A 57,671-nucleotide genomic window follows, 5' to 3' on the forward strand; every position below is an offset into this window, starting at 1 on the left:
ATTCGGAGACATTCACTAATACATGTGGCAAATCATAATCATCATCAGCTAGTCTTTCAAACGCATAACAGTATTTACCCGTCAAAGAAACCATGACATCGAAGCGATCCATCATGATCCTACTCGTAGTAGCATCCACCAAAAGATTGATTTTACCCAAAGAGTCTATCCCAATGGCAGCGTTTTGAATCACTTCTCCGTTACCTAAAAAAACTTTAGGATTCATCAGGATATATGTAGTCGAATCTTTCAGTAAAACCTCTTTAGACGCGGCTTTATCTTGTCCTGCGCATGAAAAGGACACTAAGATAAAAAGACACCAAATACTCAGTAAATACCTCATCATAAATTCTTTAGGTCTGGAATTTACGAAATTTTTTCTACAACTAAATTATGGTTGGTATAAATACAAATATCCGCAGCTATGCTCAAGCTTTCTCTGACCATCTCTTCTGCACTCAGCTCAGCCGCATGTTTTTTCAAAGCTCTTGCAGCTGCCTGCGCATACATACTTCCTGATCCGATGGTAGCGATTTGCTGATCTGGCTCTATCACATCACCTGTACCAGAGATGATCAAGATGTCTTCTTGATCCGCTACGATCATCATGGCTTCGAGCTTTGACAGCATCCTATCCATGCGCCACTCTTTCGCTAGCTCCACAGCTGCACGTTTCATATTATTACCATGAGCACCTAGTTTAGCTTCAAAGCGCTCTAAAAGTGTAAAAGCATCAGCAGTACTGCCCGCAAAGCCTGCAAGTATTTTTCCTCCTTGAAGCTTACGCACTTTGTTGACATTGCTTTTTGCAACAGTATTTCCCAATGTAGCTTGGCCATCAGCACCAAGTACTACTTGACCATTATGTTTGATAGCCACTACCGTAGTCGATCTCATTTTTTCCATGTTGTGATATATTTTAAGAACAAAAAAGTCCCGATGAATCAACGGGACTTTTGAGATATGGTTTAAAGATTATTAAATCAAAATTCTAACAGGATCTTCTAGAAGACCTTTAAGTGTCTGTAAGAAAGCAGATCCTACTGCGCCATCTACTACTCGATGATCACAAGATAGCGTCACTTTCATGATATTGCCGATTTGCATCTGACCATCTTTGACGATCACCGTCTCCTTGATACCACCTACCGCTAGGATACATGCATCTGGTGGATTGACGATGGCTGTAAACTCCTCTATACCAAACATACCTAGGTTAGAAATGGTAAAGGTATTTCCTTCCCAGTCTTTAGGCTGTAACTGTTTGTTCTTAGCTTTAGCGCCAAGTTCTTTCACCTCATTAGAGATTTGAGAAAGCGACTTACCGTCAGCAAATCTCACTACAGGCACGAGAAGTCCTTCCTCAACTGCTACTGCCACTCCGATATGGATATGGTGATTATACCTGATCTTATCTCCTAGCCAAGAAGAGTTCACCTTTGGATGCTGTCTAAGCGATGCTGCCACAGCTTTGATCACCATGTCATTGAAAGATATCTTCACTGGAGAGACTTCATTCATGCTCTTTCTAGCTTCCATCGCCTTGTCCATGTTGATTTCCATGGTCAAGTAGAAGTGTGGAGCAGTAAACTTGCTTTCTGCCAAACGCTTAGCGATAGTTTTTCTCATTTGAGAAACTGCTACCTCTTCGTAGCTTTCTTGTCCTACTGCTGCTGGGCTAGCTACACTAGAACTTGCACTTGAAGCTTGGCTGCTAGCTTTGCTTGGAGTGAAATTCTCTATGTCTTTTTTGACGATACGACCATTTTCACCTGAGCCTTTTACCTCAGCGATGTTGATTCCTTTCTCTTCTGCGAGTTTCTTTGCTAGTGGAGAGGCTTTCACACGCTCGCCATCAGTACTAGAACTTTCTTGAGAAGCTTTAGGGGTAGATGAAGCTGAAGAGCTTGATTTCTCTTCTGATTTAGGCGTTTCTTCTTTGCTCGTCTCTTCAGACTCATCAGAAGACCCTGACTCATGCGCTTCTATGAGTGCCTTGTAGTCAGCACCTTCTTGACCGATCACCGCGATGACACCGTCAATGGCTACAGACTCACCAGCTTCAGCACCTATATACAGAAGTGTACCATCTTCATAAGATTCTAGCTCCATAGTAGCCTTATCAGTCTCTACCTCAGCGAGGATATCTCCTGACTTTACTTTATCGCCTACCTTTTTGAGCCAAGAGGCGATCGTACCTTCTTGCATAGTATCGCTCATCTTAGGCATCGTGATCAAAGTAGCCTTGATGTTAGAAGTATCTTTCTTTTCAGCCTTTGGAGCTTCTTTCTTTTCTTCTTTATCTTCTTTCTTAGATGCAGAGGACTCTTTGCTGTCTTCCTTTTTGGATTCCTTAGCACCCCCACCTTTGATTTCCGCTAATATATCGTCTATGTTTTCACCCTTTTTACCGATGATCGCGATGACGTCATTGATAGGAACTGACTCCTTTTCTTTGACTCCGATATAAAGAAGGGTGCCATCCTCATAAGACTCCAATTCCATAGTAGCCTTATCCGTCTCCACCTCAGCCAAGATATCTCCCGACTTGACTTCATCACCTTCTTTTTTCAGCCATGCTGCGATTACCCCTTCTTCCATGGTATCGCTCATCTTGGGCATACGTATTACTTCCGCCATATATTTTCAATTATCGTTTTCGTGTCCAAAAATAGTTTTAATTGTAAGTTTATTCAAATAATTAATCGGTAATTTGACACTCCATTCATCAATAAAAATTAAATCAAAGCCTCATTTTGTTATGCCTTTGATCAAATCCAGTGCTTACCGACCTCCCTTCTATCTTTTTGAGGGACATAGTCAAACCATCGTCCCTGGCTTATTTAGAAATGCGCATCTGCTTGCTTTTCAGCGAGAAAGGATCAGCACACCAGATGATGATTTCCTAGACCTTGATTGGTTAACGCAAAAAAGCAAACAATTGATCATTATCTCACATGGATTAGAAGGAAATAGTCAAAGACCCTACATGACGGGCATGGCCAAAGCCTTTTATGAGCAAGGATGGGATGCGCTTTGTTGGAACTTCAGAGGTTGTAGTGGAGAGATGAACAGACAACTCCGATTTTATCATAGTGGTGCTACAGATGATTTGGATACGGTCATCAGACATGCACTGTGCAAAGGTTATGAAACTGTAGCGCTTTGCGGATTTAGTCTGGGAGGAAATCTCACCCTGAAGTATCTGGGAGAGCAAAAAGAAAATATCCCCTCACAAATCAAAGGGGCAGTAGCAATATCTGTTCCGGTACATTTGAGCAGCTCTGGCAAAAAACTTTCACAAAGAGAAAACATCGTCTATGCCAAACGCTTTCTGAAAACACTCAAAGAAAAAGTGCGCAATAAGGCCGCCATTTATCCAAAAGACTTGCCACTAGACCAACTTGATCGGATCAAGACTTTGAAGGATTTTGATGATGTCTACACTGGGCCTTTGCATGGATTTAGAGATGCCGAAGACTATTACCAGCAGTGCAGCGCTTTATATTTCTTAGAGCACATCAAAGTCAAAACGCTCTTGCTCAACGCCCTCAATGATCCATTTCTCTCTACTGCTTGCTACCCTACAGCTATCGCCCAAGATCTGAGTAACCTATACCTAGAATATCCCAAACATGGTGGACACGTAGGTTTTACGCCAGCCAGTAAAGCAAGTTTGTATTACTCTGAAAAAAGAGCAGTTGAATTTCTAACAATCCCGTCTTAACTTGAGCCATAATCCAAAATCACATGTGTGAAAGATATTCGATAACCCTATCCCAACAAGACCTAGAAGCCAGATTTCAAGCAGAAGTCTCACCCGCCTACAAGCCTAGATACAATGCGGCACCTACTCAACTGCTGCCTGTCATCACTGCCGGATCCAAAGGCTTTTCTTTTTTCTACTGGGGACTCCCTCCTATTTTTACCAAGAATAAAAACATCTCTCAAAAACTGATCAATACCAAAGCGGAAACAATTGCATTAAAAGCTTCTACCAAAAATCTAATCACACAAAAGCGCTGCATCATCCCAGCTGATGGCTATTTTCTTTGGAAAGCATTGGGTAAAAAAACTAGAGTTCCTTATCGATTTGTGGTAGAAAATGAACAGACCTTTGCCATGGCTGGGATATGGGATGAATATGAAACGATGGATGGTGAGCAGACTTACACCTTCATGCTGCTGACCGTACCAGCCAATGACCAAGTAGCAGAGTTTTCTGATCGCATGCCAGCTATCCTGAGCAAGGATGCAGAGAAAATATGGCTAGATCCTACCGCCTCTTTGGAGCAATTGGTAGCAGTGCTGAAGCCCTACCCAACACATCAAATGAGTGCCTATCCAGTATCGCCTAAGATCAATGAGCTTGAAAACGATAGTGCAAGCCTGTTGAGAAAAACACCTCCTGCTGATCAATTTGGAAACTATACACTCTTTGGCTGATGGCTAAAATCCACGTCCTTGATTTACAATTTTTAGGAGAAGAGCAAACGATCGCTGCCTTCCTCATAGAAACCAGTGCAGGACCTCTCCTCATAGAAACAGGCCCTCATAGCACCTTCGCACAACTACAAAGGCAACTGTCAATCCATGACTATCAAGTAGCAGACATCAAGCACGTACTCTTGACGCACATCCACTTAGATCATGCAGGGGCTGCTTGGGCATTTGCCAAGCAAGGTGCTCAAGTGTATGTACATCCTACAGGCTATGCACACTTAGCAGATCCTAGCAAACTCATTGATTCTGCCAGACGCATCTACCAAGACCAGATGGATACACTCTGGGGTGACATGCAAGCAATCCCAGCAGATCAATTGCGCACGGTGGAAAATGGAGAAATACTACAAATTGGAGACACTAAAATCATCGCTCATCACACTCCTGGGCATGCCATCCATCACATCGCTTGGCAGATAGAAGATACGCTCTTTACAGGAGATGTCGCAGGCGTCTGTATCGTGGGAGACGTGGTAGTACCTCCCTGTCCTCCTCCAGATATCCACATAGAGGACTGGCTTCAATCCATAGCACTGATGCGAACTATGGCACCAAAGCGACTCCTACTGACGCATTATGGCCAAGTCACGCAAGTTTCTCATCACCTCGATCAACTCACAGAGATACTGTTAGCTTGGAGAGACTGGATCAAGCCTTACTATGACGCAGCTACTCCTGCAGAAGAGATCGTACCTGCATTTCAAGACTATGTAGCCAACCACCTCATCAGCAAGGGGATTGACAAAAAAGGCCTCGTCCAATACGAGTATGCCAATCCAATCTGGATGTCCGTAGCAGGACTTTTGAGGTATTGGAAAAAACATAATCCATCCGCCTAGTTTCCAAAAATCAAGGTATTTGCTTTTCAAACTTAGCTTTTGAGCCAAGAACTTTTTCTTGGTTTCCCTGTTTTGACTATCTTGCAAGTCTCGGAAAATAAGACCCCATGAAGCAAAGTAAAATAATAGGATTGGGACACTATGTCCCTCAAAATGTAGTCACTAATGACGACCTATCTAAAATCATAGACACCAATAATGAGTGGATCGTAGAGCGTACAGGTATCCACGAACGCAGATGGTTTGAGCCAGGAGTAGATACCAATGCCAATATGGGTACCAAAGCTGCTCAAATGGCGATCGAAAGAGCGGGTATCGATGTCAAAGAAATTGATTTCATCGTATTTGCGACCATCACACCTGACTACTTCTTCCCAGGATCTGGCGTACTCATGCAGCGCGAGCTTGGTCTTCAAGGCATCGGTGCCTTAGATATCCGCAATGCTTGTAGTGGATTCATCTATGCGCTGTCTATAGCCGATCAGTTTATCAAAACAAGCATGTACAAGACCATTTTGGTCGTTGGGGCGGAGATCCAATCTTCTGCTTTGGACAAGTCAGATGCAGGCCGCTCTAGTTCAGTGATCTTTGCAGATGGCGCAGGTGCAGCCGTCCTACAAGCTACGGATGCGCAGTCTGGCATCCTATCTACTCACCTACATGCAGATGGAGATTTTGCAGAGGAGCTTTATGTCAAAGACCCTGGCAGCAGCCGTACGGTGAGACTTTCTCCTGAACTGATCGAAAGCGGCTCTTTCAACTTGCACATGAATGGCAATGCCGTATTCAAACATGCCGTAGTCCGATTCCAAGAAGTCATCATGGAAGCTTTGGCACACAACAAACTGGACAAATCAGACATTGATTTGCTCATACCACACCAAGCTAACTTGAGAATCAGCAGTTTCATCCAGCAGCAGCTAACCTTGCCTGATGAAAAGGTATTCAATAATATCATGCACTATGGCAATACCACTGCCGCCTCCATCCCTATCGCGATGAGTGAAGCTTGGGGCAAAGGCCTGATCAAAGAGGGCGACCTCATTTGTCTCGCTGCCTTCGGAAGTGGATTTACTTGGGCATCCGCACTAATCCGATGGTAATCATTCGCAAAAGAGACTGAGAGGTCTCTTTTCTTTTTAAATCCTAGCCTATGTTTGACCCTGCCTCCCTAGCCATCCTCAGCGATCGAGAAACCCTGCTCAAGCAGTCTGCCCTGAAGCAAACGCTCATTCATGCACTGCATCAGCTGGCAGACAGCTACGAAGCACGCTGGAAATCGCTGCATCTACCCTCCAAACACCGCAAAGTAACGCATGGGGAAAACCTACAGGGTCTCCCTTGGCACTTGTTAGACTTTCCAGCACAAATTTCTAAAGAAAGCATCCTGACCATGCGCACATTAATCTGGTGGGGAAAATCAGTCAACAGCTATTTTCTGCTGAGTGGAAAAGCACTAGCAACTCATCAACAGCTTTATGAAAGATTAGACCCTTTATGCGATCGAGACTATGCACTATTCTTGCAAAAAGACCCCTGGACACATGACTTTGACCATCCAGAAACGAAAGTTCTGTTATCGGATAACAGCGTGAATCCACACCCATTTTTTAAAATAGGCAAAAGCATACCTTTTGACACCAAGAAAGACATTCAAAATCAATTACTTGAACATTTTGAAGACTACATCTCTTTATTAACTAAATAGCCATTTATTTGAATAATTTAGAGATCGATTCAACAAAGGTGTTATTTTTACGTAATAAGGGAAGATGTAGCGGGTAATTCCTGTTGCAGTTCAACCTATTAAAAACAAGCGCTTCTACAGACAGCTATGAAATATATTTTTGGATTAATCTGCCTTTTTTTCGTGTCTACCGGCTATGGTCAAGGCAATGATCTCGTGACACTCTACAATGCAGACAGCACGATCATCACCACAGGAGTAGTAGATCAGAATAAGCTCCGCCAGGGACTTTGGAGATTTTATAATAATAACAACCAAATCATCCAAGAAGGCTACTACAAAGACAGCAAAAAAGTCGGCAACTGGGTATCTTACAATCCACGCACAGGCCTCAAAACCTACGAGCTACAGTACGTCAATGACAAACCCAATGGACTTTATCAGCAATATGACGAAATGGGTAACTTGTCCATCAAAGTCGTCATGAAAGACAGCAGTTTGGTGGGTAAGTATGAAGAGTTTCATCCCAATAAAAAGCCAAAAGTAACGGGTCAGTATGAAAATGGGAAGAAAACGGGTGAATGGCGTTCCTACTATCCTACAGGCAACTTAATGCTACAGCTCGAGTTCAAAGAAGATAAACTCAACGGTAAATACCGTGAATTTGATCCCTATGGCACACTACTCACCAGTGCCACTTATGTAGATGACAAGCTGGATGGGCCTTGGAAGCAGTATTTTGACTTTGGCTCGATCAAAGAAGAAGGAACCTACAAAAACGGGGATAAAGTAGGTGAATGGACCGAGTACTTTGAGTCAGGAAAGAAATTTTCTACCAAAACCTACAAAGAAGGTAAGCCTGATGGCAACTGGATCTACTACTATGAAATCAACGGCCGTACAGCTCGCACAGAGCAGTATGATAGTGGGACGCCTATAGGAGTCTGGGAAGAATTTCACAGCAATAGAAGGCTCTCTAAACGCATGATCTTCAAACTAGGTCTTCCAGACAGTACCTATGTAGAATACTACGCCAATGGCAATCTATCAGTAGAAGGCCAGTACAGTAATGGCATGAAAACAGGCACTTGGAAGAGCTTTTTCCAAGAAGGCACCCTCTACTCTATTGGTGAGTATGTGCTCGACCAAAAGACTGGCCTATGGAAATACTTCAATCCTAGAGCTGTACTAATCGCTGAGGGTAACTATAAACTCGATGAGGAAAGCGGACAGTGGTTCAACTACTATGACGAAGGTCAACTCAAATCTGTAGGAAGCTTCATCATGGGCAAAGAAGATGGTCTATGGGGACTTTTTCATAACAATGGTAACCTGATGCAAGAAGAAACTTGGAGAGATGGTAAACTCTGGAATGTCTCTAAGTTTTATAGCTTCAATGGCAAAGACTCCCTCAATGCCGGCACTCTCAGAAATGGCAATGGCGTGCGCATCACCTATTTCCCAAACAATGAGAAAGAATCTGAAGGCACCTACCAAGATGGAGAAGCCACTGGCGTCTGGAAATACTACCATGACAATGGCAACATGGCCTCAGAAGGTCGCCTAGTCAATGGCCTCAAAGTCGGTCAATGGAAGTTTTACAACAGAAGCGGCAGACTCATGGAAGTGATCGAGTATGAAAATGGCGAAGTCAAAAATCCGCCTATTCAGCAGCAACAGCAAATGATGAGACCTGATCCATACGATGATTTCTTTTTTTAAGAAACCCTAACAATATCAGCTCCAAGTGGTTATTAAGAAAAGAGAAGATTATGTTTGGACTATTTAAGAAGAAAAGTAAAAAGGATAAACTGCAAGAGCAATACGCTAAGCTAATGGAAGAAGCTCATAAGCTCTCCCACAGCGACCGCAAGGCAGCCGACCACAAAATGGCAGATGCAGAAGCCATCGCCAAGGAAATAGAAGCCCTGAAAGACTAATCTTTCAGGGTTTTCCTTTTTTATTCCTTTCCTCCTTTTAATTCCCTATTTTCAATGTCTAAACCATAGCAACATGAAAAAAGTAACTGGAATAGGAGGCGTATTTTTCAAATGTGAAGACCGCGAAAAGATGCGCGCTTGGTATGCAGAGCACCTAGGCATCCACTCTGAAGAATGGGGTGGCGTATTTGAGTGGCGCGACAAGACCAATCCCGACATAGAAGGCTACACCGCATGGAGTCCTTTCAAGCAAGAGACACGCTACTTTGACCCTAGCAAACAAGACTTCATGATCAACTACCGTGTGGATGACCTAGAAGCACTCGCAGCTGAGCTCAAAAAGGCTGGCATCGAGGAAGTAGGCGAAAGAGAATACAGCGACTTTGGCAAGTTCACTTGGATCATGGATCCAGAAGGCCGCAAGATCGAACTCTGGGAACCACCCAAAGGCCCCAATAAAATCTAAATCCGCACAACAGCCGCTCCCCGTAAATCGTATAGGAGGTATAACCCAAATCAAAACAAGAAGATCATCATGGACTTAAACATCACACTCAAACTAGACGAAGACCTCATCGAAAAACTCAAAGCCTACGCCCAAGAGAAAAACATGAGCATCTCCCTCCTGCTAGAGTCTTATGCCAAACAAATAGCCGAGTGGCCAGACTACATGCGCTACCTCTCCTCTAAGATGGAGCTCCCACTCGACTTTGACGCCAGAGAAGTCTACCGCTACCTACTCAATAAGCAGTACACAGCAAGTGATGACTAAAGCATCCTACAGCACATAATATCATCTTCAAACAAATTATACCATAGGCTCCCTCCGAGCCTACTTTTTTGCCTTCAGCCATAGCAAGTAGCAAATAACCTTCCGCACAAAATTTCATGCTTACACTAAAAAATAGCAGATACATTTGATCGAGTATAAAAAAACAGTAGTTTTAATAAGCCTGATAGAAAAGATGAAAAAATAAGGCTTAGCCATCCTACATTAGATGGCTAAGCCTTATGATTATCAGGGTTATATGGAAGTTACCACCAATGCTAAAATGACAGACGACATAGTAAGACAATGACTAAAAATGGACTTGACATACAGACCATATCGACCAAGCGGAAAGACTTTCAAGCTGACCGCGTTTTGCTATTGGAACAGGTGACAGAAAAGAAAGAGAAAGCCAACCCTTCGCATTTTTTAAAATTTCTTTTGGCCAGCCGCACATTGGCACATTTGGTTTTGCCCCAACGCACAATTCCGACCCTTCTGCAAAACCAAAAGAGCCAATTTTCTGCCCACCCCCAAAAAGCAGTTGTAGTATGAATCAAAAGGACGTTTGGAAGAAGTATATCACTGCACAATCCAAAATCTTAGAACATAAATCTAGACCGATTGGAATTGACACGACAAAATCCGTTCAACTTAACGGTTTGAAACTACATTTGTCAATAGACCAAGAAATCTTCAAACAAGTATTCAAGAAAGAAGTAGAGCAGATTTTCAATATTCAAAATTTTGATTTTGAAAACGGGTATATTCAGACAAGCGTTGCAAACACAACAAACATAACATCTGAACGACTTAGCAAGCTGAAAGAACTTGCTGAAATCTGTTACATTGACTTTAATGAAAATCCCGTAATTGAAGGAACAATTACAGGACAAGAAAACAGCAGCAAAGAAGAACTAAAAAATATAATTGGAGAACTTCCAACTAGCTACCATTTTAAAAATTCGGGATTGATATTTTTAACTTTAGACGAATGGAATCGGTCTAGTCAAATTCAGGGTCTAAAATTTAATAAAAAAGTAGGAGCAGTTTTTTCAATAAAACCTTCGCTTTCATTTCTTATTTCAACGTTTTACAGAAACATTGAAATCGCTCAACAAGGAAACAGAATAATTGTTGAAGGAGAATTGCACCAAAATGTTTATGAGGTTTTTGAGAAACATTTCGGGTTAGCCAAACGTGGAAACGAGCTGATTTTTACCTTCGAAAACAAAGATATTTTAAAAAGGAAAATTGATGAATTAGAAATCAAGGGAATTACACTTCCGCAACCAAAGGAGAATTGCCTACACTTTAACTATGACGGCAAGTTTTATGAACAACACGAATCTGATTTGAATTTTGAGACTTTTCGACTAAAGAGGGTGCTCAAAAAATATTTTCCTGACAATCCATTTGATATTAACTACAAAACTGAATATTCCTTTGATTTTAGAAAACTTGATAAAGGAATTGATGAGCTTGAAAGAAACGAAGATGTATTTTGGAATAGATTATTTTCTGAAATACACGGAGACGAATTTCAAGTAAGCCAAATACACAGAACAATTTCATTTGACTTTGAAACTGAATCAGAATTAATTGATAAACTTAATCATATTAAATCATTCTCATTCTTTGAAATATACGACAGAGGTGACACTCATAAATACAAATTCAACATCAAGTTTGAAACAGGATTGCACGAATTACAGAGTAATTTGAAAAAAGAACTTCCTAATCTGAATACAAAACTTATTGCAAATGGAGAGAAACTCATATTCCGTCAATTCTACCAAACAGAAAATAAAACGGAAATTCTTGCAAGATTGAACAACCAATTAAATGACTTTGTTGATTCCGAAAGTTTCGATTGCACAATAAACGACACGTTTCAAGAGAAATATCTTTGTGAGGAAAACTTTGAATTGAAAGTTGAGCAAGAAGAAGAAAAACTTTCAAAACTCTTACGAGAAGAATTTTATTTCGGAAATCCTCAAAAGGAAAAATTCTATTTAGGTAAATTACAAAAAGTTGATTATCCTGATTTGTATTTTGTAGTTGATGAAGAAAGGATTGAAGAAGTAAAAGAGAACATTTCGGAAGAAACTGTAAAAGCCATTTTCCCAGATTTAAAAGGTGAAAAGGACAAAATAAAACGTTTAGAAGATACTGTTCTTAAACTTGATGATGAAAAAACGAAGTTGCCAAATGACAACGCAAAAGTTTTTTTATACGATTCTTCAAAAGCCAAAGTCATTGAAAATATCGACTATTTGCTAAGTAAAACGAGTAATGAATGGCAAGACTTTGAAAACAATCTTTTTTCTCAATCATTAAATGAATCGCAACGGCAAGCCATTTACAAATCGCTTTACGCAGATGAATTAGCTCTAATTCAAGGACCACCAGGAACAGGCAAATCAACTGCAATCGCTGAAATAATTTGGCAACACATCAGAAAAGAGCCAAAACAAAAAATTCTTCTGACTTCTGAAACCAATCTTGCTGTTGATAATGCCATTGACCGATTGAAGAATGGACAAAACAATGTTGTAAAGCCAATTCGGTTTGGCAATACTGATAACTTAGAATCGGAAGGATATTTTTATTCGCTTGAAGCAATTGAAAATTGGCAAAAGAGCAATTCCAATGAAAACAACACCGTTTCGCAATGGGTAAACAACATTGCAGACCGAGTTAAATTCCAAAATGATGAACTAATTGATTCTGCATTAGATAAATGGAAAAATCATTTGCAAAAGCCTAACACTCAAACCAAAAAACTTTTTGCAGAGAAATACTTGGAGTATGTGAATTTGATTGGTGCAACAGGAAGTTCAATAGGAAAACTGAATTCTGAAAATAAATGGACTTCGTTTTTCCGTTCATACTTGAATGTTTTCAACCGGAAAAGCTATCAGGAAAACGATTATAAAAGTTGTAACCGAACAAACATAAATTTTGACACCGTAATTATGGATGAAGCAAGTAAAGCGACACCACCCGAACTTGCTTTGCCTGTTTTGTTTGGAAAAAAGTCAATTATCGTAGGCGACCACAGACAATTACCGCCAATGATTGACGGAGAAGAAATCAAAGATTTACTTGTTTCCATTGGCGAAAAAGCATTGGCCAAAACACTATCACATAAAGAATTTGAAATTTCGCAGTTTGAAAGGTTATTTAAAGATATTGATGATAGCATAAAAGGAACTTTTGACACACAATACCGAATGCACCCAGCAATCAACGAAGCTATCTCACAATTTTACAAAGATGACGGTGGTTTGAAGTGCGGTTTGCCATTAGAAGAAACTTATCACAATTCATTTGACAAATGGGATTCAAGGTATCACGGCTTACAATACAAAAATATCTTGACACCCGAAACACATACCATTTGGGTAAATGTAACTACACCCGAAATTCAAGAAGGAACATCAAGAGTTAATTTCGGAGAAATTGAAGCGATTGACAACATTTTGAATGTTCTCAAAAACAGCAGTGGGAAAAATGAATTTGACCAATGGCTTTCCAACAAAAGTTTGGAAGAGAAACAAATCGGATTGATTAGTTTTTACGGAAAGCAAATTCACTACATCAATAAAATGCTCAAAGAAAAACATAGTGAAGTTCCAATTCGCTTAAGCACGGTTGATAGATTTCAAGGAATGGAAAGGAACATCATCATTGTTTCAATGGTGCGTAGCAACAAATTGGCATCTTTTCAAGGTCAACAACCAGATGAAATTTATGGCGAATTAGGCTATCCATTGCAAGAAAGCTTAGGTTTTGCGGAATCGCCTAACCGTTTGAATGTTGCTTTATCAAGAGCAAGACGATTACTTATTGTTGTTGGGAATAGTGAACATTTTTGCAGAAAAGATATATACAAAAACGTTTTTGAAACCATACAACAGAACGGAAAAATAATTAGTGCAGAAGAATTACAAAACGCAGTTGAACAAAATGGATAGCACTAAAGAAACATACGCAACATTTTCGTTTGAGTGGACTATAAAATCCACTTCTTGCCAAATTCAATATAGAAAAGCATTTAATATCAATGAAATTGATGAAATCATCTGTTCAATCATCAATGCAAAAGGAAATGAAATAAAATTTCCAGAATTAGGAATTTTGTTAGGTTTCAACTTACAAGATTTGGCTGAAATAGATATTTTTAAAATCTATCTGAAAGGACTAACCGAATACAATCTTATTGCAGTAAGTGAAAAGGAACAGAAAATTCAATTAACAAAGTTTGGTCAAGAAGCTATACATAGTAAACTCAAATACAAATACTACTTTGCCACAACTGAATTATTTCTAAATCAAACCGCCACAGGCGAATATTTTGATTTTTCTTTCAAAAATGTTTTTGACATAGAAAATCATTTAACTCACGGAAGAGAGTATAAAGAACAGACACTTGAAAATCCTGAATTAAAGCAAAAACTTCAATTCCAACTTTTCGGGAACGATATTTACAAAGGCGAGATAGTTGAACTTTACGAAAGCCAATCAAGAATAAGTTACAAAACCATTTCCCTACAATGCGAAATTACTGGATTTTATAATTCGTTAGAACTTTCAATTTTTAAATCAGGTTCAAACAAACCCGAAATTCAATTTTTAATTGGACTACCCGAAAATGCAGAATTTAAAAGCAAGTTGCTACGACAAGGAATGTATCATCACATTCTTTCAGCGAAAGCTTTAATTACCAAACAAGACATTGAAACATATATTGACTTATGGAATTGGAAAGAACTTGCAGGTAATCAAAAACTTGATTGGAATGACAACACTATTTTTGAATTGTTTCGTGAAAATGGAGACGGTGGAATTTGGAGCATTATTTCTGAAAAAGCACCAATTGAAAGTATTAAATCCGTAATTGAGAAATACGATGATTATTGGAATTGGACAACGCTTACAGAAAGATTTGATGATGAATTTATAAAAAAACAAATTGAAACCTTTGATTGGGATTTTGAAGAACTTTCATATAAAGAAATCGAACTTGTAACGTCCTTACTTTCAGATTTAAACCTAAAAGAAAAAGGTTGGGATTGGAACTATTTGTCAAAAAATCTTCCTGACAAATTTATTGAAGACCATATTGAAGATTTTCCTTGGGATTTTTATGTTATTACGGAAAGTAAAAATGAGGTTTTCAAAAATACCTTTATCAAATACCGGAACAAACTTGAAACGCTAATTTCAAAAAATTGGAATTGGAAATTAATTTCAGAAGAAATCAATCTCAATTTTCTACATAAAAACATTTCGGGACTTACGAGTAAATTGAATTGGCACACGGTTTTAAATCGTTTTTTCATCAATGAAGAATTAACAGCAAAATGTTTGAATGATGAGTCATTTAAAACACTTTTAAAGTTGCATTTGCCCGAAAATTTTGTTGTTGCTCATCAAAAGTATCTTTGGACACCAGACCTTATAGATTTTTTTGAAAATCAAAATTTGATTCAATGGGAAACTCAAAAATACATTAACGGATTTGACACAAATGAAAACGTTGAATGGAGCAAACCTATTTTTCAGAAGTATCACAATCGTATCACTACAGAAAATGGTTTTTTGAATGTAAGCCAACAAATTTCTGATTACAGTTTGATTGGCGCCTTTCCGGACTTCGCTTGGAATTGGGAAGGAATTTCACAAAATAAGAAACTGATTAGCAACGCTACATTTATTGAAAAAGCTTTTCTTGGAGAATTTTCATATTCAAACAATTTGCTTTGGAATGAAATTCTATCGCAATCATCTTTTAATGTTTCGTTTTGGAATAAAAACTTAGATGCTTTTTACAAGGCAACAGAAAGCGAAAAACAAAATCAATTTTGGAGTTTGTTAACCAAAAAACAAAATGCTGATTTTGAATTCATTTTTGAAAACAAGGAGTTTCCTTGGGATTGGAGTTTCATTACAGAAAACAGTTCGATAGAAACAATTCTTGATAGTTTTGAAGATGATGAACTATTTGATAAATGGGATTGGGAAATAGCAACCCGAAAAATTAACAAGGACACTATTCTCGAACTATTAGAAGATATTGCACAATACGTTGATTGGAAGTATCTGATAAACGATGTTTTTACAATAGAGAACGAGCTTGCAATAGATAAACAACTTCCAAAAATTGCAGCTTGCTTGACTGTTGTAGAATCGGAGAAACGTAAAGAGTATTGGAAAGACATAACTTGCAAAATTCCCTTTGAAACCTTATTCCCTATTGTTCAGGCAACAATTCAGTTAGATGTTTTTGAATGGGATTGGGATTTTATTTCCAATCATAAACTTTTTCCAACCGACATTAGAACACTTAATCAATTCAGAGAAAAAATAAATTGGAAGATTTTTACTGAAAGCTATGCCATTAAACAAAAATTTAGCCCTGATAGTTGGGATAGTGGCAAACAATGGTTCAGTAATATAGACCGCTATTTACAACAATTTGAAGATTATTGGAATTGGCAGGTTTTATCTAAAAACGGAAGTATTAATTACAACAGGCTTTTATTACAGAAATACAAAACTGAAAATTGGGATTGGGATTACTTAACCGAATTTGGAGGTTTTCTAACTAAACAGAAAAGAGATAAAGAGAACGAAAATTATTTAGAACAACTTGTCAAGCAATTTCCAGAAATCAAATTTGATATTCTTTCCAAACGGAAGGACATAAAAATTGATAGCAGTTTAATTCTTTCAAACAAAGACAAAAATTGGGATTGGCAAGTTTTATCAGAAAATGAAAAAGCAGAAATCTCTAACGAACTTATTCTTGAATTAAAAGACAAGAATTGGGATTGGCAAGCGCTTTCAAAACGTAGAAATATTGAGTTCAGCAATGAAACGCTTTTACAACTTTTAGACAAAGATTGGGATTGGAATTACTTATCCGAAAACACAAATCTTGTATTTACTGGTGAATTCATTGAGAAAACAAAAGCAAAATCTTGGAACTGGAAATTAGTCTCAAGACATAAGTCATTTTCACCGTCAGTCGAAATTCTAACGCTAACCAAAGATTATGATTTAGATTGGGAATACATATCTAAACATCCTAATCTAAATCCGACTAAAGAAATAATTGCCAAATTTGAAAACAAATGGCATTGGGAAAGTATTACAGAAAATCCGCAAATCAATTTTGACGATGTTGATTTTCTTGAACGATTTGCCGACAAATGGAATTGGCGTTTTATATGTGAATCGGGAAAACTTGCATTGAATAACCAGATTCTAAACAAGTTCAAAGCACATTTAGAATGGAATTTGATTTCATCAAACACAAATTTGCAATTCACAAAAGAAATAATTCAAGAGTTCAAACAGTTTTGGAATTGGTCAAATCTAAAAGCAAACAAAAGAGTTGAAGAGCTTTTAGGTAGCTATGTTACAGAAGAAATTAACAAAAATGCAACTTTAAATTTCATTGATAAAATTGAACAACAATGGTCTGAATGGAAAGGAAGTATTTATCACTTTTCACATATTGACAATGCTGTTGAAATAATTAAAAACAGAAAAATACAAAGCAGAAATAAGGCGAACATAAAAGGTGATGCCGCAGGAAATGTTGTTCATCGTAGAGGCGATGCTCATAATTATGCACGCTTTTATTTTAGACCACAAACACCAACACAGTTTTACAATGAGTTTTTAGGCAAAAACACAACAGATGGATATGAAACTCACGGTAATTGGGTTTCCTGGTATGACAAAGCTAGAGGTCTAGGATTTCCAAAATGTCCAATTCCAATATTTTTTAGGTTTTCAATCAAGGAGGTTTTATTTATATACGATAAGAAATGTTGTGTAAGCAATGGAAATATGCAAGCGGATTCTACTCAATTCAATTCCATTGAAAAAATGATAGATAAATTCAATTTTGATTTTTTGTATTCAAATATGAGTTACGACAAAGAGCACAATAGAAAGTATATGAATTACTCACAACAGGAATTTTTGGTTCAAGATGAACTTTCATTTAATGATTTATTCGACTTTGAAATTGTTTGTCCTTCGCAAGCAGACAGAACACTACTCATAAATTTGTTAGGAAATGAGCATAAAGACATTTTTTCAAAAATCGTTGTAGATAGAAGTTATTACAACAATGAAAATCCAAGAGTAAGAATTGAAGAAGAAGATTCTGAATTGCACATTTCTACTAATTTTAACGGAGAAGGTTATTTTGTTCTGAACGGAGCGTCCGATATAAAAGAAATGGAGATTCTTGTTGGTGATGTTACCAAAACAAGCAAAGACAAAATCATCTTTAAGTCAAACATTTCTCTTGGTAACGTAAAACAAAACATACAATTGAATTTTATAGATGAATCAAACAGAAGTTGGTTCGTATATGCGAAATGATAAGTTTTATCTTTGTGAATTATACAGTATAACAAATGGCAATAAAACATATAAAAGGAAATATTTTTAATTCAAAGTGTCAAACCATTGTTAACACAGTAAATTGTGTTGGCGTAATGGGAAAAGGAATTGCTTTTGTGCATAGACTTCGATATCCTAAAATGTATGAGGAATACAAAGAGCATTGTAAAAATAAACTCATTAAAACAGGCTCTTTGTGGCTTTATACAAAACAGGAAAATGCACCGTGGATTTTAAGTTTCCCGACAAAATTTCATTGGAAATATCCAAGCAAAATAGAATGGATTGAACAAGGTTTGCAAAAGTTTGTGGAAACCTACGACAAGAAAGGTATTACTTCAATAGCATTTCCTTTACTTGGAACGCATAACGGTGGATTGGATAGAAACCAAGTAAAACGTCTTATGGACGAGTATTTAGGCAAATGTTCCATAGACATTGAAATTTACGACTATGACCCAAATGCAAATGACGACTTGTTTTCTTCTTTCAAAGCAAAATGGTTGTCGTTAGACGAAAAGACAATAAAAGCAGAGACAGGTATTCAACCACAATATGCACGAAAAATATCAGAGATAATTCAAAACGGAGAAGCAAATTCAATGATTTCATTAGCCAATTATGACGGAATTGGCGAAAAGACATTAGAAAAAGCGTTTAACTATGTATTGAACAGACCAAAATGAAAAGCCAACGCATAAAGCAAGCACATTTGCAAACCACACAAGCCGACACGCAGCCCAAAGTTTGCAAAAGAGCTTGCTTTTCACCAACCCAAGAGAAAAAGAAATTTTAAAAAATGCCCCACCACACGACAAAAGACAATGAAAAACGTAGCATCAAATAGACCGAAAAACTACGGAAGACAAGTAAGCACTGGTGGTAATCGAGTAGACTGCCCCGCCAGTAGATACTGACGGGGAGAGCCTCTCACACCACTGTACGTACGGGTCTCGTATACAGCGGTTCATTGAATTGTAGGTTGCGTTTTAAGGTAATAGGAAAGCATAGATTCATAACCTTTTCTTCTTAGGCGTGATAAAGTGATAGTAGTCGTTAGAATTGGACTCTGAGCCACTGCCCATCCCCCTTTTCGAGTTCTACTCCATGCATAGGCATGGTCTCGATCTACTCCCAGTCTAATCAGGTTTTTACGTTTCCGCTCTGGCTTCTTCCAGTCGTGCCAGATACAGTAGCGAAGTCGGTTTCGTAACCACTCATCGAGTGATTTAAGCTTTGCTTGGATACTGGCAAGGCGGTAATTATTTACCCACCCTCTCCATACCTCTTCCAACTTCCTCAGCCGTTCTTCAAAACTATAAGGTTTGGTTTTCTTGGTGATATGCTTGAGCTTGCGTTTGAGGGAATCCCAGCTATTCTTTTTCACTACCAATTGGTATTTTCCTTTGACATCTTTTTCGTATGTGGGTACAAATGTATGTCCCAGCAACTCAAAACAAGACGATCATCATGGACTTAAACATCACACTCAAACTAGACGAAGACCTCATCGAAAAACTCAAAGCCTACGCCCAAGAGAAAAACATGAGCATCTCCCTCCTGCTAGAGTCATATGCAAACAAATAGCCGAGTGGCCAGACTACATGCGCTACCTCTCCTCTAAGATGGAGCTCCCACTTGACTTTGACGCCAGAGAAGTCTACCGCTACCTACTCAATAAGCAGTACACGGCAAGTGATGACTAAAACATCCTACAGCACATAATATCATCTTCAAAAAAATTATACTATAGGCTCTCTCCGAGCCTATTTTTTATATATAAACAAATTTTTATAAGATATCATTTGGAAATATACTCATATTTCATAATTTTATTTCAAATTATTTAATCCTTATCTATAAAAATTAACAATGAATGGTAATGAATATTATTGGTTTAAGCTAATCAATTACTGGGTAAATGTTCGATATAAGAATGGTCTAAGCATACCTTTTATTCTTGGTGCTAGAACATTAATAGATAATAAATATAAAATAAATGAAAAAAGTGTGTCTGAATTACTTTATGATATAAAAAACTCTGAGGCTGAAGATATAATAACAATTCAACACTGTGCAGATATCGGTGAATATGTATTAGGAATTAATGATAGAAAAAATCCAAAAATTGGAGATTATATTAAAAATGAAAAAACTGGAGAAACAAGAATAATAAGGGCAATAAATACGAACGTACTAGGTAAATCATTTGATGATCTTATAGAATCATTAACAAGACGGTATACAAATTCACTTTCATATAATTTGATCTCAAGAAATGATTTTAATTGGACTACTTTTACAGATTATGACTTGGAAATAATTAATAATGTATTCAATAGATAATTCTCATATAATTTAAAAAATAAAAATGAATAATTTTTGGAACTCAAATATAGGAAAAACGATAAGATGGGTATTTTTCCTACCAACTGCTATAATTACTGGTTTATTAGTTGCAGTTATTACTCTATTTATTAATCAACTAAGATCTGATACACAAGGAGATTTGGCATATATGGCAGCAGCCATTTTCGGCCAAGTTGCTTTACTATTTACAGCATACCATATAGTTCCAAAATTCAAACAACCAGTTATTATTATTCTAGTAATAATCCGAACATTATTTTCATTAACTTGGTTTTTTGATCCAAATTCATCATTATTATCAAGTGTTAACTATTTAATTTTACAAGAAATATCTGTTTTAGGAATAGGAATATACTATTCTATTTATTCAAAAAAGAATGATCTAAATTATTAGTGTATCTTCTAAAAATATAAATAATCACCGTGTATTAGCAAGTAGCTGATCTAGAAAATAAGCCTATAGTTCGACTTTAAGAGTTCTATGTATTTAGTTCAAATATTCTATATTTTTTTAGAGTAGTAGATTCCAATCCATAAGCCCATGATGCAACTTACCTAACATACCATGATCAAGCGATTTTTTCTACTCATTACTTCCCTAAGTGTAGCGACCCTAGCACTTTTATATATTTCAGCTGTAGGATCAAAACCGTCAGGGGACAATTTTAGAGAGCATATCTCTTTTGAGAAAGACCTCACTTTTGACACTGAAGGTTTATTGGATCAAGATGCCAAAAGCGTTTCTGCAAAGCTATTTGATGGGAAACTTACACTTATCCAGTTCAACTTTAAGGGGTGTGCGATATGCGAGTCTGAGAAAAAGTATATCAGCAATATCATCAAGGACACTCCAGAAGATTTTCAGGTCATCTTTATCTCTATAGACCAATATGCGCTATGGAAGAGCCTCAACTTCATCGATGACGATAAGTACAAATATTTGAATATCGGGCAATCAAATTTGATCGATTCACTCAAGATAGGTGCCTATCCCACCTATTTTGTAGTGGATGAAAATGCCAAAATCATCTCAAGACCATTTCCAGGATCCGTTTTCGTCAGAAATCACTTCAACATCAAAAGTGGGAGATTCAGTGATTACATTACTGAACTGCTGACAAGCAATCGCTTTTGGAAAATAGTCTTGCCTATCATTGGCGGTTTCTTCGTACTCATAGGATTTATCTCCCTACTCATCACTTTATTCCAGATCACCATTCTCAAGAAACCTTACTTCAAAAAGACCGAAACAATCATCCTGAGCATTATACTACTCTGCTCACTATTGATCATATCCTTCTTAAATCAAGAAGCATCTACAGTATTCTTGAGTACCACATCACTACTCATTTCGATTTTCACAACACTTGCCTTAAAAGGACTACTAAATGCCACACAATACGTCATCAAAGGCAAAAACTACTGGAATTAGTGCTTAGAGCTAAGACAGCCAGAGAACAGATAAATGGAATAAAGATATAATATGCGATCCCTTCAGGATCGTATGGAAACACTCAATCTGCTGCTATAAATATGAGACCCATTCTGGGTCAAGCGTCTCAGAAAGCATCAGATCAAAAAATATAACTCCTAGATTCAATCTTCCCTAATCAATACCTCTTCTACTGATCAATCCCGAAAGAATTGCTTCCAATAACAAAGGCTTTTTGGATCAAAATGCTAAGAGCACTTCTGCAAATCTTTTTCATGAAAATCCCGAAGGGATGACATTATTATAGCAATATTCACCACACCCACACCCAATCCCGAAGGGATGACATATTTATAGCCAGATCGATAACATACCTCACCCCGAAGAGATCATATATTTGTAGCCAAATCTAGCACGCCAACATCCCGACCCTAAAGGGATCGAACAATATTTACGAATGACAAAAATTTAACCCCAATACCAAGCACTAACCAGCTCATATTCATTCGGAACGAATTTTGACATTTCAACAAAATGTATTTACTTTGTAATAACATTTAATAATCATGGAAGCATCAATCATCAAAATCGGAAATTCAAAAGGACTTCGTTTAAGCAAGACCATTTTGGATAAATACAACATCCAAGACAAAGTCGAAATTATCTTGGAAAAAGGACAGATCATACTTAGACCAATCGATTCCCCTAGAAAAAATTGGGAAAACGAATTTAAGAAAATGAATGAAAACGGTGACGACAAGTTACTGATGACCGATGTATTTGACGATGAAAACCTCGAGGAATGGACTTAAAACAATATGCAATCGTTCTGGTAAACCTTGATCCAACAATAGGGAGTGAAATAAAAAAAACGAGACCTTGTGTTATCATTTCACCAAATGAGATGAATAAATACTTGAACACTATCGTACTCGCGCCCATGACAACAAGCCTTAAAAAATACCCTACCAGAGTTCCTGTAAAGCATAATGATAAAAAGGGAATGATTGCCATTGACCAAATTCGAACGGTAGATAAGACCAGAATCATTCGGGTTTTTGAAAGCTTGACAAAATCAGAAATCGAAAAATGCAAAGACGTAATAAAGGAGACTTTTGTAGATTAAAAGAGCATAATCCCTAGATTACATCTTCCCTAATCGACACCTCCTCTTCATATTAATCCCGAAGGGATGACATATTTATAACCAGATCGAAAACACACCCGATCCCGAAGGGATCATATATTTGTAGCCAAATCTAACACGCCCAAATCCCGACACTAAAGGGGTCGAACCTCAAAAAAATCAAAATTTCTAGAGCATAAAACAACCTTTAAACCCAAACCCATAGCAGCGCCTATGTATGTAGGGAGTAAAAGTAATGAACCCTGAGGCTTTAGAAAACCTCATTTGCAAACATATACCCCATCTCTATGAAGATCTTGCTTATTTTAACCAGTCTTGGAGTGTCTCAATAAAAAGTGCTTGCTGATCGATAAAAACATTATGTGAACAACGATCCCAATAGCGAAGCTGCTCATCTCCGATGATAACCGCCAAATCCCCCACCTGATCAGCCGAATACAAACCGTCATCCTTGCCATACAGCCCATAGATAGGCAGCCCACGCTCTACCAGCTGTACTAGTGTCTCTGTCAAATCGATGGTAGTATAGCGTTCATTTTGCCAAAATCCTTGGGGTGCTTGGAAATTTGACTGACTGCCATACTGCTTAAGCACAGGATCCGTCCCAAAACGGGCATACAAAGCCTGGGCTGTTGCGTTGGCATCCGTAGGCGTGTAGAAGCCATTGAGCATCGCATGACCAAAACTATAGCTACTATAAGCCAAACTGGTAGTATCCATTTTCTCTAGCATTGCGATATAACCCAAATTAGCCCGATCATCCTTAGCCTCATAGATTGCCTTAGCACGCCTCAGGATCGTCTTAAAGGTCTCTTGCAAGGAAACAGGCGCACCAACTAGCACAACAGCTTTGACCATTTTAGGATGCTTTTCAGCGAACAAACTGGCAACCACCCCACCAAAACTATGACCGATCAAACTAGCTTGTTTAAGCTCGTACTTCTCATAGAGAGATTGCAGATCTTCAAAAGTCTGATCAAAAGTATAGCGCACATCCGTGGAAGTGCTTCTACCCTCACCTCTCCGATCATAGACGATGACATAATACCCAGCTGCAGCTAGAGTCTCCGCAGTAGTCACTTCAAATCCTGCACTGTTAAATCCAGGTCCTCCATGTAAAAAGATCAATGCGGCATGATCAGGAGAACCATAAGTCTTAGAATAAAGGTCTTGGGCATTCGCTACACCCGCCCATAGACTGACGAAGACTAAAAGAATTGCTTTCATAAATCAGATGAAATATAAAAAATTACACCCCTAAAAATAAAAGATTTTAAGCCTCAATTTACTGATTACTGAGGGATTTATTCAAGCATCTCCCAATCACGAATGGATGACACATTTATAGCAAGATCAAAACACACCCAATCCCGAAGAGATCATATATTTGTAGCATATCACCATGCGGACAATCCATGACCCTGAAAGGGTCGAACAGAACTATATTATCAAACACTTTAAAGGAAAATTGATGTTTTAAAATCTGAGAGGCAGATTAAAAGCTATCCTAACGGGTACTCCATCAGCTGCTTGTGCGGGAATTACCTTTGGAAAACTTTTTAAAATCCTGATCAATTCTGCTGCTTGCCATTGATCATCTGGAATACCTTCCAATACTTCTACTTCCTCTATTACACCTTCCGTATCAACAAAGACAGTTAAAACAATCTTCCCCGATTTGATTTTTTGTCCTGGAGGCACTTTAAATTGCTTACTGATATAAGCATTGATCTTTTGCGAATTACAAGCTCTTCGCTCCTCCTCAGTAGACAAATCTTCACATCCATATACGATGATGTCTCTTTCATTAACAGGTATATCCGCTTGTGCGTAAAAGAGCATTTGATCATTAGCTTTCATAGCTACCATACCTACCCCTCGTTTATAATATAGCCGAAAATTAGACCCATATTGATCTTTTAATTCATTTTGAGGCTCAGCCAAAACTTCAAGCAAATTGTCAAAGTTGCAAAATGGAGTGCTCACACTGCTCAGTGTATCAATGATCGTGTATTTCCAAGTTTTATCATACTTCTCCCAAGTAGCACCAGGACTTACTGCTTGGATGAGCTCAACTGATTCAGCATTTTTTGCAGTGTCATAATAATAAACTGCTTGATTTTCAGAACGCCAGTACCCAACAGTCTCTCTACCATTCGCGTAAGTTTTTACTTGTTTGAGATAATACTTATCTCCTACCTGAAGACTATCTCCAGTAAATAAACTGGTATAGGATGCTCCCATTCCTGACACCCCTGTGTACTTAACCTTATGACCAACAGCAATAGGCCAATAAGAACCCGAAGTACCTTCAAAACATAGATTTTGTTGCGCGAAACTAACGTTTACCAAAAATGAGAAAGTAAGGCTTACTAAAATATTTCTTAACATGTAATTGATAGTTGTTTAGTTATTAAAAATTACCTCACTTCCCACTCAGCTCCTCTTTATGAGTCAAATGCCCCAATGCCACCAAGTCCTTGGATATCCCATCAAAGGACAAATCTAATATCCCTGAATCTGCACCATTGAAGATTGCAAGCCCGATATCTACTTTCATTTCCTTTTCCACCTTCTGTAAAGTCATTTTGCTTTTATAATGATGAGAAACATTCTTAGGTAAATACTTCACCGAATCTCCATAGGCGAATACTACTTCCTTTCTCAAATCCATCAACTGCTGAATGACAACTTGCCGATCAGCATCTTCAGGAAAGTAAGAGGCTGCCTCCTCATACTGCTCAGCCATCACAGCATCCATAAATGCTATAGACATCCCGCCATACTCATTGTAATAATCGGGAATACCACAACTATGCAGGTAAACGACCCCTGATAACAGTAAAAAATATAAACTAAATCTCTTCAGCATCTTTGACATAATCAGTGGATTTAAGTTGAAAAATTCAAATGATAATTCTAATAAAAAAAAATAGTTGAGATAATACAAATGATTAAATCAAATTATATACGTTATTAAGACAATTTGCCGAATCGGATTTATCCTATCAACTTTTTTTAAATCCAGCGCTTTGATTCCAGCCAAGCTATTGATTACTTTTAGTCATGCTTTCTAACTTTTTGCAGCAACCCTATCCCATCGAGCGCTCTCGAAAAACAATCCTCATCAATGCCCTGATCACAGGCGCATTCATCAGTACATTCTTATTGATTTTTAGACCATTTGGTATTGCTGACTTGATCGCCTATGCACAACCTATAGCTGGATACCTCACAGTCATTGGCTATGGCGTGATTACAGCTCTAGTCATGATCACTCAGGACATGATCCTCAGACATTACCATACCAAATGGGAACCTTGGTTAGTTTGGAAAGAAATCCTCAGCATCATCAGCTTACTCATCTTGATCGCTACTGGTAACTTCCTTTATACAGTGACCTTTGGCTATACAGACTTCACTCTAAGCAGCTTATTAGCGGGGATATTTTACACGGTCTCTATTGGTGTATTCCCTACCATCAGTTTCATGACCCTAAACTATATCAAGCTCCTTCATCGGCATCAGCGGACAGCCAATAGCATACAAATCAATGGTGATTTTGGTAGTGATAAATCAACTCCCATTACGCTGAGGGGAGAAAACAAAGTAGAAATCATCACCAGTGATCTGAATTCGCTGCTTTGCATACAAGCAGCAGATAACTATGTCATGATCTACCAAAATAGCCAAACACCCCTACTCATCCGCTCCAGCATACAGCGCTTACAAGATCAAATCAATCATCCTTGGCTCATTCGCTGTCACCGATCCTATATCGTCAACCTCTCTCAAGTGCAAAAAGTCACTGGTAATGCAGCAGGATACAAACTCACCATGCTACATAGCGATATTACCGTCCCTGTATCTAGATCCTATATAGCTACCATCCAAAATGCTTTAGAAAACTTACCAAGGTAAATTCAGCCACTTTTTTGACATTCACCCCTAAGTCTTGACACTCGCCACTTAAATCCAAAAAGCCCTTAATCTCTGTTTATGTTTGTCTCAAATCAATCAGACAAACGCATGCTATACAAAACCCTACTCATACTCCACATCATAGCTGGCTTCACAGCTTTACTCACTGGACTTATCGCCATGATCACTGCCAAAGGCAAAAAACTCCACCTCCGCAGTGGGAAGATTTACTACTTTGCCATGCTAGGCATAGGACTAACGAGCTTTCCTATGACCATCTTGAAGCCTAATCCCTTTCTATGGATGATCGCAGGATTTAGCACCTACATGACGCTAAGTGGCTATGCTTATTTGAAATATCCAAAAGGTCAGGAAATTCCTCGAAAATCCCTTTGGTCACCTATCCTAGGACTAATCATCTTAGTTACTGGGCTTATCCTATTTTTAGAACAGGCACACAGCCAAATGCTTCCTGTAGCCATCACTTTTGCTCTCATCTTTGGCAGTATGCTGTTTACAGACAGTAAGCGTATCCTCAAAAAAATGCCTTTAGATTACACCATTATCATGCATACACACATCGGCAGGATGGTCGGGTCATACATTGCTACACTCACAGCCTTTCTCTTGATCAATATCCAAACCGATCCAGCTTGGATCATTTGGCTGGGGCCTACGGCAGTCCTTACTCCTGTGATCATTTATTTCCAAAAGCGTTATACCAAAAAGAAAACACGTGCTAATCAACTGACATAAAGGATATCGATAAATATGTCGTACCTTGCGAGCTTAAATCATACAGCAGCCCATTCGGGGCACACTGTTTAATCAATCATGCATGCAATTTGACCAATTGAATCTCATTGAGCCGATACTACAAGCGCTCAAAGAAGAGGGATATACAACTCCCACCCCTATCCAAGCACAAGCCATTCCCATCGTATTAAGCGGCACCGACCTACTAGGTTGCGCCCAAACAGGTACTGGAAAAACAGCTGCTTTTGCTATTCCTATCCTGCAACTATTAAAGCAAAATCCACTTTTTGGTAGAAAACGCATGATCAGAACACTGATCGTGACCCCCACTAGGGAGTTGGCGATACAAATAGAAGAAAGCTTCAAAGCCTACGGCAGACACCTCGGACTGAAGTCTACGGTAGTTTTTGGTGGCGTGAAACAAGGTTCACAGACTACAGCACTCAGAAGTGGTGTAGACATCCTTATAGCGACTCCAGGCAGATTACTAGACCTCATGACACAAGGCTATATCTCATTGAGAAATGTAGAATATTTTGTCTTAGATGAAGCTGACCGTATGCTAGACATGGGTTTCATCCATGATGTCAAAAAACTCCTAGCAGTGCTTCCTAAGAGAAGACAATCGCTCTTTTTCTCAGCTACTATGCCTCCAGAGATTGTCAAGCTAGCGGATACCATCTTGGACAATCCTAAAAAAGTAGAAGTCACTCCTGTCTCTTCTACCGCGGAGAAAATCCAACAAGCAGTATATTTCATTGACAGAGGCAATAAAAACAAACTGCTCTATGACCTACTGCAAGACTCAAGCATTAAAGCTGCCTTGGTCTTTACTAGAACCAAGCATGGGGCTGATAAAGTAGTGAAATTCTTAGCCAGCAAAAATATCACTGCTGAAGCCATCCACGGCAACAAAGCACAAAATGCGCGACAGCGTGCCCTGACCAATTTCAAAAGTGGGGAAACACGTGTCTTAGTAGCGACAGACATTGCTGCGAGAGGAATTGATATTGATGAGCTAGCCTTTGTGGTAAACTATGAACTACCAAATGTCTCAGAAACCTATGTACACCGCATCGGTCGTACAGGTAGAGCTGGAGCCTCAGGACTAGCCGTATCTTTCTGTGATGGTGAGGAAAAAGCTTATCTCAAAGACATCGAGAAGCTAATCGGTAAAAAGATACCTGTGATCAATGAGCATCCCTATCCATTACTCATCGAAAACCCTCCTAAGGCAGAGCAAGGTGGTAGAGGCGGTAATCGTCCCAAGTCAAACTTCTCTCGACCAAAGCCTAGCAATAGTGGTGGAGAAAGAAGCGGGAGATCTGAAAGACCTGCAAGCACCAGTCGTGAAGGTGGTGACAGACCTCGTAGAAATTGGTCTAAAAAACCTCGTAGAGATTAAGCACTTAATTAAAAATTAACTTCTGATATTAACTGATTTGCTGTAATTTGGGATAAACAAATCTCAAAACATGTCAAATACAGGACTGATCATAGAAGAAAGAGCCAGTGACATTGGTGACTTTTTAGTGGGTCGACTATTACCTTTTAGAAAAAAGCGTATGGTCGGCCCATTTATATTTATAGACCATATGGGGCCCGCAGTGGTAAAACATGGTAGTTACCTAGACATCGGGCAACATCCACATATCGGACTCTCTACACTCACCTACCTCTTCGAAGGGGAGATCATGCATGAGGACAGCATCGGGACTAAGCAGCGGATCACGCCTGGATCTGTCAATTGGATGACAGGTGGTCGTGGTATGACCCATACCGAACGCACTCCTGAGGATTATAGAGATGGTAGAACGACTAAAATGCATGGTTTTCAGATCTGGGTAGCATTACCCAAGGATTTGGAAGACATGGAACCTAATTTCACTCATGTTGCAGCATCCGAACTTCCCAAATGGACACAGGATCATCTGCATTTCACACTAGTAGCTGGAGAAGCCTTTGGCAAAAAGTCTCCCGTACCTGTGTACTCTCCGCTCTTCATGATAGAGGTACATGCTAAAGAGAACGCTCAATTTGATGCTGGTACTGCCCTCAAAGGAGAAATCGGTATCTGCGTGATCAAAGGCAGTATCACGGCATGTGACCAAGAGATCGGTGCTGGCAATATGCTGGTAGCTAAGGATGAAGACTACTGTAAAATTGGCGTTTCTAAAGATGCACACTTGCTGATCTTTGGTGGGGAAGCCTTTCCTGAGGAGCGTTTCATCTATTGGAACTTCGTAGCTTCTGATAAAGCTACGCTAGAAATAGCTAAAGAAAAGTGGAAAAATAAGGACTTCCCAATGGTCAAAGGAGACACGAGTTACATCCCACTTCCAGAGAGATAAATGAAAAAGAAACTAGTCGTACTCTCTGGTGCAGGCGTGAGCGCAGAGAGTGGTATTGCTACTTTCAGAGATGCTAATGGCCTATGGGAAGGCCATGATGTCATGCAAGTCGCCTCTCCTCAAGGTTGGTCAGCTGATCCTGCTTTGGTACTGGAATTTTACAATCAACGAAGAAAACAAGCACAAACAGCGCAACCTAATCAAGCCCACATACTTCTTGCACAACTAGAGCAACAGTATGAGGTAGTCATCATTACCCAAAATGTAGACAACCTGCATGAAAAAGCAGGAAGCTCCCAAGTCATACACTTACATGGAGAACTCTTCAAATCCCAAAGTACCCTAGATCCTAGATTGGTATATGACATGGACCACTGGGAACTCAAACTTGGTGATCGCTGCGAGCGAGGCAGTCAATTAAGGCCTTATATCGTTTGGTTTGGAGAGGCTGTCCCGATGATAGAACCCGCCATAGAGGAAGTAGCGACTGCGGATATTTTTGCAGTGATAGGCACTTCCTTACTGGTATATCCAGCTGCTGGATTGGTTCAATATGCCCCTCCATATATCCCTAAGTTCATCATCGACCTAAAAGTCCCTGCTGTAGGAAATATAGACAACCTGATCAAAATCAACAAAACAGCCAGTGAAGGAGTCGCTGAAATGATCGCTCACCTTTCGGATATCAAAGATTAATCTTTCACCTTATTCAATGACAGCATACTGAGCATCCAGTTAGGAAGCGGCTTTTCTGGTTTTCTATTCTTGATATTGAGGTATAAACCGAGCTTTTCAAAGATGGGGATCTTGTGCGTTTCTACAAATTCGATCAGTGTGCCGTCTGGATCTTCACAATAGGTGAAATGTCCTGCAGCTTTACCCATATCAAAGCTATCACTACTATCGACAGTAAATGGAAAGCCTTTAAGCGCGCACTTATTACGAAGCTTATCCATACCACGCACATCAAAGCATACATGGATAAAACCTAAATCACCCCAATTTCTATTTTCAAATAGCTTTTTAGCAGGCCTATCTTGAACTTGTACGAGTTCTAGTTCTGTATCGCACAGCAATTTACTGAAGGCTCCCACTCTTGGTTGATGATTTCTCAAAAGTACCCTTCTAAAAGTATGATTACCTCCTGCTACGCCTTGTAAATCTTCAAACCGTCCAGAACGATCATAGACCATGTGATCATAGCCAAGTATCTGCATATAAAGCGGCAGTGCCTCTTCTATATTGGATACACCTATCACACAGCCAGCAACCCCTCCACTGAGCACTTTGGATTTAGTAAACCAGCTATGACTTTCGATGATTTCAAAGACATTGTCATAAGGATCTTTGACATAAAAGTGAAGTTTTCCTTCTGGGCTTTTCTCAGGAGTACCTAGTACCTCTGCCCCATTTTCTACAAAATAAGCGTAAGTAGCTGCTACGTCACGCGTCTTCATCTTAACAGCAAAGATGCCGTAATCTCCCATTTTAGGCATGAAATCAGGCTTTTGAGGGACTCTAGAAGTGTACTGCCAGATCTCAAATCCACCACCACCCTGCATATTCATAGCCAATACAGCATAGCGATCTTCAGCTTTGTCACTAGTATATCTGGTCATCAGATTAGCTGTTGCTGCATCTTTGAAGATCGGCACATTCATACCGAAAAACTTCCTGTACCACTTCCATGCTGCTTCAGCATCCGTAACTCCTATTCCTACCTGTTGTATTCCGCTGATGATGGGCATAACGTAAAATTTGTTTCATGAAAAATAGCCCAAAAATGGAAAGTAGCAAAACCTTTAATCAAAAGTATAAAGATAAATCATCTATAGTCGAGCATCTGCTTGTATGTTGCTCGAATCTCATCTGGATGCTTTTTTGCAAAGAACATCCTGAATGCCTTGAGATTAGCCAACTGAACGCGAAGCCAACTATTAGTATCATACTTGCGCGCTGACACTAAAATACTTTTCTGCATAATGTGAAAGCGATAGTTAGCACGCAACCTGATCAAAAAGTCATAATCCTCCATGATAGTGTAGTACTCATCAAAGCCTTGCAATGCTTCGAACACTTCCCTTTTGACATATAAAGTCTGATCCCCACCTCGAAAATAGATCCGATCAAATCGGGTAAAGAAAGCATTGATCTTCAAAATCAGTCTGTCAGAATCGAATTGATAGCGATAGCATCCAGCATCATAACCTTGCGCCAAACTAGCCTCAATATCGCTCACATAAGAAGCTAGAGGCTTCGTATCAGCATGGACGAAATATAGGACATCTCCTTTGGCTGCTTGTGCGCCTAAGTTCATTTGAGCCGCCCTACATCGCTGAGAGCTTTGTAATACTTTAGCACCTAGCGAACTAGCGATAGTAACCGTATCATCAGCACTTTGAGCATCTACTACGATGACTTCTAGGGTAGAACCAGACTGATTTTCGAATAAAAAAGGTACTAACCAAGCGATATTTTCAGCTTCATTGAGCGTAGGAATGATGACACTGATTTGCATAGAGTCGAAAACTTACTTTTTCTTGATGACAAAGTTTTTGATGGGACTTTCCATGACAGCTCTCACCATGACACCATCTTCATAGTAAAATTTATTTTGATTGCCATTGACATCGACCTCATAGTAACCATCATGAGGCGTAATCGGTGAAAGTAAGCCATAGTTTTCAGCAAGCATTTCTTTGAAAAGCTTAGGTTCATCAAAATATAGCCTAGCAGCACTATAGACGATTTGCTTTTTGATGACAGTGTCTAATGCATACTTGTAGGTCTCAGCTTTGACGATATATTGGTTACCCTGCTTATAAACATTGGACTCAAAGTCATCTTTATTGGTATTGGTGATGACCTGTGAGGAGATGAATTGCTTGCCTACATACTTAGAAGTAGTCTTGTAGCTAAGCTTGATCGTACCAAAAAACCAAAAACTCACATCACTAGTGAGCACATAATAAGTAGTATCTGCTTTTTGAAAACGATTAGCTGTCATTTCCCCTATAGAGAAACCAGCTACCGTAATATCGTACTTTTGATTAGTCTGCGCATAGACTGATGACGTGCCTAGGCTGACTAAAAACAAAAAGAAACAGATTAGAATGAGTTTTGACATAGTGAATAATTCATAAAACGATAAGTTAAGGATTATCCTTAACTTATCTAGGTGTCTTAATCATTCTGATATACTATTAGCAGCAACCTCCACCATCATAGAAATAAGTAGATTCTGATACGAAAATATCTTTTCTACCTAGGTTCTTGATCGCTTGAGCTGTCTTATCACAGACAGAAAGCGGCTGATTTTGCATCAATGTGTGTCCCTTATGATCATCAAAATACTGCTCATTACCATAGTAGATGGCCGTCTTGCCAGTGAAAATACATGGGCCATCCGCTGGCATAGGATCTTTAATAGCACAAACTTCCACGCTTTCTAAGAATATATTTTCAGCAGTATCATAATGTCCTGGATCTAAGATCCTGTATGGACGCTTAGCCCTGACCTCTACTGTACCGAATCCCGCATCAGTGATCATCTTGAGATATTCAGCCAGTGGTAAAGACCCGCTTAAGCACAATGCTCTCAGTCTATCATCATTTTTCAGAGATTCAGGCATCGGATTCTCTGTAACAGGATCACTTAGCACAAGTCTACCATGTGGCTTTAACACACGATACATTTCTTTAAGCGCTAGCTCTAAGTCATGCTTAGTGAAAATGTTGAAAAGACAGTTTTGAGCAGCTACATCGATCGAACTATCTTCTATTGGGAGTGCCAAAGCACTTCCTTTACGTACCGATACAAATTCCTTTTTGAACCAATCGTTTTCTTTTTCTGCTAGAACCAAGTTATTTTGACAGGCTTCGATCATCTCATCTACGATGTCTACTCCTATCACGCCATTTTCTTTTCTAGAAAAATAGGCAAACTGTAATACCTCCATACCGCCACCAATACCGACATAAAGTATCGTTGGATTATTGACCAGATCCCTTGGATGTACTGTACTACCACAGCCGTAGTTCATCTCTAGCATGATCTTAGGAATACTCAACTGAGGCAACTGCCATACAGGGGTAGTCGTACAGCAAAGGCCTACATCTGGTGTGAGGGCTGCTTTTCTGTAAACATCCTCGGTAGCATCTAAATAGTTACTCATTATTTTGGTGAATTAAGTGTTTATATTGATTCCAATCATTTTCATTGTCTATATCAGATAGCACCGCTAGTTTCTGATAGCTTACCCTTTGTTTTTGGAGAGCTTGCTCTGTCAAGTATAGCACTTGATCAGTACTCCATGGTATAGCAGCAAACAAGTCAGCGTACAAATGTCTCATGCCAAGCATGTAGTATCCTCCATCAGCAGCAGGACCTATTACTACTTCATGATCATCTAGCGCTTTATAGGCAGTCTCTAAGATCTCACTACTCAACTCAGCACAGTCAGTACCGATGATGAGTACTTTTTCGTATCCTTGATCAAAGCAGTGCGTAAAAGCCTGCAACATACGAGCTCCTAGGTCTTTACCTGATTGTGTAGCATAGTGATAATGCTGATAGCTTGTTTTTTCACTTGCTATAAGCTCATCAGAAAAGAACAGCCACTTATCGGCTTTTACCTCATTACAAACAGCATGAGTATAGGCTACCAATTCACGATAGATCTCCAAAGCAGCATTATCTCCTACCGTAGCAGCTAACCTTGTTTTGACTTTGCCCAAAACCATATTCTTTTGGAAGATGATCAAGGCATTCTTTTGATCTTGCATACCTTACGAAGTCGCTCCCCCACAGCTAGATCCAGCTCCCGCGGTACATCCATAGCAATGCTGCTTGACGATGATTTCTCTATTGGTCAAGGCCGCTTGATTCCAGTCGGCTATATGTTGACTTCCCTCAGCTGCTACTTTCAGGTCAAGCATTTGATTGAAGTCACAGTCAAATAGATAGCCATCCCATCCGACAGAGATCGTATTACGACACATTACATTAGCTGCAGCTACAGGATTGAAAGCCGAAATCAGCTTTTCCATGTATGCTTCGTAGTTACCGCTATTGATGAGGTAATCTAAAAATCTGCTAATAGGAAGATTGGTAATCGTGTAGAGTGAATTAAATACCAGGTTATAACCGTTTTTCAAACGCTTTTTGAACTCTAGCTCTAAGGCGTCTTGTGCTGCTGGCATGAATGCTCCTGATGGATTATATACCAAGTTGAGCGTCAAGCCAGAACCTTCTACACCATATCCTACCGCATTGAGCATTTCAAGTGCTCGGATTGATTTGTCAAATACGCCATCGCCTCTTTGAGAATCCGTCTTATTGGCAGTGAAATAAGGTAAAGAGGAAACCACTTCTATTTGGTGTTCTTTAAAAAACTCTGGGAGATCATTATACTTAGGATTGGCTACGATAATGGTCAAATTGCACCTAACGATAATATTAACTGACTGACTAATCTTTCGTATTTCTGTGACAAACCATCTAAAGTTAGGATTCATTTCTGGTGCTCCACCTGTGAGATCTACCGTTTTGACATCATGCTGACGGATCACATCCAGACAGTGCTGCATCACATCTTGCGTCATGATCTCCTTACGATCAGGTCCTGCATCTACGTGACAGTGTTTGCAGACTTGGTTACACATCTTACCCATATTGATCTGAAGGATCTCTATCTGGGTAGGCTTGAGTGGGTAGAGATTGATACCTCTTAATTTTTGACTAAAAGCTGTTTCTTCAAAGCCTGTGGGTGTATTAGCTTCTAAAACTTCTAATTCGTAAGTACTATTGGATAATTTACTTTGCTGGGCTTTTAAAGACTTCATAATTACATACTAAGTTCGTTTGCTTTGTTCATCATCTGTGTGGCATGTACCAAAGAGGCTCCACCTCTGATAGCGGCTGCTACATGCACTGCTTCCATCATTTGTTCTTCATCACATCCTTTTTCCATCGTATCTGTCGTGTAAGCATCTATGCAATAAGGACACTGGATAGCATGCGCTACGGCTAATGCAATCAGGGACTTCTCTCTGGCTGTCAAGGCACCTTCTTTAAATACCTCTCCATAATAATCAAAAAACTTATCCGCTAGAGGCTTCTGAAAGTCACCGATTTTACCAAATTTTTTAAGGTCTTCAGGGTTGTAGTATGTTTTCATGTTTGCTGCTTATTTATTTAAAATATACGTTTGAACTTTTCGATTAGATCTTTAGTCTTACAAAAGGTAGTAAATAATTGTAAGATTATTTGTTTCGTTTGAAGTTAATTAATTGAGAATTATGGAAAGCTTTGATTGGGTTAAAAACATACAACCTTATCTGATTGGCATCAGCTTCGTACTGCTTTACCTAGCTGAGTCAGCTTTACCCTTTCAGCATCAGCAACATAGAAGACAGCATGACTTTAAAAATTTGCTGATTGGTGCTGCCAACCTTCTCTTAATCTTCTTTGCAGGATTTTATTTTCAACAGTTATTAACTTTTGCGAAAGAAAATCAAATTGGCTTGCTCCATCACTTCGATTGGCCATTATCCATCTTACTGTTGATAGAGCTGCTATTCATCGATCTATTTATGTACGGCTGGCATAGAGCCAATCATACTTGGCCTTTTCTATGGAAGTTTCATAGCTTTCATCACCTAGACACACAACTCAATACAACAAGTGCATTTCGGTTTCACTTGGTAGAGATACTCTTTTCTTATGGTTTTAGAATGCTGCTTTTCCCCTTATTCGGAGTGAGTGTCTTAGCAGTACTGGTTCATGGAACTTTACTTTTTCCTGTGGTTCTTTTTCATCATTCCAATGTTAGGATCAATGCTACACTAGACAAGTGGCTGAGATACGTGATAGTAACGCCTGAGATGCATCGTGTGCATCATTCTAACAAGCAAATAGAAACAGATTCAAATTATAGCTCACTCCTATCCATTTGGGATAAAATCTTTCGTACTTTTCGTCAAAATGAAGGAGACATTACTTATGGACTTGACAAGCCCGAGTAATCTACCCTCCCATAAAGCACGTATATCAAACAAACGCAAACTCATGAAATTAATCATATTTTATTCACTCTTGACCATTTGTTTAGTCGCTCCTTCTATGACACAAGCACAAGATGTATATGGCAAATTATCCCAAGAGTTTCTCCTCTCTGTAAGATACGATGAGGATACTCAAAGTAAGGAAGATAGTCTGGCCAATGTATCCCCCGAAGTTCTCAGCCAAGAACTCAATACAGAAGCCAAAAAGAAAGCCTTCTGGCTAAATATCTACAATGCTTATGTGCAGAGAATATTAAAGGAAAATGCCGATCTATTTGAAAAGCGCTCTCAATTTTTCAATTCAAAACAAATCAAAATTGCTGGTGAGACGCTTAGCTTAGACATGATCGAGCACGGTATCATACGAAGCTCTCAGGTGAAAATCGGTATGGGCTATATAGGCAAACTCTTTCCTAGCAAATATGAAAAGCAATTTAGACTAGAGAAGGTGGATCCTCGCATTCACTTTGCACTGAACTGCGGGGCAAAAAGCTGTCCAGCAGTTGCATATTACACAGCGGATCGAGTGGACGATGAGCTAGAGCGTGCAGTCCGAGGCTATCTCAAATCAGAGTGCGAAGTAAAAGATGGAGAAGTAGCCGTTCCTATGCTTTTTAGCTGGTTTAGAGGAGATTTTGGAGGCAAAAAAGGAATCAAAGAATTCTTAATAAAGTATGATATCATCGATAACACGGATTATAAAATCAGCTTCATTGAATATGATTGGACACTTCAACTAGGTCAATACACTGACTTGTAAATGAAAAGCCTTAGGAAACTAAGGCTTTTTTTATGACTATCTCCTATTCTTCTTTATCAAACCAGCCTGCATACATGACATAATTCTTTGCCGTGCGCGCTATGACATCATGCATCTCTGGACCAGTATCTTTTACTTTTTTGGCTGGCATGCCTGCATAGATACTATTGGCTTCTACTACCGTTCCTGCTAGTACAACTGCTCCTGCTGCTATCACCGCACCGCTATGTACGACTGCATCATCCATCACGATAGCTCCCATACCGATTAGGACATTGTCATGAATCGTACAGCCATGGACGATTGCATTGTGTGCGATAGAGACATTATTTCCAATGACCGTTTTGGCCTTTTGATAAGTGCAGTGGATTACAGCCCCATCTTGGATATTGGTGTGGTTACCGATAGTGATGCTATGCACATCTCCTCTTACGACTGCATTGAACCAAACAGTGCAATTGTCACCCATAGTGACTTCACCTACCACAGTAGCATTTTCTGCTAACCAACAGTTTTCGCCCATTTTAGGCTCAAACCCTCTTACTTTCTTAATCAAGGCCATATTTTCTTCGTTTCTTACAGGTCAAAAATAAGGATTAAAAATCTATTAAAAATTTTTAAAAACATTTGAACTTTTTAGCACGTCCTTTGTTCTCGTGTATATACATCAATTTTTCAAAAAACTATCAATCAAAACAAATTATGAAACTATTAAAACTTTCAGGTCTTTTCTTATCGGCTGCTCTAATCGTAGCTAGCTGTGGACCTAAGACAGATTCAGCTGTAGAAGCTACAGATGCTAAAGAAGTATCTGCTACTGACAATGCAACTGAACTAGCAATCGATACTGAGGCTAGTCAAGTTACTTGGGTAGGTTATAAGCCATCTGGACAGCACAATGGTACTATCCCAGTTGTAAGCGGAAACATCAAAGTAAATGAAGGAACAGTAGTAGGTGGACAGTTCACTTTTGACTTGACTAACCTTCAAATCCTAGACCTAGAAGCAGGTTCTGAGATGCATGGAAAACTATTCGGTCACTTACAGTCTGCTGACTTCTTTGACACAGCTAACTTCCCTGAGGCTTCTTTTGAAGTAACTGGCGCTGAGGCTTACACTTCTGGTGTAGTGACAGATGCTGAGCAGTTTGAGTCAGACAATACGCCTAAGTCAAACTCTGAGATCATGGTAGCTAACCCTACACACTTGATCTCTGGTAACTTGACTATGAGAGGTGTAACTAAAAACATCACATTCCCAGCTAGAGTTGAGGTATCTGAAGCAGGTGTATCTGCAGAAGCAAGATTCAACATCAACAGAATCGACTGGGGTGTGTCTTACGGTGACGAGGCTACTGTAGCTGATAAGGCAAAAGACGCTTTCGTTTACAACACTGTTAACGTTGGATTTTCTGTTAAAGCAAATCAATAAATAGTAATAGTCGTTTTAAAAGGGAGATGGTCTTAGACCGTTTCCCTTTTTTTATGATCTTTGCCCAAAGTATCGATATGAAGCAAGTATTTACTCTAACCGACCCTTTACTTTTTGAGCAAAAAGCACTCCACTGGGCCAATCAATACTTTATTTATACTTGCTTTCTTAATCCAAATACAGCGAACTATCCCTTTGGAGCATTTGAAAAAAAACTAGCTGCGGCTCAGTCTGTACTTCCTATTGATGGATTAGAATCACTTGATCATCTAGCACAAAAAGACGCCTTTGGCTTCTTATCCTATGAGCTTAAAAATCAAATCGAAAAGCTAACCAGTCAAAACTCACCTACTGTAGAGTTTCCTGCCTTAGGGTTTTTTGAACCTGAGATCTTGATCACTTGGCTGAATGATTCAGAAGTAACAATCATTAGCGATGATCCAGCAGCAATTTATCAAGCGATCATAGAGCAACGTATCCAAGAATACCCCTTGAAGCTAGGTGCTATACACGCTAGTATGCCAAAAGCAGCCTACCTAGAAAAGGTCAACCAAGTGCGACAACATATTTATGAAGGAGATGTTTACGAGCTTAATCTCTGCATGGAATTTCATGCACAAATTGACACTTTAGACCCTGTCTCTACTTATTTCTCACTCAATACTGCTTCTCCTAAGCCCTTTTCGAGTTTTCTTAAATGGGATCAAAAATATGCACTTTGTGCCTCTCCGGAGAGATTTCTAAGAAAGAAAGCGCAGCAACTCCTCTCCCAGCCCATCAAAGGCACTACTCGAAGAGATCAAGATCCAACTATAGATCTAGCGCTCAAACATGAACTAGCTCATAGTGAAAAAGAGCGTGCAGAAAACATGATGATTGTAGACCTCGTCCGCAATGACCTAGCGAGATGTAGTGAGAGTGGCTCGGTAAAAGTGGAAGAAATGTTTGGCATCTATAGCTTTGAGCAAGTGCATCAAATGATCTCTAGTGTTAGTGCTACAGCTAAATCAAATGTCGGTTTAAAAGAGATACTACAAGCTACCTTTCCCATGGGAAGCATGACAGGAGCGCCTAAGATCATGGCGATGCAACTCATCGATCAGTATGAAACAGTCAGTAGAGGACTATACTCAGGAAGCATCGGCTACATAACTGCTGAAGGAGACTTTGACTTCAATGTAGTGATCAGAACTATCCTACTAGATATGGATCAGAGCAAACTTTCATTTCAAGTAGGCAGTGCCATCACATATGACTCTGATCCAGAGGCAGAATATCAGGAATGCCTACTCAAAGCCAAAGCGATCCTTCAAATACTGGATCAGTTATAAATTTTACATACTTTAAAACTTTCAAATAATTTATTTGACTAAGTGATTAATTCTCAAAAAATCATTTTGTATTTTTCGTTATTAATGATTCCAGTTAACGGTTTTGAATGAATTTTGACCTTAACATCTACTCCCTTACCCTTCTGACTTCTAGTTTAGTAGTTTCTATTTTGTCAGTTGTTATTTTCAAAAGACTCGGTGATACTGTACGATGGTTCACCTTAACGATGATTGCTATATCATTTTGGGGTGTAACTTATGGCTTAGAACTATCAGTAGGCACACTGGAGGAAATGCTCTTTTGGATCAAGCTTGAGTATATCGCGATCTCTTATGCCCCTGTATTTTGGATCATATTCTGCCTCAAATTCACCAATCAATTTGAAAGGGTAAGTAGGGTTACCATAGGAAGTCTTTTTTTGATCTCCACTTTGACCTTGATCATCGTTTGGACGAATAGCTATCACCAGCTACACTACAAAAGTGTCTCGGTGGACAATTCAGGGCCATTTCCATTACTCGATTTAGTGCCTGGCATCTGGTATGCTGTACACACTATTTTCTTTTATGTGACACTACTTTGGGGCAATTACTTATTGATTTCAAGATTTATCAAGGCAGATAGTGTCTATAGAAAGCAAATCAATATCATCGTATTTTCCTCTTTCATTCCTTGGATAGGAAATGTCATTTATCTATTAGGCTATCGACCTTTTGGGCATATTGACTTGACACCTTATACCTTTTTAGCTACTTATATGATCGTAGGTCTAGGGATGTTGAAGTTCAGACTTTTCGATGTGATCCCTGTGGCCAAAGAGAAGCTCATCAATGCCATGCAAGAAGGCCTAATCATCATCAATGCTAAAGATGATATCATAGAAGTCAATCAAGCGGCTAATCAGTATTTTAACCTGCCTACAATTCAGCCAGTAGGTAAACGCTTCCAAGAAGTCTTTCCTAATCTTCAAAAGCTGCATGAGATCATCAAAGATCGCTATGAGACAGAGCTAAAAGTTACTATCAATATCAATGATGAGCCTGTAGAATTTCTAGTCAAAACCACTTCTCTTTTTGAGCGAAAAACAATTTTCAGTGGTATGCTCATTTTGTTTAGAGACATCACAGAGGAGACAAAGCAGTCTAAGCTACTTCAAGAACAGAAAAACCAGCTAGAAACACTCAACCAACTCAAAGACAAGCTCTTTTCGATCATCGCGCATGACCTTCGTGGGCCTTTGTCTGGCATCAAAGACATTTTGAGTTTGACAAAATCTGGAGATATTTCTGAAAAAGAGTTTCTCAATTTAATCCCAGATATCACGACCAATATAGATGCTACAGCTATTCTTCTGGACAATTTACTCACTTGGTCTAAGAGTCAACTGGAAGGTGAAAAACTCAACGTGCACAATATTTCCTTACATGGACTTGTAGAGAAAGAATTTAGACTGCTTCAAAGCAAAGCACAGGAAAAAGAAATCAAACTGATCAACCATATCCCCAATAAACTAATGGCTAGTGCTGATGAAGATATGGTAGATATCATTATCAGGAATCTTTTAAGCAATGCCATCAAATTCAGTAAACGCGGAGAACACATCACGGTATCAGCCTCTGAAGAAAATGATAAAATACGTATCACTGTAGAAGACAATGGTACAGGAATCAGTATGGAAAATATTGAAAAACTTAATGCTAACAATACCTTCAGCACCATCGGTACTGCCCAAGAAAAAGGTACAGGTTTAGGACTGATGCTTGTGAGGGAATTTGTGCATAAAAATGGTGGTGAATTGACAATAGAGAGTCAAATAGGAAGCGGCAGTAAGTTTTCTTTCACATTGCCTATTTATGATGAAAAATTAATTCACTCGAACATTCTCAGAAAAGTCATTTAGCTTCGTTTACTTTCCAGAAGCATCATTTTAGTTGTTCAAATCACTATTTTACACACAGCAATAGGTGCTAGAGCGGATAAAAGCTTATCTTTGAGCCTTTATCCAATAATCGATACACCAGATTACGTGATCAACCTATAAACCATGGAGATACAAAAAGAACTTTCTAAAACTGAAATTTTTGAACAGATAAGAGAGTGGCTCCGATTCAATCAATACACCATAGCCAGTGAAGATACTGACAGACCTTGGGGTGGTTTCATCGTGATACATGAGTCTCACGTAGCTCAGTTTAGAAAACAGTTTTTTGCTAACTTAACTTTTTCAGCTGAACAACTTAACCTGAAAATTAGCCCCAAAATATTAATCGTAGCTCCTCATACACGGCTTTCATGGCAGTATCATAATAGACGCGCAGAGATATGGAAGCTAGTCGGAGGAGAAGGCGCTGTGGTCACTAGTTTTACAGACAAAGAAGGGCCACTTCAAACATTGGCACTTGGGCAGATCATCAAAATGGAGCAAGGGGAAAGACATCGTCTCGTAGGTCTGGATAACTGGGGAGTTGTAGCAGAGATATGGATGCATACTGCCCCTGAAAATCCATCAGATGAAGCTGATATCGTAAGAGTACAAGATGACTTTAAAAGAGTCTAAAAAGTATAAACCCTCAAATAGAATACTATCTGAGGGTTTTGTTTATACACAAGGTAGTATTATCAATTCACTTTGATCAAAAAGGTAATCGTACCAACCGATTGTGAAGCAGCCTTTGTATTAGATTGAAGCTTTCTAAAGGTCAACTGCTCTACTTCTCTTTTGTAGATCTGCTCCACTGCTGGGCTGACATTTTTCTCTATAGTCCTTACAGAAATCACCTCTCCTTTATCGTCTATTTTGATCTCAAACACTATCCTTCCATTGGTATTGGAGATATTATCTTTAGGATTAGGTTTACTATCCCAAATCCAGCCTGACATGTTTAGCGAAGAGCCATCTGTACCAGATGAGCCACCAGCACCATATAATCCCTTGCCATCTACCGTACCTTTAGGATCACCCGCATTCCCAGTTTGAGTACTTGTTCCTTGATTACCACCTTTGGCAGCTTCAGAACTCGTGCCTGATGTCCCTCCTGCTCCATACTGCCCCATAGGATTTGGTTTAGGAGGCTCTACTTTTTTAACTTCCTCTTTAGGAGTTTCCTTTACGGGTTCCTTAACCTCTTCTTTCTTCTCTTCTACCTTTTTCTCCTCTGCTTTTACTGCACTTGGAGTCTTCTGTACAGCCTCAACGACTTCCTTGGTGGGTACTTGCTTAGCAGGCACAGGAGTAGGCTTCGCAACCTCCTCTATAGCTTCTTCTACAGATTCTATAGGCGCAGAGTCTTCTATGCTTTCTGACTCTGTATTAGTGCTAGGATTCGTACTTTCGATATTGTCACTTCCAGGATTACCAAAACCGATATTGAGCGATATACCATACTCTGGAATCGGTGGATTAGGCTCCTTCCAAGCGATCAGAAAGATCAATAAAAGCAAAACAGCTGCATTGACACCGAGGGTGAGTAGAGCAGCTGTTCTTTTTTCTTTTTTATTTTCTTCTTGTTGTATCATCTTATTTAGGCTTTGCTGCCACTGTTACATTAGCTTCTAGTGATGCTGCTATTCCTGCTACTTCTATCAGATACTCTGAGGGCACATCCTTGTCTATGTGCAGAATCACAGAACCAGGATTTCCTTGAAGTGCTACCTCAAGTTCTTTTTTGATATCTTCTCTAGCCACTCTCTTGTCATTAACCGAAAACTGCATATCCTTGGTCACAGTCACACTGACATTTTGCATGACGATACTCGTAGAAGCACTACTCGGTAAATTGACTTTCAAACCCGAAGGTGTGATAAATGAAGCTGTGAGCATAAAGAAGATCAATAACAGAAATATGATATCTGTCATCGAGGACATGCTAAAGTTAGCATCTACTTTAAGCTTTGATTGTAGTCCCATTATTTAGAGTCTTGTAATAGATCAACGAATTCTATCGTAGCATATTCCATGCTATGGATTAATTTTTGGACCTGAGTCACTAGATAGTTGTATCCCAGATAAGCTAAAATACCCACTACAAGACCAGTAGCTGTCGTGATCATAGCCTCATAGATACCAGTAGATAGCAATTTAGGACTGACAGACCCCTCCTCTTGCGCAATCGCGATGAAGGCCTGAATCATCCCTGTCACTGTTCCTAAGAATCCGATCATAGGAGCCGCACCAGCGATTGTTGCCAATGTAGACAGGTTTTTCTCTAGTCTATTGATTTCCACTTTGCCTACGTTTTCGATGGCTACCTCAATATTCTTCAGCGGGCTACCAATTCGAGAAATCCCTTTAGAAATCATTTTAGATACAGGGCTATTTTCTTGACTGCATAGTAGCCTAGCGCCATTCACATCTCCAGCTTGAACGAGCGATTTCACTTGATCCAAAAACTGAGGAGATGTCTTGGCAGCCTTCTTAAGCGTCAACATTCTCTCAAAGAAAATGTAGATCGCTACTAGCCACAATAATGCTAATGGAATAATGAAATAGCCTCCTTTTAGGAGTAATTCTAAAACTGAAAGAGATTCACCGGCTCCTTCTACCATCGTAGAATCTGCCTGAAAAGTGGAGATTGCTTGTAATAAAATCATTTTAGTATTTAAGAACCCAAAGTTTTTCTTCAAAATTAGCTTGTATGCTCTCAGCATGTGCTAAAGCGTCCTGAACATTATCAAAATCAGAAACACTCAATCTGTAAAACAGCTTATTTCCAAAAGGATAAATGATCTTGCAGCTAGTACCCTCACTCATCAATTTCTTTGCCAAGTCTGCGGCCAAATCATCATCGATGAAACTACCTACAATCACAAAATATCTACCTGCTCTACTTTGAACATACTCAAGTGTAGGTACCACCTCTTCTACAATCGGCTCTTCGATCACAGGCTCGGGCTCTACTGGTGCAGGTGCTGGCTTTGGCGCTTCTTGCTGTACGATGACAGGCTCTTCTTTTTGATAGAAAAAGTTGTAGTAAACTAAAGCACCTATCAAGACAATCAAGGCAATAACAATCCCTGCAACCAATCCGTTTTTATTGGATGATTCAGTGTTTTCTGTTGAACTGTTTGTATTTTCTTCCATCTTTGGTATGGGTTTAGTGCTCGAAGGAGCAGTGGTTTTCTTAGGAGTAGAAGTTGGTTTTAGGCCTTCTTCTAGGGGATTTAAGTTTACTTCCGGCAAGCCAAAATCATCATCTTTTTTATTTGTATTACTTTTTCCTTGCTGACCTTTCGGATTTTTTTGTGCCATTTTATAAAAATTGTTGTTCGTTTGGTAGTTTAAATCAACTCTAATCTAAGGTTTTTTTGACAATCGCATCAAAATAAAGGATTAAATTATTCCAATGGACTGTTTCTCAAAGGAATATTTTATCAAAGTTTAAATGATAAACCTCCCAAAATCTGGAATCCTCTAGTATCGTAATTCAAATATCGTTGATATTCTCTTCCAAGTGCATTGTCCAGATTGAGGAATAAGCCCACTCTAGGAGTCATTTGAAAATCTGTTCGAAAGTTAAGATCTATAAATGGGTCAAGTCTAGTCGTAAATCCTGACTCAAGGTTAAGCGCATCTATCCCTCCCATAAAGGTCACATCACCTTGGAAAGTCCATTTTGCTAATGGCTTGACTGTATTGTAGACTTTGATGCTATACTGCGGTCTATGATAGGCTTCTTGTAAATTTTCTAAATCATACCTGTACATATCCGCTCTAAGCCCTACCTTGTAGATGTCATTTTTATCATAGTGGAAGCCCACGAAGATATTAGAAGTTCTGCTAAATCCTGACTCATAGATAAGATCAAACCTAGTAGAATCTGAGGCAGCATTGGCCATAAAAGCTTCATTGGTACGCTCTGCATAACTAAAGCCTACTTCGAAATTGAAATCTCCCGCTAATCGTCCATTCACTTTGGCGGAAGCTTCATACAGCTTATTAGTATTCAGCAGATTGAGATCATTTCTCATCCAAGGATTCATGTTGACAAAAGAGAGTAGCGTATTGCGCTCCATATCTCCATCCAAAGCGATCTCTACTGCGAGCTCTTTGATGATCTGATAGGATAGCAAAAGTGTAGGATAGATATGTAAATCGCTTTCTTTTCCTACAAAGTCATCGTTTTCTTGGACGACATTTACACCACCTTTAAAATAAAGCTGATCAGGTTGTCCTAAGGTCAAATATGGCGTTCCTCTAAAAAGGTTTCTATTCACGTTGACATTGAGATCTCTAGGAGAAGTCAAGTAAGTACCAATATCTAATCCTACTTTAAAATTAGTTTGAGGCTGATAAGCTAAGCCACCTGTGATCGTAATCTCATTTTCAGTAGCCTCATAGAAATCCTGAAAGAACCTCGCACCTAGTGTCGCTGAGTAGGTGAAAGCATCCATTTTATCCAGATTTTCTATTCCTACTTGCCCTCCAAAATTGACAAATCGCTGTCGAATATCTTCTGCCAAAATCTCAGTAGCTGGTATCGGTGTATATCCATAAAAATGATACTGATCTCTATCGAAGAAAATGTTTCCTTTGATCACTGACGTCCTACCAAAATACTGTCCTTTCAAGGCAATATTCGTATGGTTCTCAGCAGAATTCTGTTGATCCACTGGCCCATTCATGTAATTGATATGCTTGGCATGCACTCCATAAGTATATAGATCACTGTTGAGAGAATTATACCAGAGCTCACCATAAGGAGTGTTATAGTTACCATATCCAAGCTTCACATAGAGCGGATAAGTCTGCTTCTCAAGAGGCTTAAAAGCTAAGTTAAAAGGCCTAACATCTGTACTGATACCTGGCACAGGGAAAGCAAAATCCTTGAACTGATACTGCATAGAAGTTAAAGGCTTGGCTTTAGGCACAGGTGGTATTTTCTCAAAATTTCTAGACGCTACAGGAAGTGTGATCAACCTGTCCTTTTGGATGATAAACTCTGCATCCTTTATTTCACCACTTTTTTGATCTTGTGCTGTCGCAAAGCCTGCAAAACACAAGCTAAATATCCCTATGAATAATGTCTTATTGCTGATCATCTGTTGCTGTGTTTGATGGTGTAGACGCTACTTCATTTTCAGTGATCTCTTGCAGCTTGATACGTGCTTCTTCTCTGATTTCTTCTAGTGGAGATTTTTCTGCAATTGAAGTCAAGGTTGCCTTAGCTTGAAAGAGCTCATTTTGACCGATATAGTTATCTGCGAGCAGTAGATATGACCTTCCATACCAGTACTCATAGTTCATGAAGTTCTTAGCAAAGTCAAAGATCGTTTGAATGGATTTTGCAAAGTCTTTTTGCTCATAAAAATAGAAAGCAAGTAGGTATTGCGCCTCAGCACCATATTGATCTTTGGCTCCATTGATCACCTGAAGAAGATCATCAATAGCCTCCGCCCCACGGCCTTCTGCCAATATAGATTTTGCTTTAAAAAGCAATGCCTTATTCTCTGCTTCAGTAGTAACACTTCCTTGAGCAAGTATTTTATCAGAATAGAATCGTGTACTATCATAGTTGCCTAATATGTAGTATGACTCCATCAAACCATTGAAAGCATCATATTCTTGACGCTTATTCCTAGCAAGTGATAGACTTCTTCTAAAATAGGTGATCGCAGCTGTATAGTTTTTAGCACCAAATTCAAGCTCGGCTACTTTTTCGATCGCACGATTGACTTGACTTGATCTATTGTCTGAGACTACTTGATAGAAACCTTTCAAAGCCTGAGTGAAATCATTCATTCTATAGTATGAATCAGCAATGAAATAGTTAGCCTCAAAATTCAATGCACTCTTTGGATAATTTTGCTTGTAACTGTTAAAGGCTGCTATAGCACGCTCGTAACTTTGATTGAAATATAAGTTTTTGGCTGCTTCAAACTCCACATTTTCAACTGCTGAGTTTTCTGGATTCGCTGTTTTATACTTAGCTAGATAAGTGTTAAACTCTTCCACTTTATTTTGATTGAGCAAAATCCCCTGCAAACCTATCAAAGCTACATCTGCATTAGCCGAAGTAGGGTAGTCATCCAGTATCCTTTTATAATCGGCCACACTCCTATCATACTGCTGCAAATTAGAGTATGCAACAGCCCTATTTTCTAAGGCATAAGGCACAAATTGACTCAAAGGCTTCTGCGTGATCAATTGATCAAATGAAGAGATTGCTGGCTGATACTGCCCCATTTCCATATACACTCTTCCTCGCTGAAATAAACCATCTTCTACATACCTAGAGTCTGGATATGTGATGATCAATTTGTCCAATTCATCGATAGATTGGGTATTTTGATTTTGGAAATTATAAATCACACCAAGCCTAAAGTGGGCATAATCTCTAGCGGGATTTCGATCCAAAATCGCCTTTTTAAATAGTGCCTCTGCTTGAGAGAAGTTTTTAGAAACATAATAGCAATCCGCCAGTCTGATCAAGGCATCCTCATAGTTGAGTCTATTGGGACGCGTTTGAGTCTGGTCTACGTATGATTTGAATTGAGTTAGTGCTTTGGCATAGTCCTTTGTATTAAAATAAGCGTATCCCATGCCATATCTAGATTTGAGCGCACGCTCACTTGTACTAGTCCTTTCCTTTGCGATCACTTGCTCATAGTACTTGATGGCCTCTGCATAGTTTTGGGTCAAAGCATAAGCCTCAGCAGTCCAAAAAGTGGCTTCAGACGAAATCTCCACATCCATAGGAAATGTCTGAGATTTGGTAAACATCGTCACAGCATTAGGATACTTGCCATCATTGAAGAATTCAGTGCCTTTATAAAAAGTCACTTTTTGATAGGCTGACTTGATCCTATCTGACTTACGAGGCATTTTCTCAATGTGTGTGATCGCTTTATTATAATCATTAGTATTGATTAGTGCATCTGTGAAGAGTTGATTGGCTTCATCAGCATAGCTACTTGCGGGATATTGATCTAAGAATTTATCTAGACCATTGATGGCATTCCCAAAGTCTCCGACTTCAAGGTTTACTTTTGCATAGTTAAACAAAGCCTCTTCTTGTACTTGCTTATCAAAACTTAATTTAGAAGCAGCATCAAAAGCCGTAATAGCAAAGGTCTTATTGCCTGCCTTGAGATAAGAAACTCCTAAGTAATAGCTTGCATTTTGTCCCAAGCCATCAGCAACCAAGGCCACTTCCTTAAAGTTATTAGCCGCTTTGGTATATTCTCCAGAGAGATAAAAGGCCATCCCAATCTTTTGTCTGATTTCTCTACTTGGAGCTGTTTTTTCGAGGGCTAAGTATCGCTCATAGTAAGGCGCTGACTCAGCTGTTCTCTTTAACTCAAAGAGTGCATCAGCAGTCATGAGATTGATGAGTGATTCATTTTCTAATCGTCTATTGGCAGCCTTGAGTATAGGTGTCGTATAATTGACCAAGTCATTGAAATAACCCTGCCTGTAATACAGCATAGTGATCATGTAAGGTGCCTTGATAGCATAAGTACTACTTCTCTCAGCGGACCTAAAGTCTACCAGTGCCTTGTCAAAATCACCCAACTCCATCGACACATAGCCAGAAAAATAGGCTGCATCAAAAGCGTACTCACTTGTACTACGCTTCACTAAATCAAAAAATGGTGCTGCATTTTTATAATCTCTTCTTTGATAGTAGCTATAAGCCAACTTGAACTGCGTCTCAAATCGCTGCTGCTCTTTCATCTTGTTAGTATTGACCATCCTGAAATTTGCAGCTGCCACAGGATAATTTCTTTGATTGAAATAGTACTGTCCTATTTCAAAGTATGCATTGTTTACCTTTTCATGGTTTGGATACTTTTCTATAAATCTTTTGAGCATCCCTTCACCCTGAGGCTGATCAGCCATGAGCGCAGCTAGCGCCTGATAGTAAGTGCCCTCTATCTGCCAAGTCTCATTGCTGTTTTCTGCTAAAAAAGAGTCAAGCAACTCATAAGCAGCTATATATTGCTGCTTATCCATCAGAAGTCTAGCTTCATCTAGTTTTTTTTCAGGGTCATTTTGATAGAGCGTACTCTGTGCCCAGCTAGTACCTAGGGTAAGACAACAGAGAAATAGCAGGATATTTTTTTTCATGAACTAAGCGTTATCAAGCGAAAAACGAAAATACTGTTTTATTTATATAAATAAACTCAAGATTGTCTCAATGAAGCAATTTATAGACCAACTCTTTCAATACCTCTGATGGCTCCATGTCACCACTATCCACTCCCTTAGACCTTAAGTCAGCTTCTTTGATAAAGCCGATCTTATCAACCACTTGATGAATAGGATAATTTCTAGCAGCTACCATGTACTCCTTCACAAAGAAAGGATTCACACCCAGTAGATTAGCAATGTTTCTTTCTGACTTATCACTAGCATGATGTATCAGTAGTAGCTTAGTAAAGAGGTTAAAACACATACTAATCACAGGGATGATAGGATTGGCTTTAGGGTTTTGGCTAAAATACTGAATGATCTGATTGGCCTTAAAAGCATCTTTAAAAGACAATGCTTTCTGAAGCTCAAATACACTATACTCCTTACTAATCCCTACAAACTGCTGAACATGCTCTGGAGTGATCTCAATCGGCCCCTCAAAGTTGATCAGGATTTTTTCTATTTCATTAGCCAAGCGCTCTAGGTTATTACCTATAGCATCAGCGAGCATCTGTACAGCCCTAGGGTCTGCTTTGTAGGATTTCTCTTTCAAGTAATCTTCAATCCACTGAGGAATTTTATTGTCATAAAGCTTTGGTGAATTGACCAGTATAGCTGTCTTATCGATGATTTTAGCTACTGCTTTACGTCCATCGAGTGTTTTATACTTATGAGCAAAAACCAAAATAGTAGAAGGCATGGGGTTCTTCAAATAAGCCTCCAAGAGGGTTTGGCCTTGCTCCTTATTGAGATCTGGGATTTCCTTGGCCTCTTTCACAATGACTACTTGACGATCAGCCATCATGGGAAATCGCTTGGCATTGTTGAGGATAGTACTCATAGGTGATTCCTTACCATACATGATGATTTGATTAAATCCCTTCTCATGCTCCTGAAGGGCATGTTTCTCAATGTAATTACTGATAAGATCTATGTAATAAGGCTCATCACCCTGCAAAAAATAAACAGGAGCATACTTTCCTGCCTTTAAGTCTTTGAGAACATCTTGCGGTGTACTTGGCATCTTTGCTGGTTGGTTTCAGCTTAAAATTAAGAATGAAATTAAGTCATTCAAGGGTATTTTGCTATTAAATGGCTTTAATATTTCAAAATAGATCAGTCCATCGTAGGTTTGCGAACAAATCAAAGTCACGGTACGTTTCCAACTTATGGATATCAATCAAAAACTAGCGCAAGCAATCGATCAATATAGATTAAAAAATCTTAAAGGTGCACTTAACTCTATCTCTGCCATATTGAAAGTTGAGCCACTGCACCAAGAAGCTCTACTCCTCCGAGCTAAGGCCTATTGTCGTCTCAATGAGATGAAAGCTGGCCTAGCTGATTTTGATACTTTAGTAGCTGCCTATCCTAGCCAAGCGGAGATTTATGCAGAAAGAGCCGTTGCCCTACATATCAACAATAGAAATGAAGAAGCACTAGAAGATTTCAATAAAGCACTAGCACTAGATCCAGAAAATCCATACAGATATGCCTCAAGAGCCTTTTTTAGAGATCGTATAGGAGATTATCAAGGTGCTTTAGAGGACTATGAGATTACGATATCCCTTGATCCTGATGATGCGATTGCGATCAATAACATGGGCCTACTTCAAGAAAAAATGGGCTATAAAGAGCGTGCTAAAGCAACCTTCAAAAGAGCAGATGAGATCATCGGATACGAACCTCAGTTTGGAAAAGAAGCTAAGGATACTGAAAATAGTCCAGCAGAAATCAAGGTAGAAAAGAAGGTACCTCAACCGACATTTCAAAATAATAAATCAGAAAAGAAACTCACACTGAGTAGCTACACCAAAACCTTGAAAAAGATATTTGTCGATAAAAAAACTAGAAATGATTTTGGGAATTTTATCAGTTCACTCTTTAAGTCAAAAAAATAAAGCCATGTAGTACATGGCTTTATTTTTATACTAACTGTGTGATATCTCTCACACCAATTGGACGCTCTACAGTAAAGCCCTCTCCAAACTCTACATTGATCTGATGACCAAACTCACGTGCCCTAGCCTCTATGAATTTCATAAACTCTGGTGAAGAGATAAAAGAAGCTGGCTCGGTACTTTCTGGATCAAAAAACTGAGACTTAAAAGCCTTGATAGAGGCCACTTTGGTATTCCAGTGAGCAGTGATATCTACGATGAAATCAGGCTTGATATAGTTGTTTTGGATATAATGATACACATGCTTAGGCCTCCAAGCAGACTGATCTTTCCCATCATGTGTAGTTTCTATCTTTCTCAACCCAGCCATAAAACAAGCCTCAGTCGCTAACAATCCACCTTTACCATGATCCACATGTCTATCTGTTACTGCATTAGCGATCACTATATCTGGCTGATATTGTCTAATTTTCTTGATCAGTGCCAATTGATGCTCTAAGTCGATTTTAAAGAATACATCTTTGAAGCCGAGATTTTCACGAACAGAGAGACCTAATACCTTTGAAGCTGCATCGGCCTCTTGAAGTCTCAATGCTGGAGTGCCTCTCGTCCCCATTTCTCCTTGGGTAAAATCGATCACACCAACTTTCTTTCCAGCTGCGATCAAAGCAGCGATGGTACCCGAACAACCAAGTTCAGCATCATCAGGATGTGACGCAAATACAAGTACATCTAATTTCATAATCAAACTTTTATTTCTAGTGATTGACACTAGTTGATTCTGATCCTTTGGCCTATCCTAAGAATCGAGTTTCTACTTATTTTATTAAGCTGTAAGAGTCTGTTGACACTTACACGATGCCTACTGGCAATACCACTCAATGTATCTCCCCTTTTTACCCTATAGTAGACTATTTCATTGACTTTATTGATATACTCAAAAGTCTTGGGAGTAATAATATACTGTTGAGTGAGTAACTGATCACTATCAAAATCAAACATCTCTGTTGGGTTAATAGCGACTCCTTGATACCTTATCTCAAAATGAAGATGAGGACCAGTACTACGTCCAGTACTTCCTCCAAGTCCAATCACTTGACCTGCTTTGACCTCTTCCCCTACATTGACATGCATCTTAGAAAGATGACCATAGAGTGTCTCTAGTCCGTTTTTATGCCTGATCACTAAATAATAACCATATCCATAGCGGTCATACTGCCGGATCCTGACGATTCCATCCCAGACTGCGTATACGTCATCTCCTGTGTTGAGCTTAAGATCACTACCATAATGCCATCTCCAACCTCTAAAACCAAAGGGTGAAGTGATCTTGGTACCTTTGATCGGTGGGTGCCAAGAGACATCCATCAGGGAATCATATAGGACTATAGCTAACGAATCCTTAAACTTGGATACGTCAAAATCATAAATATTGATCTTCTTGGAATCCCAGAGTTGAAAATGCTCATGAGTAGTCACCCAAAGACAATCTATTTTCAACTGCTCTGAAACTTCTACCACACTATAAGTGGGCACATTGACTGAAGCGGTATCTTCTGCCAAAATAGATGGCGCCTTTCTCAGATCTATCTGGTAATTGAAGATCAAAGAGTCCGTAGTCTTTCTCAGTTCTACTAACTTCTGTTGAAAGTCCAACTCATTTAAAAGCTTGATCGCATTTTGATTGACCTCAGGAAACTGAAGCTGTATTGATTCTTTGCTTTTCCCTTTTCCCTTTCTAAACTGCCCGACAGCTTGAAAGCATAGCAGGCAGCTTAAAAAGACAAGACTCCACTTTAATGGCATAAAATAAATTAAGCTAATTCCTTCTCGGCTAGAAACCTCTCGGCATCTAGCGCTGCCATACATCCTGTACCGGCAGCAGTCACAGCTTGTCTGTAAATATGGTCTTGAGCATCTCCACTAGCAAAAACCCCCTCGATATTCGTCTTAGTACTACCTGGTTGCGTGATCAAGTATCCGCTTTCATTCATATCCAAGATCCCTTTAAAAATACCTGTGTTGGGCTCATGTCCAATGGCAACAAAAAATCCTTTAGCAGGAATATCTTTTTCTTCGCCTGTCTGATTGTTCTTTACTCTTACAGCTTCTACTTCTTGTTCCCCTAGGACTTCAACAGTTTCCGTGTTCCAAAGAACCTCTATATTTTTAGCGCCTAATACCCTTTTTTGCATGATTTGAGATGCTCTCATCTCATCTCTTCTCACGAGCATATAGACTTTGTTACAGATTTTTGACAGGTAGCTCGCCTCTTCACAGGCAGTGTCACCAGCGCCCACGACAACAACATCCATGCCACGGTAGAAAAATCCATCACAAACTGCACATGCTGAAACACCACTTCCATTGAGGCGCTGCTCCGATGGCAGATTGAGCCATTTTGCAGAAGCTCCAGTAGAGATAATTACTGCATTGGCGGTGATCTCATGCTTGTCATCCACGATAGCTTTGTGTGGATAGTTAGAAAAGTCAACTTTAGTGACTAAACCATTTCTGATTGATGTACCAAATCGCTCTGCTTGCTTTTGGAAATCCATCATCATTTGCGGACCATTGATTCCATCAGGATATCCTGGATAGTTTTCTACATCATTGGTGATCGTCAACTGACCACCTGGCTGACCACCTTGATAGAGGACAGGATTGAGACCTGCTCTTGCTGCGTAGATAGCTGCAGTATAGCCTGCTGGACCAGAACCTATGATGAGTACATTAACTTTTTCTTGTGTCATGAATGCTAGTATTTATACTTGACAAATTTTGTAAATTCAGATATGCTAACAAAGAATAATATTTTGAAATTCATCCTCGAACAAAAAAAGCCTCAAAATAGAGGCTTTCAATGATATGAACTTTTAACCTTAACCTAAGTAAGGCTTGAGTGTTTTACTTCTAGACGTATGTCTGAGTCTTCTGATTGCTTTTTCCTTGATCTGACGTACACGCTCTCTAGTCAAGTTGAATTTCTCTCCAATCTCTTCTAGTGTCATTGCATGTTCTCCATTGAGACCAAAGTATAATGTGATGACGTCTGCCTCGCGTTGCGTAAGTGTAGACAAAGCACGCTGAACTTCTCTTCTAAGAGAGTCATTCATCAACTCTGTATCTGGCTTATCTTCACCATCATTTTCTAGTACATCCAAAAGGCTGTTTTCTTCACCTTGTACAAATGGTGCATCCATAGAAACGTGACGACCAGAGATCTTCATCGTATCTACGACTTCGTTGGCAGAGACCTCAAGTACTTCTGCAAGCTCTTCAGGTGATGGTTCTCTTTCATACTTTTGCTCCAGTTCAGAGAAAGTCTTGCTGATTTTATTCAACGAACCTACTCTGTTAAGTGGCAAACGTACGATTCTAGACTGCTCCGCCAATGCCTGTAAAATAGACTGTCTGATCCACCATACGGCATAAGAGATGAATTTGAAACCACGAGTCTCATCAAATCTTTGAGCGGCTTTGATCAAACCAAGGTTACCCTCGTTGATCAAATCGCCAAGAGAAAGCCCTTGGTTTTGATATTGCTTAGCTACTGATACTACGAAACGTAGGTTAGCTTTAGTCAACTTCTCTAAGGCAAGCTGATCGCCTTCCCTGATTCTCTTGGCAAGCTCTACTTCTTCATCAGCTGTGAGGAGGTCTACTTTACCAATTTCTTGCAGGTACTTATCGAGAGATTGTGACTCTCTATTGGTGATCTGCTTACTAATTTTGAGTTGTCTCATTAAGGATTTAAGTTAAATTGTTTAAACCGTCTAATAAACAAGATTGATCAAATGAATAGTTCAATTCTTTTAAAAGCCTAATTATTCAGCCTTTGGTTCGCTAGATTCTTTTTTCTCTGGCTTTGGAAGTAAAACTTTTCTAGACAGTCTGAATTTACCTGTTTTCTTGTCTACTTCAATGAGCTTCACAGTGACTTCCTCACCTACTTCCATCACACCTTCCATAGACTCTAATCTCTCCCACTTCACCTCAGAGATGTGTAGTAGTCCGTCTTTGCCTGGCATAAACTCTACAAAAGCACCAAATGGCATGATAGATTTAACTTTACCAGTGTAAGTCTCTCCTACTTCTGGCTGAGCTACGATGCCCTTGATTCTAGAGAGAGCCTTGTCCATAGCGCCACCATCGACAGCAAAGATATGAACAACACCTTGATTGTCTACTTCTTCGATGACTACTGTAGCACCACTTTCTTTTTGGATCTCTTGGATCACTTTACCACCTGGTCCGATCACTGCTCCGATCAAGTCTCTAGGGATCTTCATCGTGTATGATCTAGGGGCATGAGGCTTGAGATCAGGTCTTGGAGCATCAAGTGTCTTAGTGATCTCATCCAAAATATGTAATCTACCAGCCTTAGCTTGAAGAAGTGCCTCTTTTAAAACCTCGAATGAAAGGCCTTCTACCTTAAGGTCCATCTGACATGCAGTGATACCATCTTTAGTTCCAGTGACTTTGAAGTCCATATCACCTAAGTGATCCTCATCTCCAAGTATATCTGAAAGGATGGCATATTTGCCAGTCTTAGCATCAGAGATCATACCCATAGCAATACCTGTCACAGGAGCTTTGATCTGCACACCTGCATCCATGAGGGCTAGTGTACCCGCACAAACAGTAGCCATTGATGACGATCCATTAGATTCTAATATATCAGATACTATACGAATTGTATAAGGGTTTTCAGCAGGCAACACTGGCTTCAGTGCTCTTAGAGCCAAGTTACCATGACCTACTTCTCTTCTACCTACACCTCTATTTGGCTTTACTTCTCCGGTAGAGAAACCTGGGAAGTTGTAGTGTAGGATAAATTTATTGTAACCAGAGATCATAGCACCATCTATCATCTGTTCATCCATCTTAGTACCTAATGTACAA

At 39.2% G+C, this 57,671-nt stretch carries 57 protein-coding genes (2 of these 57 cut by a window edge); 30 read left to right on the forward strand and 27 right to left on the reverse strand.

Annotated elements, in window-relative coordinates:
• From I5349_RS03920 to I5349_RS03930, 3 genes are all read right to left on the reverse strand, one after another.
• A protein-coding gene (locus I5349_RS03920) for a hypothetical protein (RefSeq protein WP_226389422.1) crosses the window boundary here: on the reverse strand, window positions 1-346 show its 5' portion. 176 nt of this gene lie to the left of the window's left edge; 346 of the gene's 522 nt are visible here — the first part of the coding sequence; the start codon lies at window positions 344-346; its stop codon lies off the left edge, out of view.
• 20 nt (window positions 347-366) lie between these two features.
• Window positions 367-906: an ATP-dependent protease subunit HslV gene (gene hslV, locus I5349_RS03925; RefSeq protein WP_226389423.1), complete on the reverse strand. Its 540-nt coding sequence runs from the start codon at window positions 904-906 to the stop codon at window positions 367-369.
• Between the two features lie 72 nt (window positions 907-978).
• Window positions 979-2,640, reverse strand: coding sequence for a pyruvate dehydrogenase complex dihydrolipoamide acetyltransferase (locus tag I5349_RS03930; RefSeq protein ID WP_226389424.1), 1,662 nt, complete (start codon window positions 2,638-2,640; stop codon window positions 979-981).
• Between the two features lie 121 nt (window positions 2,641-2,761).
• Here I5349_RS03930 and I5349_RS03935 point away from each other — a divergent pair, with 121 nt between their 5' ends.
• The 12 genes from I5349_RS03935 to I5349_RS03990 all read left to right on the forward strand — a co-directional run bounded on the left by I5349_RS03935 (window position 2,762) and on the right by I5349_RS03990 (window position 18,854).
• Entirely contained in the window at window positions 2,762-3,727 is a 966-nt protein-coding gene (locus I5349_RS03935; RefSeq protein WP_226389425.1) for a YheT family hydrolase, read from the forward strand.
• 23 nt (window positions 3,728-3,750) lie between these two features.
• Window positions 3,751-4,446 (forward strand): SOS response-associated peptidase, encoded by a 696-nt coding sequence (locus I5349_RS03940; protein WP_226389426.1) that lies wholly within the window; start codon window positions 3,751-3,753, stop codon window positions 4,444-4,446.
• Window positions 4,446-5,342 (forward strand): MBL fold metallo-hydrolase, encoded by an 897-nt coding sequence (locus I5349_RS03945; protein ID WP_226389427.1) that lies wholly within the window; start codon window positions 4,446-4,448, stop codon window positions 5,340-5,342. The genes I5349_RS03940 and I5349_RS03945 overlap by 1 nt, the downstream gene beginning before the upstream one ends.
• A 107-nt stretch (window positions 5,343-5,449) precedes the next feature.
• Window positions 5,450-6,445 (forward strand): 3-oxoacyl-ACP synthase III family protein, encoded by a 996-nt coding sequence (locus tag I5349_RS03950; protein WP_226389428.1) that lies wholly within the window; start codon window positions 5,450-5,452, stop codon window positions 6,443-6,445.
• Window positions 6,446-6,495: 50 nt separating this feature from the next.
• Complete coding sequence (locus I5349_RS03955) at window positions 6,496-7,050, forward strand: hypothetical protein (protein ID WP_226389429.1); 555 nt, start codon at window positions 6,496-6,498, stop codon at window positions 7,048-7,050.
• Window positions 7,051-7,212: 162 nt separating this feature from the next.
• Window positions 7,213-8,751 carry a toxin-antitoxin system YwqK family antitoxin gene (locus I5349_RS03960; protein ID WP_226389430.1) on the forward strand — a complete coding sequence of 513 codons (1,539 nt, stop codon included), beginning with the start codon at window positions 7,213-7,215 and terminating at the stop codon, window positions 8,749-8,751.
• A 50-nt stretch (window positions 8,752-8,801) separates the two neighbouring features.
• Window positions 8,802-8,969 (forward strand): Lacal_2735 family protein, encoded by a 168-nt coding sequence (locus I5349_RS03965; RefSeq protein WP_226389431.1) that lies wholly within the window; start codon window positions 8,802-8,804, stop codon window positions 8,967-8,969.
• Between the two features lie 73 nt (window positions 8,970-9,042).
• On the forward strand, window positions 9,043-9,435 hold the full coding sequence (locus I5349_RS03970; RefSeq protein WP_226389432.1) for a VOC family protein: 393 nt from the start codon (window positions 9,043-9,045) through the stop codon (window positions 9,433-9,435).
• A 69-nt stretch (window positions 9,436-9,504) separates the two neighbouring features.
• Window positions 9,505-9,741 (forward strand): DUF6364 family protein, encoded by a 237-nt coding sequence (locus I5349_RS03975; protein WP_226389433.1) that lies wholly within the window; start codon window positions 9,505-9,507, stop codon window positions 9,739-9,741.
• Window positions 9,742-10,289: 548 nt separating this feature from the next.
• The gene (locus I5349_RS03980) at window positions 10,290-13,718 is read left to right on the forward strand and encodes a DEAD/DEAH box helicase (RefSeq protein WP_226389434.1); all 3,429 of its coding nucleotides are present in this window, start codon (window positions 10,290-10,292) and stop codon (window positions 13,716-13,718) included.
• The gene (locus tag I5349_RS03985) at window positions 13,711-18,147 is read left to right on the forward strand and encodes a DarT ssDNA thymidine ADP-ribosyltransferase family protein (RefSeq protein WP_226389435.1); all 4,437 of its coding nucleotides are present in this window, start codon (window positions 13,711-13,713) and stop codon (window positions 18,145-18,147) included. Before I5349_RS03980 ends, I5349_RS03985 begins: the two co-directional genes overlap by 8 nt.
• A gap of 35 nt (window positions 18,148-18,182) precedes the next feature.
• The gene (locus tag I5349_RS03990) at window positions 18,183-18,854 is read left to right on the forward strand and encodes a macro domain-containing protein (protein ID WP_226389436.1); all 672 of its coding nucleotides are present in this window, start codon (window positions 18,183-18,185) and stop codon (window positions 18,852-18,854) included.
• A gap of 281 nt (window positions 18,855-19,135) precedes the next feature.
• Here I5349_RS03990 and I5349_RS03995 read toward each other — a convergent pair whose 3' ends face one another.
• A complete protein-coding gene (locus tag I5349_RS03995) occupies window positions 19,136-19,555 on the reverse strand; it encodes a group II intron maturase-specific domain-containing protein (protein ID WP_226389437.1) in 420 nt (139 codons plus the stop codon).
• A 35-nt stretch (window positions 19,556-19,590) separates the two neighbouring features.
• Here I5349_RS03995 and I5349_RS04000 point away from each other — a divergent pair, with 35 nt between their 5' ends.
• The 6 genes from I5349_RS04000 (at window position 19,591) to I5349_RS04025 (ending at window position 23,096) form a co-directional block, all read left to right on the forward strand.
• A complete protein-coding gene (locus I5349_RS04000; protein WP_226389438.1) occupies window positions 19,591-19,755 on the forward strand; it encodes a DUF6364 family protein in 165 nt (54 codons plus the stop codon).
• A gap of 285 nt (window positions 19,756-20,040) precedes the next feature.
• On the forward strand, window positions 20,041-20,514 hold the full coding sequence (locus I5349_RS04005; RefSeq protein ID WP_226389439.1) for a hypothetical protein: 474 nt from the start codon (window positions 20,041-20,043) through the stop codon (window positions 20,512-20,514).
• Between the two features lie 25 nt (window positions 20,515-20,539).
• The gene (locus I5349_RS04010; RefSeq protein ID WP_226389440.1) at window positions 20,540-20,932 is read left to right on the forward strand and encodes a hypothetical protein; all 393 of its coding nucleotides are present in this window, start codon (window positions 20,540-20,542) and stop codon (window positions 20,930-20,932) included.
• Window positions 20,933-21,103: 171 nt separating this feature from the next.
• Window positions 21,104-21,970, forward strand: coding sequence for a TlpA family protein disulfide reductase (locus I5349_RS04015; protein WP_226389441.1), 867 nt, complete (start codon window positions 21,104-21,106; stop codon window positions 21,968-21,970).
• 566 nt (window positions 21,971-22,536) lie between these two features.
• Window positions 22,537-22,782 carry an AbrB/MazE/SpoVT family DNA-binding domain-containing protein gene (locus I5349_RS04020; RefSeq protein ID WP_226389442.1) on the forward strand — a complete coding sequence of 82 codons (246 nt, stop codon included), beginning with the start codon at window positions 22,537-22,539 and terminating at the stop codon, window positions 22,780-22,782.
• Window positions 22,773-23,096 carry a type II toxin-antitoxin system PemK/MazF family toxin gene (locus I5349_RS04025; RefSeq protein WP_226389443.1) on the forward strand — a complete coding sequence of 108 codons (324 nt, stop codon included), beginning with the start codon at window positions 22,773-22,775 and terminating at the stop codon, window positions 23,094-23,096. Before I5349_RS04020 ends, I5349_RS04025 begins: the two co-directional genes overlap by 10 nt.
• Before the next feature lie 321 nt (window positions 23,097-23,417).
• On the opposite strand, the gene I5349_RS04030 is transcribed toward I5349_RS04025, so the two are convergent.
• The 3 genes from I5349_RS04030 to I5349_RS04040 all read right to left on the reverse strand — a co-directional run bounded on the left by I5349_RS04030 (window position 23,418) and on the right by I5349_RS04040 (window position 25,998).
• On the reverse strand, window positions 23,418-24,344 hold the full coding sequence (locus I5349_RS04030; protein ID WP_226389444.1) for an alpha/beta fold hydrolase: 927 nt from the start codon (window positions 24,342-24,344) through the stop codon (window positions 23,418-23,420).
• Window positions 24,345-24,593: 249 nt separating this feature from the next.
• The gene (locus tag I5349_RS04035; protein WP_226389445.1) at window positions 24,594-25,508 is read right to left on the reverse strand and encodes an energy transducer TonB; all 915 of its coding nucleotides are present in this window, start codon (window positions 25,506-25,508) and stop codon (window positions 24,594-24,596) included.
• A gap of 34 nt (window positions 25,509-25,542) precedes the next feature.
• Window positions 25,543-25,998: a hypothetical protein gene (locus I5349_RS04040; protein ID WP_226389446.1), complete on the reverse strand. Its 456-nt coding sequence runs from the start codon at window positions 25,996-25,998 to the stop codon at window positions 25,543-25,545.
• A gap of 185 nt (window positions 25,999-26,183) precedes the next feature.
• On the opposite strand from I5349_RS04040, the gene I5349_RS04045 reads away from it, so the two are divergent.
• From I5349_RS04045 to I5349_RS04065, 5 genes are all read left to right on the forward strand, one after another.
• Window positions 26,184-27,038, forward strand: coding sequence for a LytR/AlgR family response regulator transcription factor (locus tag I5349_RS04045; protein WP_226389447.1), 855 nt, complete (start codon window positions 26,184-26,186; stop codon window positions 27,036-27,038).
• A 108-nt stretch (window positions 27,039-27,146) separates the two neighbouring features.
• The gene (locus I5349_RS04050; protein WP_226389448.1) at window positions 27,147-27,794 is read left to right on the forward strand and encodes a DUF2306 domain-containing protein; all 648 of its coding nucleotides are present in this window, start codon (window positions 27,147-27,149) and stop codon (window positions 27,792-27,794) included.
• Between the two features lie 82 nt (window positions 27,795-27,876).
• The gene (locus I5349_RS04055) at window positions 27,877-29,199 is read left to right on the forward strand and encodes a DEAD/DEAH box helicase (protein WP_226389449.1); all 1,323 of its coding nucleotides are present in this window, start codon (window positions 27,877-27,879) and stop codon (window positions 29,197-29,199) included.
• A 70-nt stretch (window positions 29,200-29,269) separates the two neighbouring features.
• Complete coding sequence (locus I5349_RS04060) at window positions 29,270-30,145, forward strand: pirin family protein (RefSeq protein ID WP_226389450.1); 876 nt, start codon at window positions 29,270-29,272, stop codon at window positions 30,143-30,145.
• Window positions 30,146-30,841, forward strand: a complete 696-nt coding sequence (locus I5349_RS04065) for an SIR2 family NAD-dependent protein deacylase (protein WP_226389451.1) — start codon at window positions 30,146-30,148, stop codon at window positions 30,839-30,841. It begins immediately after the preceding gene.
• Here the strand turns inward: I5349_RS04065 and I5349_RS04070 are convergent.
• The 7 genes from I5349_RS04070 to I5349_RS04100 all read right to left on the reverse strand — a co-directional run bounded on the left by I5349_RS04070 (window position 30,838) and on the right by I5349_RS04100 (window position 36,324).
• Window positions 30,838-31,893: a VOC family protein gene (locus I5349_RS04070; protein ID WP_226389452.1), complete on the reverse strand. Its 1,056-nt coding sequence runs from the start codon at window positions 31,891-31,893 to the stop codon at window positions 30,838-30,840. The two genes, I5349_RS04065 and I5349_RS04070, sit on opposite strands and share 4 nt — an antisense overlap.
• A gap of 77 nt (window positions 31,894-31,970) precedes the next feature.
• On the reverse strand, window positions 31,971-32,663 hold the full coding sequence (locus I5349_RS04075) for a TIGR04283 family arsenosugar biosynthesis glycosyltransferase (RefSeq protein WP_226389453.1): 693 nt from the start codon (window positions 32,661-32,663) through the stop codon (window positions 31,971-31,973).
• 12 nt (window positions 32,664-32,675) lie between these two features.
• Window positions 32,676-33,242: a DUF6134 family protein gene (locus I5349_RS04080; protein WP_226389454.1), complete on the reverse strand. Its 567-nt coding sequence runs from the start codon at window positions 33,240-33,242 to the stop codon at window positions 32,676-32,678.
• A gap of 106 nt (window positions 33,243-33,348) precedes the next feature.
• A complete protein-coding gene (gene arsM / locus I5349_RS04085; RefSeq protein WP_226389455.1) occupies window positions 33,349-34,320 on the reverse strand; it encodes an arsenosugar biosynthesis arsenite methyltransferase ArsM in 972 nt (323 codons plus the stop codon).
• Window positions 34,313-34,930: a TIGR04282 family arsenosugar biosynthesis glycosyltransferase gene (locus I5349_RS04090; protein WP_226389456.1), complete on the reverse strand. Its 618-nt coding sequence runs from the start codon at window positions 34,928-34,930 to the stop codon at window positions 34,313-34,315. Before I5349_RS04090 ends, arsM begins: the two co-directional genes overlap by 8 nt.
• 3 nt (window positions 34,931-34,933) lie before the next feature.
• A complete protein-coding gene (arsS, locus tag I5349_RS04095) occupies window positions 34,934-35,989 on the reverse strand; it encodes an arsenosugar biosynthesis radical SAM (seleno)protein ArsS (protein WP_226389457.1) in 1,056 nt (351 codons plus the stop codon).
• 2 nt (window positions 35,990-35,991) lie between these two features.
• Window positions 35,992-36,324 (reverse strand): arsenosugar biosynthesis-associated peroxidase-like protein, encoded by a 333-nt coding sequence (locus I5349_RS04100; RefSeq protein WP_226389458.1) that lies wholly within the window; start codon window positions 36,322-36,324, stop codon window positions 35,992-35,994.
• Between the two features lie 121 nt (window positions 36,325-36,445).
• Between I5349_RS04100 and I5349_RS04105 the strand changes: the two genes are divergently transcribed.
• Both I5349_RS04105 and I5349_RS04110 read left to right on the forward strand, forming a co-directional pair.
• Complete coding sequence (locus tag I5349_RS04105) at window positions 36,446-37,171, forward strand: sterol desaturase family protein (protein ID WP_226389459.1); 726 nt, start codon at window positions 36,446-36,448, stop codon at window positions 37,169-37,171.
• Window positions 37,172-37,214: 43 nt separating this feature from the next.
• The gene (locus tag I5349_RS04110) at window positions 37,215-37,970 is read left to right on the forward strand and encodes a DUF547 domain-containing protein (protein WP_226389460.1); all 756 of its coding nucleotides are present in this window, start codon (window positions 37,215-37,217) and stop codon (window positions 37,968-37,970) included.
• 43 nt (window positions 37,971-38,013) lie between these two features.
• Here I5349_RS04110 and I5349_RS04115 read toward each other — a convergent pair whose 3' ends face one another.
• On the reverse strand, window positions 38,014-38,532 hold the full coding sequence (locus I5349_RS04115) for a gamma carbonic anhydrase family protein (RefSeq protein ID WP_226389461.1): 519 nt from the start codon (window positions 38,530-38,532) through the stop codon (window positions 38,014-38,016).
• Window positions 38,533-38,672: 140 nt separating this feature from the next.
• On the opposite strand from I5349_RS04115, the gene I5349_RS04120 reads away from it, so the two are divergent.
• The 4 genes from I5349_RS04120 to I5349_RS04135 all read left to right on the forward strand — a co-directional run bounded on the left by I5349_RS04120 (window position 38,673) and on the right by I5349_RS04135 (window position 43,290).
• Window positions 38,673-39,401: a YceI family protein gene (locus tag I5349_RS04120; RefSeq protein ID WP_226389462.1), complete on the forward strand. Its 729-nt coding sequence runs from the start codon at window positions 38,673-38,675 to the stop codon at window positions 39,399-39,401.
• 77 nt (window positions 39,402-39,478) lie between these two features.
• The gene (pabB, locus tag I5349_RS04125) at window positions 39,479-40,732 is read left to right on the forward strand and encodes an aminodeoxychorismate synthase component I (RefSeq protein WP_226389463.1); all 1,254 of its coding nucleotides are present in this window, start codon (window positions 39,479-39,481) and stop codon (window positions 40,730-40,732) included.
• Window positions 40,733-40,839: 107 nt separating this feature from the next.
• Entirely contained in the window at window positions 40,840-42,633 is a 1,794-nt protein-coding gene (locus I5349_RS04130; RefSeq protein WP_226389464.1) for a sensor histidine kinase, read from the forward strand.
• A 144-nt stretch (window positions 42,634-42,777) separates the two neighbouring features.
• Entirely contained in the window at window positions 42,778-43,290 is a 513-nt protein-coding gene (locus I5349_RS04135) for a cupin domain-containing protein (RefSeq protein ID WP_226389465.1), read from the forward strand.
• Window positions 43,291-43,352: 62 nt separating this feature from the next.
• Here I5349_RS04135 and I5349_RS04140 read toward each other — a convergent pair whose 3' ends face one another.
• The 7 genes from I5349_RS04140 to holA all read right to left on the reverse strand — a co-directional run bounded on the left by I5349_RS04140 (window position 43,353) and on the right by holA (window position 51,889).
• Window positions 43,353-44,249: an energy transducer TonB gene (locus I5349_RS04140; protein WP_226389466.1), complete on the reverse strand. Its 897-nt coding sequence runs from the start codon at window positions 44,247-44,249 to the stop codon at window positions 43,353-43,355.
• Between the two features lies 1 nt (window position 44,250).
• On the reverse strand, window positions 44,251-44,640 hold the full coding sequence (locus I5349_RS04145; RefSeq protein WP_226389467.1) for an ExbD/TolR family protein: 390 nt from the start codon (window positions 44,638-44,640) through the stop codon (window positions 44,251-44,253).
• A complete protein-coding gene (locus I5349_RS04150; protein ID WP_226389468.1) occupies window positions 44,640-45,323 on the reverse strand; it encodes a MotA/TolQ/ExbB proton channel family protein in 684 nt (227 codons plus the stop codon). The genes I5349_RS04145 and I5349_RS04150 overlap by 1 nt, the downstream gene beginning before the upstream one ends.
• 1 nt (window position 45,324) lies before the next feature.
• Entirely contained in the window at window positions 45,325-45,981 is a 657-nt protein-coding gene (locus tag I5349_RS04155; protein ID WP_226389469.1) for an SPOR domain-containing protein, read from the reverse strand.
• A gap of 122 nt (window positions 45,982-46,103) precedes the next feature.
• Window positions 46,104-47,771, reverse strand: coding sequence for a TonB-dependent receptor (locus tag I5349_RS04160; protein WP_226389470.1), 1,668 nt, complete (start codon window positions 47,769-47,771; stop codon window positions 46,104-46,106).
• Complete coding sequence (locus I5349_RS04165) at window positions 47,758-50,799, reverse strand: tetratricopeptide repeat protein (RefSeq protein WP_226389471.1); 3,042 nt, start codon at window positions 50,797-50,799, stop codon at window positions 47,758-47,760. Before I5349_RS04165 ends, I5349_RS04160 begins: the two co-directional genes overlap by 14 nt.
• A 67-nt stretch (window positions 50,800-50,866) precedes the next feature.
• A complete protein-coding gene (gene holA / locus I5349_RS04170; RefSeq protein ID WP_226389472.1) occupies window positions 50,867-51,889 on the reverse strand; it encodes a DNA polymerase III subunit delta in 1,023 nt (340 codons plus the stop codon).
• A gap of 145 nt (window positions 51,890-52,034) precedes the next feature.
• Here holA and I5349_RS04175 point away from each other — a divergent pair, with 145 nt between their 5' ends.
• Window positions 52,035-52,766, forward strand: coding sequence for a tetratricopeptide repeat protein (locus I5349_RS04175; protein ID WP_226389473.1), 732 nt, complete (start codon window positions 52,035-52,037; stop codon window positions 52,764-52,766).
• A gap of 25 nt (window positions 52,767-52,791) precedes the next feature.
• On the opposite strand, the gene bshB1 is transcribed toward I5349_RS04175, so the two are convergent.
• From bshB1 to pnp, 5 genes are all read right to left on the reverse strand, one after another.
• On the reverse strand, window positions 52,792-53,508 hold the full coding sequence (gene bshB1 / locus I5349_RS04180; protein ID WP_226389474.1) for a bacillithiol biosynthesis deacetylase BshB1: 717 nt from the start codon (window positions 53,506-53,508) through the stop codon (window positions 52,792-52,794).
• Window positions 53,509-53,537: 29 nt separating this feature from the next.
• Entirely contained in the window at window positions 53,538-54,572 is a 1,035-nt protein-coding gene (locus I5349_RS04185) for a M23 family metallopeptidase (RefSeq protein WP_226389475.1), read from the reverse strand.
• Window positions 54,573-54,580: 8 nt separating this feature from the next.
• The gene (gene trxB / locus I5349_RS04190) at window positions 54,581-55,519 is read right to left on the reverse strand and encodes a thioredoxin-disulfide reductase (protein WP_226389476.1); all 939 of its coding nucleotides are present in this window, start codon (window positions 55,517-55,519) and stop codon (window positions 54,581-54,583) included.
• Window positions 55,520-55,648: 129 nt separating this feature from the next.
• Window positions 55,649-56,512, reverse strand: a complete 864-nt coding sequence (locus tag I5349_RS04195; RefSeq protein WP_226389477.1) for a sigma-70 family RNA polymerase sigma factor — start codon at window positions 56,510-56,512, stop codon at window positions 55,649-55,651.
• A gap of 81 nt (window positions 56,513-56,593) precedes the next feature.
• Window positions 56,594-57,671, reverse strand: partial view of a polyribonucleotide nucleotidyltransferase gene (gene pnp, locus I5349_RS04200; RefSeq protein ID WP_226389478.1) — the 3' portion only. Its footprint extends 1,067 nt past the window's final position; the window shows 1,078 of its 2,145 coding nt (coding positions 1,068-2,145); its start codon lies off the right edge, out of view; it ends in the stop codon at window positions 56,594-56,596.

Source organism: Penaeicola halotolerans, assembly GCF_016464625.1.
In the GTDB taxonomy this organism is placed as follows: domain Bacteria; phylum Bacteroidota; class Bacteroidia; order Cytophagales; family Cyclobacteriaceae; genus Penaeicola; species Penaeicola halotolerans.

What these genes read in the sequence shown, in the direction of transcription:
- I5349_RS04110 (WP_226389460.1), top strand. Translation starts at nt 37,215, where the DNA reads ATGAAATTAATCATATTTTATTCACTCTTGACCATTTGTTTAGTCGCT.
- I5349_RS04050 (WP_226389448.1), top strand. Translation starts at nt 27,147, where the DNA reads ATGCTATACAAAACCCTACTCATACTCCACATCATAGCTGGCTTCACA.
- I5349_RS04100 (WP_226389458.1), bottom strand. Translation starts at nt 36,324, where the DNA reads ATGAAAACATACTACAACCCTGAAGACCTTAAAAAATTTGGTAAAATC.
- trxB (WP_226389476.1), bottom strand. Translation starts at nt 55,519, where the DNA reads ATGACACAAGAAAAAGTTAATGTACTCATCATAGGTTCTGGTCCAGCA.
- I5349_RS04160 (WP_226389470.1), bottom strand. Translation starts at nt 47,771, where the DNA reads ATGATCAGCAATAAGACATTATTCATAGGGATATTTAGCTTGTGTTTT.
- I5349_RS03930 (WP_226389424.1), bottom strand. Translation starts at nt 2,640, where the DNA reads ATGGCGGAAGTAATACGTATGCCCAAGATGAGCGATACCATGGAAGAA.
- I5349_RS04140 (WP_226389466.1), bottom strand. Translation starts at nt 44,249, where the DNA reads ATGATACAACAAGAAGAAAATAAAAAAGAAAAAAGAACAGCTGCTCTA.
- I5349_RS04115 (WP_226389461.1), bottom strand. Translation starts at nt 38,532, where the DNA reads ATGGCCTTGATTAAGAAAGTAAGAGGGTTTGAGCCTAAAATGGGCGAA.
- I5349_RS04075 (WP_226389453.1), bottom strand. Translation starts at nt 32,663, where the DNA reads ATGCAAATCAGTGTCATCATTCCTACGCTCAATGAAGCTGAAAATATC.
- I5349_RS04135 (WP_226389465.1), top strand. Translation starts at nt 42,778, where the DNA reads ATGGAGATACAAAAAGAACTTTCTAAAACTGAAATTTTTGAACAGATA.
- I5349_RS04175 (WP_226389473.1), top strand. Translation starts at nt 52,035, where the DNA reads ATGGATATCAATCAAAAACTAGCGCAAGCAATCGATCAATATAGATTA.
- I5349_RS04045 (WP_226389447.1), top strand. Translation starts at nt 26,184, where the DNA reads ATGCTTTCTAACTTTTTGCAGCAACCCTATCCCATCGAGCGCTCTCGA.
- I5349_RS04150 (WP_226389468.1), bottom strand. Translation starts at nt 45,323, where the DNA reads ATGATTTTATTACAAGCAATCTCCACTTTTCAGGCAGATTCTACGATG.
- I5349_RS04105 (WP_226389459.1), top strand. Translation starts at nt 36,446, where the DNA reads ATGGAAAGCTTTGATTGGGTTAAAAACATACAACCTTATCTGATTGGC.
- I5349_RS04120 (WP_226389462.1), top strand. Translation starts at nt 38,673, where the DNA reads ATGAAACTATTAAAACTTTCAGGTCTTTTCTTATCGGCTGCTCTAATC.
- I5349_RS04185 (WP_226389475.1), bottom strand. Translation starts at nt 54,572, where the DNA reads ATGCCATTAAAGTGGAGTCTTGTCTTTTTAAGCTGCCTGCTATGCTTT.
- I5349_RS04070 (WP_226389452.1), bottom strand. Translation starts at nt 31,893, where the DNA reads ATGCCCATCATCAGCGGAATACAACAGGTAGGAATAGGAGTTACGGAT.
- bshB1 (WP_226389474.1), bottom strand. Translation starts at nt 53,508, where the DNA reads ATGAAATTAGATGTACTTGTATTTGCGTCACATCCTGATGATGCTGAA.
- I5349_RS03970 (WP_226389432.1), top strand. Translation starts at nt 9,043, where the DNA reads ATGAAAAAAGTAACTGGAATAGGAGGCGTATTTTTCAAATGTGAAGAC.
- pabB (WP_226389463.1), top strand. Translation starts at nt 39,479, where the DNA reads ATGAAGCAAGTATTTACTCTAACCGACCCTTTACTTTTTGAGCAAAAA.
- I5349_RS04040 (WP_226389446.1), bottom strand. Translation starts at nt 25,998, where the DNA reads ATGTCAAAGATGCTGAAGAGATTTAGTTTATATTTTTTACTGTTATCA.
- I5349_RS03975 (WP_226389433.1), top strand. Translation starts at nt 9,505, where the DNA reads ATGGACTTAAACATCACACTCAAACTAGACGAAGACCTCATCGAAAAA.
- I5349_RS04000 (WP_226389438.1), top strand. Translation starts at nt 19,591, where the DNA reads ATGTGGGTACAAATGTATGTCCCAGCAACTCAAAACAAGACGATCATC.
- I5349_RS04025 (WP_226389443.1), top strand. Translation starts at nt 22,773, where the DNA reads ATGGACTTAAAACAATATGCAATCGTTCTGGTAAACCTTGATCCAACA.
- I5349_RS04015 (WP_226389441.1), top strand. Translation starts at nt 21,104, where the DNA reads ATGATCAAGCGATTTTTTCTACTCATTACTTCCCTAAGTGTAGCGACC.
- I5349_RS04165 (WP_226389471.1), bottom strand. Translation starts at nt 50,799, where the DNA reads ATGAAAAAAAATATCCTGCTATTTCTCTGTTGTCTTACCCTAGGTACT.
- I5349_RS03985 (WP_226389435.1), top strand. Translation starts at nt 13,711, where the DNA reads ATGGATAGCACTAAAGAAACATACGCAACATTTTCGTTTGAGTGGACT.
- I5349_RS03980 (WP_226389434.1), top strand. Translation starts at nt 10,290, where the DNA reads ATGAATCAAAAGGACGTTTGGAAGAAGTATATCACTGCACAATCCAAA.
- I5349_RS03950 (WP_226389428.1), top strand. Translation starts at nt 5,450, where the DNA reads ATGAAGCAAAGTAAAATAATAGGATTGGGACACTATGTCCCTCAAAAT.
- arsS (WP_226389457.1), bottom strand. Translation starts at nt 35,989, where the DNA reads ATGAAGTCTTTAAAAGCCCAGCAAAGTAAATTATCCAATAGTACTTAC.
- I5349_RS04130 (WP_226389464.1), top strand. Translation starts at nt 40,840, where the DNA reads ATGAATTTTGACCTTAACATCTACTCCCTTACCCTTCTGACTTCTAGT.
- I5349_RS04005 (WP_226389439.1), top strand. Translation starts at nt 20,041, where the DNA reads ATGAATGGTAATGAATATTATTGGTTTAAGCTAATCAATTACTGGGTA.
- I5349_RS03965 (WP_226389431.1), top strand. Translation starts at nt 8,802, where the DNA reads ATGTTTGGACTATTTAAGAAGAAAAGTAAAAAGGATAAACTGCAAGAG.
- I5349_RS04155 (WP_226389469.1), bottom strand. Translation starts at nt 45,981, where the DNA reads ATGGCACAAAAAAATCCGAAAGGTCAGCAAGGAAAAAGTAATACAAAT.
- I5349_RS04065 (WP_226389451.1), top strand. Translation starts at nt 30,146, where the DNA reads ATGAAAAAGAAACTAGTCGTACTCTCTGGTGCAGGCGTGAGCGCAGAG.
- I5349_RS04055 (WP_226389449.1), top strand. Translation starts at nt 27,877, where the DNA reads ATGCAATTTGACCAATTGAATCTCATTGAGCCGATACTACAAGCGCTC.
- I5349_RS04145 (WP_226389467.1), bottom strand. Translation starts at nt 44,640, where the DNA reads ATGGGACTACAATCAAAGCTTAAAGTAGATGCTAACTTTAGCATGTCC.
- hslV (WP_226389423.1), bottom strand. Translation starts at nt 906, where the DNA reads ATGGAAAAAATGAGATCGACTACGGTAGTGGCTATCAAACATAATGGT.
- arsM (WP_226389455.1), bottom strand. Translation starts at nt 34,320, where the DNA reads ATGAGTAACTATTTAGATGCTACCGAGGATGTTTACAGAAAAGCAGCC.
- I5349_RS04030 (WP_226389444.1), bottom strand. Translation starts at nt 24,344, where the DNA reads ATGAAAGCAATTCTTTTAGTCTTCGTCAGTCTATGGGCGGGTGTAGCG.
- holA (WP_226389472.1), bottom strand. Translation starts at nt 51,889, where the DNA reads ATGCCAAGTACACCGCAAGATGTTCTCAAAGACTTAAAGGCAGGAAAG.
- I5349_RS03990 (WP_226389436.1), top strand. Translation starts at nt 18,183, where the DNA reads ATGGCAATAAAACATATAAAAGGAAATATTTTTAATTCAAAGTGTCAA.
- I5349_RS04090 (WP_226389456.1), bottom strand. Translation starts at nt 34,930, where the DNA reads ATGCAAGATCAAAAGAATGCCTTGATCATCTTCCAAAAGAATATGGTT.
- I5349_RS03955 (WP_226389429.1), top strand. Translation starts at nt 6,496, where the DNA reads ATGTTTGACCCTGCCTCCCTAGCCATCCTCAGCGATCGAGAAACCCTG.
- I5349_RS03945 (WP_226389427.1), top strand. Translation starts at nt 4,446, where the DNA reads ATGGCTAAAATCCACGTCCTTGATTTACAATTTTTAGGAGAAGAGCAA.
- I5349_RS04035 (WP_226389445.1), bottom strand. Translation starts at nt 25,508, where the DNA reads ATGTTAAGAAATATTTTAGTAAGCCTTACTTTCTCATTTTTGGTAAAC.
- I5349_RS04020 (WP_226389442.1), top strand. Translation starts at nt 22,537, where the DNA reads ATGGAAGCATCAATCATCAAAATCGGAAATTCAAAAGGACTTCGTTTA.
- I5349_RS03940 (WP_226389426.1), top strand. Translation starts at nt 3,751, where the DNA reads ATGTGTGAAAGATATTCGATAACCCTATCCCAACAAGACCTAGAAGCC.
- I5349_RS03935 (WP_226389425.1), top strand. Translation starts at nt 2,762, where the DNA reads ATGCCTTTGATCAAATCCAGTGCTTACCGACCTCCCTTCTATCTTTTT.
- I5349_RS04010 (WP_226389440.1), top strand. Translation starts at nt 20,540, where the DNA reads ATGAATAATTTTTGGAACTCAAATATAGGAAAAACGATAAGATGGGTA.
- I5349_RS04060 (WP_226389450.1), top strand. Translation starts at nt 29,270, where the DNA reads ATGTCAAATACAGGACTGATCATAGAAGAAAGAGCCAGTGACATTGGT.
- I5349_RS04195 (WP_226389477.1), bottom strand. Translation starts at nt 56,512, where the DNA reads ATGAGACAACTCAAAATTAGTAAGCAGATCACCAATAGAGAGTCACAA.